The 57,671-nt window shown below is 41.3% G+C and carries 44 protein-coding genes (1 of these 44 only partly in view); 24 read left to right on the top strand and 20 right to left on the bottom strand.

What is annotated here, in order from left to right; genetic code table 11:
• Both JIG41_RS05960 and JIG41_RS05955 read right to left on the bottom strand, forming a co-directional pair.
• Positions 1–2,963, bottom strand: the 5' portion of a protein-coding gene (locus JIG41_RS05960) for a S8 family serine peptidase (RefSeq protein ID WP_075593227.1). 817 nt of this gene lie to the left of the window's left edge; only the first 2,963 of its 3,780 coding nucleotides appear in the window; its start codon is at positions 2,961–2,963; its stop codon lies beyond the left edge, outside the window.
• A 244-nt stretch (positions 2,964–3,207) separates the two neighbouring features.
• Entirely contained in the window at positions 3,208–3,861 is a 654-nt protein-coding gene (locus JIG41_RS05955; RefSeq protein ID WP_036972129.1) for a DUF6058 family natural product biosynthesis protein, read from the bottom strand.
• A gap of 159 nt (positions 3,862–4,020) precedes the next feature.
• Here JIG41_RS05955 and dapA point away from each other — a divergent pair, with 159 nt between their 5' ends.
• From dapA to JIG41_RS05915, 8 genes are all read left to right on the top strand, one after another.
• On the top strand, positions 4,021–4,935 hold the full coding sequence (dapA, locus tag JIG41_RS05950; protein ID WP_074988758.1) for a 4-hydroxy-tetrahydrodipicolinate synthase: 915 nt from the start codon (positions 4,021–4,023) through the stop codon (positions 4,933–4,935).
• Positions 4,936–5,181: 246 nt separating this feature from the next.
• A complete protein-coding gene (locus tag JIG41_RS05945) occupies positions 5,182–6,186 on the top strand; it encodes a CsgG/HfaB family protein (protein ID WP_199524418.1) in 1,005 nt (334 codons plus the stop codon).
• On the top strand, positions 6,183–6,515 hold the full coding sequence (locus JIG41_RS05940; protein WP_199524417.1) for a hypothetical protein: 333 nt from the start codon (positions 6,183–6,185) through the stop codon (positions 6,513–6,515). Before JIG41_RS05945 ends, JIG41_RS05940 begins: the two co-directional genes overlap by 4 nt.
• The gene (locus tag JIG41_RS05935; protein ID WP_199524416.1) at positions 6,512–6,865 is read left to right on the top strand and encodes a DUF4810 domain-containing protein; all 354 of its coding nucleotides are present in this window, start codon (positions 6,512–6,514) and stop codon (positions 6,863–6,865) included. Before JIG41_RS05940 ends, JIG41_RS05935 begins: the two co-directional genes overlap by 4 nt.
• Positions 6,865–7,530 (top strand): GNA1162 family protein, encoded by a 666-nt coding sequence (locus tag JIG41_RS05930; RefSeq protein WP_199524415.1) that lies wholly within the window; start codon positions 6,865–6,867, stop codon positions 7,528–7,530. Before JIG41_RS05935 ends, JIG41_RS05930 begins: the two co-directional genes overlap by 1 nt.
• Before the next feature lie 78 nt (positions 7,531–7,608).
• Positions 7,609–8,910 carry a DEAD/DEAH box helicase gene (locus tag JIG41_RS05925; protein WP_036972099.1) on the top strand — a complete coding sequence of 434 codons (1,302 nt, stop codon included), beginning with the start codon at positions 7,609–7,611 and terminating at the stop codon, positions 8,908–8,910.
• A 202-nt stretch (positions 8,911–9,112) separates the two neighbouring features.
• On the top strand, positions 9,113–11,359 hold the full coding sequence (locus JIG41_RS05920; RefSeq protein ID WP_409372718.1) for a DUF5916 domain-containing protein: 2,247 nt from the start codon (positions 9,113–9,115) through the stop codon (positions 11,357–11,359).
• Positions 11,347–11,709 (top strand): Sbal_3080 family lipoprotein, encoded by a 363-nt coding sequence (locus tag JIG41_RS05915; protein ID WP_249406616.1) that lies wholly within the window; start codon positions 11,347–11,349, stop codon positions 11,707–11,709. The genes JIG41_RS05920 and JIG41_RS05915 overlap by 13 nt, the downstream gene beginning before the upstream one ends.
• Positions 11,710–11,723: 14 nt before the next feature.
• Here JIG41_RS05915 and JIG41_RS05910 read toward each other — a convergent pair whose 3' ends face one another.
• The 5 genes from JIG41_RS05910 to JIG41_RS05890 all read right to left on the bottom strand — a co-directional run bounded on the left by JIG41_RS05910 (position 11,724) and on the right by JIG41_RS05890 (position 15,794).
• Positions 11,724–12,242 carry a protein tyrosine phosphatase family protein gene (locus JIG41_RS05910; RefSeq protein WP_199524414.1) on the bottom strand — a complete coding sequence of 173 codons (519 nt, stop codon included), beginning with the start codon at positions 12,240–12,242 and terminating at the stop codon, positions 11,724–11,726.
• 231 nt (positions 12,243–12,473) lie between these two features.
• Complete coding sequence (locus tag JIG41_RS05905) at positions 12,474–13,439, bottom strand: Solitary outer membrane autotransporter beta-barrel domain (protein WP_283246042.1); 966 nt, start codon at positions 13,437–13,439, stop codon at positions 12,474–12,476.
• A gap of 113 nt (positions 13,440–13,552) precedes the next feature.
• Entirely contained in the window at positions 13,553–15,148 is a 1,596-nt protein-coding gene (locus JIG41_RS05900) for an AbgT family transporter (RefSeq protein ID WP_036972087.1), read from the bottom strand.
• An 81-nt stretch (positions 15,149–15,229) separates the two neighbouring features.
• Positions 15,230–15,526, bottom strand: coding sequence for a hypothetical protein (locus JIG41_RS05895; RefSeq protein ID WP_051501861.1), 297 nt, complete (start codon positions 15,524–15,526; stop codon positions 15,230–15,232).
• Between the two features lie 7 nt (positions 15,527–15,533).
• A complete protein-coding gene (locus tag JIG41_RS05890; protein WP_036972083.1) occupies positions 15,534–15,794 on the bottom strand; it encodes a DUF3081 domain-containing protein in 261 nt (86 codons plus the stop codon).
• Between the two features lie 193 nt (positions 15,795–15,987).
• Between JIG41_RS05890 and JIG41_RS05885 the strand changes: the two genes are divergently transcribed.
• The 3 genes from JIG41_RS05885 (at position 15,988) to JIG41_RS05875 (ending at position 21,464) form a co-directional block, all read left to right on the top strand.
• A complete protein-coding gene (locus JIG41_RS05885; RefSeq protein ID WP_074988811.1) occupies positions 15,988–16,848 on the top strand; it encodes a redoxin domain-containing protein in 861 nt (286 codons plus the stop codon).
• A gap of 78 nt (positions 16,849–16,926) precedes the next feature.
• Positions 16,927–18,207: a flavohemoglobin expression-modulating QEGLA motif protein gene (locus JIG41_RS05880; RefSeq protein ID WP_036972081.1), complete on the top strand. Its 1,281-nt coding sequence runs from the start codon at positions 16,927–16,929 to the stop codon at positions 18,205–18,207.
• Positions 18,208–18,482: 275 nt separating this feature from the next.
• Positions 18,483–21,464 (top strand): TonB-dependent receptor, encoded by a 2,982-nt coding sequence (locus JIG41_RS05875; protein ID WP_036972078.1) that lies wholly within the window; start codon positions 18,483–18,485, stop codon positions 21,462–21,464.
• A gap of 139 nt (positions 21,465–21,603) precedes the next feature.
• On the opposite strand, the gene JIG41_RS05870 is transcribed toward JIG41_RS05875, so the two are convergent.
• The 5 genes from JIG41_RS05870 to JIG41_RS05850 all read right to left on the bottom strand — a co-directional run bounded on the left by JIG41_RS05870 (position 21,604) and on the right by JIG41_RS05850 (position 27,838).
• A complete protein-coding gene (locus tag JIG41_RS05870; RefSeq protein ID WP_199524412.1) occupies positions 21,604–22,827 on the bottom strand; it encodes a type III PLP-dependent enzyme in 1,224 nt (407 codons plus the stop codon).
• A gap of 379 nt (positions 22,828–23,206) precedes the next feature.
• Positions 23,207–24,010 carry a DUF1338 domain-containing protein gene (locus JIG41_RS05865; RefSeq protein WP_036972074.1) on the bottom strand — a complete coding sequence of 268 codons (804 nt, stop codon included), beginning with the start codon at positions 24,008–24,010 and terminating at the stop codon, positions 23,207–23,209.
• 40 nt (positions 24,011–24,050) lie between these two features.
• Complete coding sequence (gene astD / locus JIG41_RS05860; RefSeq protein WP_182396772.1) at positions 24,051–25,523, bottom strand: succinylglutamate-semialdehyde dehydrogenase; 1,473 nt, start codon at positions 25,521–25,523, stop codon at positions 24,051–24,053.
• A 27-nt stretch (positions 25,524–25,550) separates the two neighbouring features.
• Positions 25,551–26,585: an arginine N-succinyltransferase gene (gene astA, locus JIG41_RS05855; RefSeq protein WP_036972072.1), complete on the bottom strand. Its 1,035-nt coding sequence runs from the start codon at positions 26,583–26,585 to the stop codon at positions 25,551–25,553.
• Between the two features lie 47 nt (positions 26,586–26,632).
• The gene (locus tag JIG41_RS05850; protein WP_199524411.1) at positions 26,633–27,838 is read right to left on the bottom strand and encodes an aspartate aminotransferase family protein; all 1,206 of its coding nucleotides are present in this window, start codon (positions 27,836–27,838) and stop codon (positions 26,633–26,635) included.
• Positions 27,839–28,042: 204 nt separating this feature from the next.
• On the opposite strand from JIG41_RS05850, the gene JIG41_RS05845 reads away from it, so the two are divergent.
• Positions 28,043–28,471 (top strand): Lrp/AsnC family transcriptional regulator, encoded by a 429-nt coding sequence (locus JIG41_RS05845; RefSeq protein WP_036972068.1) that lies wholly within the window; start codon positions 28,043–28,045, stop codon positions 28,469–28,471.
• 27 nt (positions 28,472–28,498) lie between these two features.
• Here JIG41_RS05845 and JIG41_RS05840 read toward each other — a convergent pair whose 3' ends face one another.
• Together JIG41_RS05840 and JIG41_RS05835 are read right to left on the bottom strand one after the other, a co-directional pair.
• Entirely contained in the window at positions 28,499–29,413 is a 915-nt protein-coding gene (locus tag JIG41_RS05840; protein ID WP_036972067.1) for a hypothetical protein, read from the bottom strand.
• 49 nt (positions 29,414–29,462) lie between these two features.
• Positions 29,463–31,376, bottom strand: coding sequence for a bifunctional diguanylate cyclase/phosphodiesterase (locus tag JIG41_RS05835; RefSeq protein WP_199524410.1), 1,914 nt, complete (start codon positions 31,374–31,376; stop codon positions 29,463–29,465).
• A 533-nt stretch (positions 31,377–31,909) separates the two neighbouring features.
• Here JIG41_RS05835 and JIG41_RS05830 point away from each other — a divergent pair.
• From JIG41_RS05830 to JIG41_RS05775, 12 genes are all read left to right on the top strand, one after another.
• Positions 31,910–32,209: an isoamylase early set domain-containing protein gene (locus JIG41_RS05830; protein WP_036972063.1), complete on the top strand. Its 300-nt coding sequence runs from the start codon at positions 31,910–31,912 to the stop codon at positions 32,207–32,209.
• An 8-nt stretch (positions 32,210–32,217) separates the two neighbouring features.
• Entirely contained in the window at positions 32,218–34,194 is a 1,977-nt protein-coding gene (gene malQ, locus JIG41_RS05825; protein WP_199524409.1) for a 4-alpha-glucanotransferase, read from the top strand.
• Positions 34,195–36,432, top strand: a complete 2,238-nt coding sequence (glgB, locus tag JIG41_RS05820) for a 1,4-alpha-glucan branching protein GlgB (RefSeq protein WP_118844852.1) — start codon at positions 34,195–34,197, stop codon at positions 36,430–36,432.
• The gene (glgX, locus tag JIG41_RS05815; RefSeq protein ID WP_065979027.1) at positions 36,422–38,479 is read left to right on the top strand and encodes a glycogen debranching protein GlgX; all 2,058 of its coding nucleotides are present in this window, start codon (positions 36,422–36,424) and stop codon (positions 38,477–38,479) included. Before glgB ends, glgX begins: the two co-directional genes overlap by 11 nt.
• On the top strand, positions 38,472–40,994 hold the full coding sequence (locus JIG41_RS05810) for a glycogen/starch/alpha-glucan phosphorylase (protein WP_199524408.1): 2,523 nt from the start codon (positions 38,472–38,474) through the stop codon (positions 40,992–40,994). Before glgX ends, JIG41_RS05810 begins: the two co-directional genes overlap by 8 nt.
• An 18-nt stretch (positions 40,995–41,012) precedes the next feature.
• A complete protein-coding gene (glgC, locus tag JIG41_RS05805) occupies positions 41,013–42,314 on the top strand; it encodes a glucose-1-phosphate adenylyltransferase (protein WP_199524407.1) in 1,302 nt (433 codons plus the stop codon).
• A 73-nt stretch (positions 42,315–42,387) separates the two neighbouring features.
• A complete protein-coding gene (locus JIG41_RS05800; protein ID WP_065979029.1) occupies positions 42,388–43,926 on the top strand; it encodes a glycogen synthase in 1,539 nt (512 codons plus the stop codon).
• 91 nt (positions 43,927–44,017) lie between these two features.
• Complete coding sequence (locus JIG41_RS05795) at positions 44,018–45,232, top strand: EAL and HDOD domain-containing protein (protein WP_036972050.1); 1,215 nt, start codon at positions 44,018–44,020, stop codon at positions 45,230–45,232.
• Between the two features lie 7 nt (positions 45,233–45,239).
• Positions 45,240–46,322: a DUF418 domain-containing protein gene (locus JIG41_RS05790; protein ID WP_199524406.1), complete on the top strand. Its 1,083-nt coding sequence runs from the start codon at positions 45,240–45,242 to the stop codon at positions 46,320–46,322.
• A 39-nt stretch (positions 46,323–46,361) separates the two neighbouring features.
• Positions 46,362–47,450, top strand: coding sequence for an ABC transporter substrate-binding protein (locus tag JIG41_RS05785; protein ID WP_036972048.1), 1,089 nt, complete (start codon positions 46,362–46,364; stop codon positions 47,448–47,450).
• 90 nt (positions 47,451–47,540) lie between these two features.
• The gene (rluF, locus tag JIG41_RS05780) at positions 47,541–48,473 is read left to right on the top strand and encodes a 23S rRNA pseudouridine(2604) synthase RluF (protein ID WP_036972045.1); all 933 of its coding nucleotides are present in this window, start codon (positions 47,541–47,543) and stop codon (positions 48,471–48,473) included.
• Positions 48,474–48,809: 336 nt separating this feature from the next.
• A complete protein-coding gene (locus JIG41_RS05775; RefSeq protein WP_199524405.1) occupies positions 48,810–49,037 on the top strand; it encodes a hypothetical protein in 228 nt (75 codons plus the stop codon).
• A 79-nt stretch (positions 49,038–49,116) separates the two neighbouring features.
• On the opposite strand, the gene JIG41_RS05770 is transcribed toward JIG41_RS05775, so the two are convergent.
• From JIG41_RS05770 to nosR, 6 genes are all read right to left on the bottom strand, one after another.
• Complete coding sequence (locus JIG41_RS05770; RefSeq protein WP_199524404.1) at positions 49,117–49,632, bottom strand: nitrous oxide reductase accessory protein NosL; 516 nt, start codon at positions 49,630–49,632, stop codon at positions 49,117–49,119.
• The gene (locus tag JIG41_RS05765; protein WP_199524403.1) at positions 49,632–50,450 is read right to left on the bottom strand and encodes an ABC transporter permease; all 819 of its coding nucleotides are present in this window, start codon (positions 50,448–50,450) and stop codon (positions 49,632–49,634) included. The genes JIG41_RS05770 and JIG41_RS05765 overlap by 1 nt, the downstream gene beginning before the upstream one ends.
• Positions 50,447–51,367, bottom strand: a complete 921-nt coding sequence (locus JIG41_RS05760) for an ABC transporter ATP-binding protein (protein ID WP_036972038.1) — start codon at positions 51,365–51,367, stop codon at positions 50,447–50,449. The genes JIG41_RS05765 and JIG41_RS05760 overlap by 4 nt, the downstream gene beginning before the upstream one ends.
• Complete coding sequence (locus tag JIG41_RS05755; RefSeq protein ID WP_199524427.1) at positions 51,360–52,673, bottom strand: nitrous oxide reductase family maturation protein NosD; 1,314 nt, start codon at positions 52,671–52,673, stop codon at positions 51,360–51,362. Before JIG41_RS05755 ends, JIG41_RS05760 begins: the two co-directional genes overlap by 8 nt.
• Before the next feature lie 72 nt (positions 52,674–52,745).
• The gene (gene nosZ / locus JIG41_RS05750; RefSeq protein WP_182396519.1) at positions 52,746–54,638 is read right to left on the bottom strand and encodes a TAT-dependent nitrous-oxide reductase; all 1,893 of its coding nucleotides are present in this window, start codon (positions 54,636–54,638) and stop codon (positions 52,746–52,748) included.
• Between the two features lie 43 nt (positions 54,639–54,681).
• Complete coding sequence (gene nosR, locus JIG41_RS05745; protein ID WP_409372716.1) at positions 54,682–56,817, bottom strand: transcriptional regulator NosR; 2,136 nt, start codon at positions 56,815–56,817, stop codon at positions 54,682–54,684.
• Positions 56,818–57,671 lie beyond the last annotated feature (854 nt).

Raw genomic sequence — 57,671 nt, 5'->3', positions numbered from 1 at the left:
TTTGTCCAGCCATTTTTGGCTGTCGCGGTGTAATACTCGTCACGTACTTGTGGAAGCATGATCAATTGTGTGCTGCCCGTTGAGTAAAACTCTCCCGTACTGTTGGTCATTGCCATGACATCGGTCCATGCAGGACGCTCATCATTTTGTGAGTGATACGTCGCCGTAATCTTATGCATTTTGTGTTCGGCAATATTAATTTGACCAGACTGAATATGGCCATCAGTAATGTGGTTGATTGAATAAGCATAAGGTGAACGCTCAGCAGCAACACCTGACCAAGTAATAATATTATTACCCGCTTCAATCTCGGCCATTAGCGCTTCGCCTTCTTCAGAGCTAATACCAATAACAGGCACTTTTGGTGTGCCAGTCACGGTGCCTTTGTATCGGCCTTCACGCCCCGGACGATAAAAAATAACACCCGTAGCGCCATGCTTCATTGCATTCCCGACCATGTAATTGGTTAGGTAGTTAGGGTTTGCGATTAAAGCAATTTTGCCATCAAGATCAAATTGGCTCCAGTCGGTACTATAACCGGCATCACCAACAGGTAATACTTCTGCTGAACCTTCACCATGGAACGATAATGCAAGGCCTTGTTTGATGTAATCAAACTCGACACCATTTTGCATTTTTACAGTGGTTTCTGGTGCAACTGCACGGGTTGTAATAAATGAGCGAAAACGACTGTCATGACCTTGTGACCAAGCATACATATCATTTACATAGTCAGGCGCCATCTCGATAGCTGCTAACTTGGCTGATTTTTCATCATCAAGTGCGTATGTAAAACCGAATGAGTAACCTTGTGGATCAAGGGGTTGTTCTGCTTTAAAGGTCACTTGTTGTGCATTACGCGCATCAAAGTTAATTTCAGTCGCGCCATCTACTTTTTTGTTAAGCACTGCCATTTGTGCCGCTGACTCAACAAGTCCCGAGTTAGAGTCAGGGTTATCAAACGTCATGATATTTGCGATTAAAGTATAATAACCCGCAGGTACATTGATATCGGCTTTACCGTTATTTAATCTAACGATACTGCCCCAATCATCTTCTTCATTAATTAAATAAAGTTTTGATGGTGACGTTGCATTGTGCCCCCAGCGGTCTGTTAGGTTAACGGTTAAATTAACCTGAGGCTGGTCAATCCAGAATGATACAGGCACAGTAACTTGTTGGTCTAAATTACTGACCGTTGTACCAGTGATACGGCCTGTAATGGCACCGTAAGCACCGTTATTAAGTGCAACACTTGGGTCAATCCACATAGGTACTTGTGCTTCGCCATTCGCTGGAACAGTCACTGATTTTGCATCTAAGCCAGCAAGTGTTGCTGGGAGTTGCGTTTTACCGTCTTCGCCAAGTAGGTCTAATTTTAGTTTCAGCGTAATGTCGGTATCAGACGTGTTTGTTAAGGTTACGTGTGTATGCGTAAGCTCATCATTGATAGCGTTTTGGAAAAAGCCAAGCTCTCTATTTGCGGGTGCTACAATAGCTTGTGAAATTGCGCGGTCAACGTTCATTGCGCCTGCACCTTGCTCAAGCACGTGCGAATCACCGCTAAATACGGATGATGTAAGCACGTCTTTTAACTCTTTTGGTGTTAAGTCACCGCGCGCCTGCATAACCAGAGCTGCACCGCCGGCAACATGTGGTGCAGCCATAGAGGTACCCGAATAAACACGATAGGCTGTTTCGCCTAATCCACCTGATGCTGCAGCAACAACAGATACGCCTTGCGAAGCGATATCAGGCTTTGCTGAATGACCATCAGGTGACGGGCCGCGTGATGAAAACGACGCTGTATTGCCTTCACGGTCTATTGCACCAACAGTCAGTGCGCTTGGGGCACAACCGGGTGAACCGATCGTTTCGCGCGTAAAGCTGTTACCAGCAGAAATAACAAATAATGCTTTGTCGCTAAGTGCCTCAACCATGTCTACAAGTGGGCCACTACACGTTGTAGCTGTACCACCTAAAGACATATTAACGATGTCGGCATTTTCAGAAAGCACAGCCCACTGCATACCACTTAATATACCGTATGTTGAACCAGAACCAACATTACTAAGTACTTTGCCTATGATGAGATCCGAAGCGGGTGCAACACCCACCCATTTACCATCTGATTCATGACCATTCCCCGCAACCGTTGAAGCAGTGTGAGTTCCGTGACCATTAATATCATCAACGCCATTGCTTGAATAAGTAAAATCGCGAGATGCAATTACGCGACCCTGTAGGTCTGGGTGTTCAATGTCGTAACCCGTATCAAGCACTGCGACTTTAATGCCAGCACCATTATAATTAATAGCTGATTGACCGTAAGCGCCCGTTAATGGCACCGTTGGGGTCAGCGTATTGGCGCTGCTTACTTTGTGAGCATGGACAACGGCATCTAGCCAAATACCTTCAACATTTGCTTCAGCAATAAGAGACTGCCATGTTTTAGCGGCGTTTTCTTTTGTGATAGCAAAGGCTGCACTGTCGATTAGTTCAATTTCACCTGTTAATGACATGCCAGACAATGCTTTAGGCACGGCGCTGCCGGCTAACGTCCCGTCTCGGTATTCAACAATAACGGGTAAAGCATTAGTAGACGCATCGTCGTAACCCGATTCATACAATTTGTTGATGTTGAAAAGTTCTAAATCAATTGCCTGTGAATCAACAAATGCTTGCGCATGGGCAGGGACTACATACGTATTATTTCCCCGTTTAAAAATACTGGTGAAGGCATCAGAGCCATCAGCATTTAGCAGACGAATACCGCCTAATTGGCCATCTTTATTAACAATGGCAGACACTTTATCGCCTGTTATTAACGTAAATGTTAGGGCATCAGCGGATGTTTTATTTGTAAAAGCAGTGTTTTGTGCCGCTACTGGTTGCGCTAAGCTCAAACCGAGCATAGCCAAGTAGGTCGCTTTTAATCGACCCAGCCTTGGAAAAGGTTTCATCTATTTATCCTTTATTATGATGTGATTAGTTTGAATAGAGGAGTTATTACAAGGGTGTCAAAACTGCAAAAATGACAAAAGAAATAACTCAACTACATCAATCTAACGACTAAAAAGATGAAAACCTACAAAACAAATGTACCAAAGTGTATTAACCAAAATGTAACAACGTATACATTGTTGCAACCTTGTTCAGGTGTTCAGTTACCCTTCATTTTCAGAAGAGGAAAGGGAGTGTTTGTCTCTATTTTACCGATAAATCGTATTTAGCAACCACGCTATCAATGTAACGATAGCGAAGCGTATTTTTACCTTCGTTGCCTGTACCATGACTCAATGCGCGGTTCATTAGCTTTAATGCTTTATGAAGAGCTTGGCGTTCATCAGCAGATAAGCCCGTTTTAGTGCGTAGTTCGGTGATATCATCAATAAGTAATTTGGCGACATCAAGCTGAACAGCTTCCTCTACTAAGCCATTTTGGGTCAAGACACCATATTTACTGCACAAGAATTGTTGCCACACTTGTTGTAAATGCTCGTCAATTTCAGCGCCAAATAATTCTTCATCTATTGCAAAGCCTTGCTCAGTGAGCTTACTTAATTGTGCCGAATAATGTTGGGCAAAATAATTAAAAGCTTGGCATGATGAGTTAATATCATGTTTGATGATTAGCTGACCCCAACTTGCGGCACCGCGAGGGTAGTAGTCTTGGTATTCTTCGCATTGGTAAATGCCAGAATAAGAGCTGCACTCTAATTGGCTTTGCAAGCAATAACTCGGCTTTGGAAATAGACTACTTTGCTGCCATGCTCCCAGTGTATCTTCATCAATCGAGAGGGTTTGACACAGCTCTTCTGTGGTATAAAAGTAGGTTGCCAAGAATTTAGAAAGTTGCATTATCAGTCACTCACAATAAATACTGTTTATTTGTACAGTATTTAATTTTGTCTTAACTTTGTCCATTTCACAAGTTTTTTATTTATTACGTTACATTACTCGGAAATTGCCTGTGTTTATGATACAACTAGCGCAAATTTTCCAAACATTAAAATAGTTATGCGTAGCCTAGAAACAATTAAACAAGCAAGCTTGATCACTGCAATTAAAACGCCTTACCTAAGCAACGGTGAAATTGATCTTGCCTGCTATGATGACCTTGTTGAACAACAAATCGCAGCGGGTGTTGACGGTATTATTGTAGGTGGTACAACCGGCGAAGGCCAACTAATGAATTGGGAAGAGCACTTGATGCTTATTGCACACAGTGTCAGTAAATTCTCATCTCGTTTACTTATTGTGGGTAACACAGGTAGCAATAACACGCGCGAAGCTATCAAAGCGACAGAATATGGTTTTGCAACGGGAATGGACGCAGCATTGCAAATTAACCCGTATTATGGACGTACTTCATTGGCTGGAGTAAAAGAGCACTTTAAGCGTTTACTTGATATTGGCCCAGCATTTATCTACAACGTAGCAGGGCGCACAGGGCAAGATTTAACCCCTGATATTATTGAACCGTTAGCACAGCACGAAAACTTTATTGGTGTTAAAGAGTGTGGTGGCAATGAGCGTATTGCACATTACGAAAAACAAGGTATTGCATGCTGGTCAGGTAATGATGATGAAAGCCATGATGCGCGTCATATTTATAACGCACACGGTGTTATTTCAGTGACATCTAACTTGATCCCAGGTTTGTTTCGTCAATTAATGGACGAAAAAAATGATGCATTAAACACCAAGCTACAGCCATTAATGAACTGGTTGTTTTGTGAGCCAAACCCAATCGCAATAAACACAGCATTAATGATGACGGGAGCCGTCAATCCGGTATTCCGCTTACCCTACGTACCGTTAGCACCTGCACAACAAGAAGTGGGTTTAGGCTATATTAATGAACTAAATGTTGCTGACATTGTGGGAGATAAAGCTCAACTTTTAGCCGAAAAGGATGTTATTTTACGCTAAAAATGAATTGGCGCTTGATAATTACATTGAGTGTTTTTTATTATATTCCTGTTCTATATAATCGATGTACTTGCATCGATTATATTTATCAACACTGCATTACTTTTATGCCCTTATCCTGAGCATACATTTAGGTTTTTCTCCATAGTATCAATAAATATGCTTAACTTTTGAAAAATTTGCTAGGGTTAATTTTTAGTTAACGTTATACTTTTTTGGAAGTTAATTTTTCAAAAAAGGAATATAATGGAAAAGAAATGTTTTTTAGCATTAATTTTGATTGGAACGTTTGTAATATCTGGTTGTACAAGTGCCACGCGGCAAGTGACTAACGAAAGTATAAATAAGAATGCTCCAGTAGTTAGTGCGACTCAAATTGAAGAGTTTAAAGGGCTTAAAAGAACGGTCGCTATTGCACGCTTTAGTGATGAGACTAAAAGAGGTAATTCATTTTTATTAGACAGTAATAATAATCGAATAGGTAAACAAGCATCAGATATATTAGCTGCAAGGTTAACGGATAGTGGAAAGTTTATTATGATTGAACATGATGCCATCGCCTCACTCCAACCTAACTTAACTAATCAAAACCAAATTACGTTTGTCCATAAAAAAGCAGATGGTGCAAATAAAGTCGGCTTAGAAGCTCGTTCGATTGGGGCTGAACAGTTAATTATTGGCTCAGTTTCAGAATTTGGACGAACTACAGAAAGCGAAGTAGGAGTGTTCAGTCGAAATAAAATTCAAAAAGCAACTGCCACAGTCAATATTAGATTAGTCGATATTAAAACAGGGCAAATTTTATTTTCTGAAGAGGCTACAGGTGAAGCACGTTCAGAATCTAACAGAGTGCTTGGCGTAGGTGAAACGGCCGCATTCGATACAAGTTTAGACGATAAAGCGTTATCTGCTGCTATTTCTAAATTAACTTCTAATGTTATGGAGAACTTACTCGATAAACCTTGGCAAGCTTATATAGTGTCTGAGCAAGGGAGTAACATAATTATTACTGGAGGTAAGAATCAAGGTTTTAAATTAGGAGATAAGCTCATTGTAAAAAAACGTGGAGAGATCATTACAAATCCTCAAACCGGTTTGCCACTTGAGTTACCACGACAAGAACAGGCAAAAATTGAAATAGTTGGCTTTTTGGGGAGCGGTAGTAACAGTCTGTCGCTGTGTAAAGTTATTTCGGGTGACGTGCAATTATCAGATAAAGAGAACTTGGTCGTAGAGGAGGTTCAACTATGAGTAATACGGCTCGTATAATTTTGGTATTGTCAGTACTTTTTTTAAGCGCTTGCTCAAGTAGCTACAGATCAGTCACTCAGGTTGAGGACCGTGGTATTTTGCAATTAAACGGAAATTTTTGGGGTACATCTTTAGAGCTTGACTCTGAAGCTGCAGTTATTATAAATCGAGATACATTTTCATCATATTACAAAGATGGCAAAGAGTTAATCGAATTTCCTGTAGCACCAGGATCTCATAAGGTTCATTTGAAGCGCGATGGTAAAACAATAGTTCTAAGAACTATCTATGTTGGGAATGGAAATATATTTGAGGTGGTAGTTCCATGAGTAAGTTAGTTTTTATAACTTTGTTAGTTTTAATTTTATGTGGATGCCAAACAAACAAAAGCATCTATTTTTGGGGCGACTATGCAGATACTGCCTATCAATATAAACATGAGCCAACAGAAGAAAGCTTCCAAGAACATTTGGCTACATTAGAAAATATTGTTGCTTCTGCTGAGGCAAAAAACAAAAAAATACCTCCAGGTATATATATTGAACTTGCAATGATGTACTCGTCGATTAATAAAAATGAGCAAGCAAAAGAAATGTTAAACAAGGAACAATCTTTATTTCCTGAATCATCTCAATTTATTCAGCTCGTTAATCAGAAGCTACTTGGTGGAGCTTTATAATGAAAAAAATACTATCATTAACATTTATTTTAGTCTTTTTAGCAGGTTGTAAGACAAGTCCTGTTTTGACTAAAGGTGAAGCATATCCAAATATGTACAAAAATAAGCCTCTGTCTATATTAATCGTCCCAGCAGTTAATCAATCTACCGCAGCTGATGCAGCTCAATTGTACGCTACAACGATTGCTGAACCGGTTGCAGAGGCGGGTTATTATGTAATGCCAGTGCCTGTAACTGATGCTATATTTCAATCAGAAGGGATCGTTGATGGTGCACAGTTAGAAACACTTTCAATGGAAAAAATACGGGATATGTTTGGTGCTGATGCTATTTTGTTTGTTAAAATAAATCGTTGGGAAACAAACTATTATGTTACCGGAGGCGATGTCACAGTGGGAGCATCATTTAGATTGATTTCGGCTCATACAGGTGATGAAATCTGGAAGTACAGTGATGCTGTTGTTATTAATACATCGGGTAATTCGGGTAATTTGATTGCAGATATGATTAGCACCGCAATTAATACAGCGTTAACTGATTATGTTCCTATTGCAAGACAAGTGAATTTTAAGGTGATGAACACACTTCCTGCAGGTAAATACAATGAACTAGCTGATAAGGATCAGTTACAAAAGGTAGTCGTATTAGATAAAACTAATTTTTAAATCGTTAAAAGCTAACCTGTAATTTATTTTTGCTGTATAATTTGCGACCCTTGATATGATGGCCGCAGGTTATACAGCATGAACTTTAAATCGTTTAGTTTTTCTTCTGAGCTCTTACAGGCATTAGAAGAACTTAATTTCCATACGCTTACTCCCGTTCAACGCAGTGCAATTCCTGCGGTACGAAAAGGGAAAGATGTACTTGCTAGCGCACAAACAGGCACCGGTAAAACCGCTGCGTTTGCGCTGCCACTTATTCAAAAATTATCTGAATCAACCTTAAGTGATAACAATGCGCCGAGCGCACTTGTGCTTGCTCCGACGCGTGAACTTGCTGAGCAAATCGCCAATAACGTTAAAGCGTTTGCTAAATACACGGCACTAAAAACAGTGTGTTTATTTGGCGGTGTTAATTTAGCCGGACAAGCAAACGATCTTAAAGCGGGTGTTGATATCGTTGTGGCGACACCTGGTCGTTTATTAGATCATCTTCGTTTGGGTAATATCAGCTTAGCAAATGTAAAGCATTTGGTTCTTGATGAAGCAGACCGTATGCTCGATATGGGTTTTATAACTGATATGCAAACGGTTATAAACGGCTGTGATGAAACACGTCAAATTTTACTCTTTTCAGCAACGTACCCCGCGGCGATAAAACAGTTTGCAAGCAAAGTTCTTAAGCAACCTGAAATTATTCGTGTCGATCAAACAAACAGTACAGCAGAAACCGTACAGCACGTTGTTTATCCTGTTGAAGAGCGCCGTAAACAAGAGCTTCTTTCAGAACTGATCGGTAAGAAAAATTGGCAGCAAGTGTTAGTGTTCGTCAACATGAAAGAAACAGCCGATGAGCTCGTTAAAGAATTGAACCTTGATGGTATTCCTGCGGCTGTATGCCATGGTGATAAAACCCAAGGTAACCGACGTCGTGCACTACGTGAATTTAAAGAAGGTAAAGTACGTGTGCTTGTTGCAACTGAAGTTGCAGCTCGTGGTATTGATATTGAAGGCCTTCCACGAGTGATCAATATTGATTTACCTTGGCTTGCTGAAGACTATGTACACCGTATTGGTCGTACAGGACGTGCTGGTAAACCGGGACAGGCAATCTCATTTGTAAGTCGCGAAGAAGAGAATACGTTATTCGATATTGAAAAGTTAATTGGTCAACGTATTAACCGTATAGTGCTGCCGGGTTATGAAGTAAGTAATCGTGAAGTCCTGATCGACAAAATTGGTAAAAAGCCATCTCATTTACGTCGTAGCCGAAGCAATAAGCCATCAGGGCAGGCAACCGGCGAAGCCAGAGCCAAGAACCGCTCGCGTATTGCTAAAGTGAGAAAATCACTTAAAGGCAATAAACTTAGCTTAAAAAAATAGCGTTTATTGGTCGTAATTAGCCCCATCGCCTTTCGGCCATGGGGCTTTTTTGAACCTAAAACTAGTCCAAAAGGAGTGTTTTTGTTAATTTTTATGGTTAAAAGAGTGGTTTGTTATTAACAAGTGTACCTTGTTGAATTACAATTGCTTTTTTAATCAATGAAGTCGTGTAATTTGTGCGCACGTGTCTAAATGGATGTTTATGCTGTACTTAAAAAAAATAATAACCCGTGTTGTAAAATCCTGCCTAATTTTCAGTTGCGTCAGTATTTCTTCGCTAGCAACGGCTAGCGACAAAGTGGAGTTTGCTTTAGCGCATATTAAAGAATCAATCAGTGTTGATGGCGTTATGGATGAAGCTCATTGGCAACAAGCAACAAAAGTACCGCTAAAATATCAGAATGAGCCTAATGAAAAGGGCACGCCACCGGTACACACCGATGCCTACCTGTATGAAGATGGCCAATACTTGTACGTTGGCTTTATTGCTAAAGACCCTGACCCATCACAAATTCGTGCAGCACTTCGTGACAGAGATACACTGTGGCAAGACGATAATGTTGCCCTGATGATCGATACCTTTAACGACGAACGAACGGGTTATGAGTTTTACGTAAACCCACTAGGTGCGCAAGGCGATATGCGCATGACCGATATCGACGATTGGGTGGAAGACCCATCATGGGATGCAATCTGGGATAGTGCAGGTCAAATTACCGATGAGGGTTATGTGGTTGAGATGCGCATTCCCTTTACGGCACTGCGTTTTCCAAAAGGTAAAGAACAACTGACTTGGAGCTTGGCTGTTTGGCGTAATTATCCGCGTGATGTGTTTTATCAAATGTCTAACGTAGGCTTTGACCGTGATGTAAAATGCAGTTTTTGCCAGTTTGATAAACTAACAGGGTTTGCTGACATGACACAAAGTATGAATATTCAGCTTACCCCGACTTTAACTGCGCTTCGTAATGATACAAAAAATATGCTGCCAGGTGATTGGCAAAATGGAGATGTTGATACAGAAGCAGGCCTTGATTTACGCTGGGGCGTCACACAAGATGCAGTGATTAATGCAACGATTAACCCTGACTTTTCGCAAGTTGAAGCGGACTCTCTTGAACTTGATGTTAACACCACTTACTCGATTTATTATGCTGAAAAACGCCCATTCTTTTTAGATGGAGCATCCTATTTTAAAACCAGTCAGTTCGAGTTGTTATATACACGCACAATAGCTGAGCCTGACGTAGGCGTTAAGTTAACAGGCAAGACCGGTAACCACAGCTATGGGTTTATATATGCAGATGATGACAACACCAGTGTGTTATTACCAACCAACCAAGGCTCATATTTTGCAAATCTAGGCGATAAAACTCATGCCGCTGTGGGGCGCTATCAATTTGATATTGGTCAAAAAGGCACTATTGGGGTTATGAGTACACACCGGGAAAATGATGATTATCATAACTCGGTATTATCACTCGATGGCAGTTATTGGTTTAACCAAACAGACAGCTTGCAATACCAAGTTGCAACAACCGATACAAAAAACTCTGATTTTTTAGTTGATGTTTATGGCTTAGAAGAAACGCAATCAGATCAGGCCTATAAAGTAGAGTTTAGTCGTACCAAACGTGATTATGAACTGTATGCAAGTTATGAAAACATTGGTGAGGATTATCGCTCTGACTTAGGTTATCAAGCAAAAGTTGACTATAAACAAGCTCAACTCGGAGGCGGTCAAACCTGGTATCGTGATGCCGATGATATTATCACTGAGTACAGCTATAATGCTGAGTGGGATAAAACCTGGGCACAAAATGGTGACCTACTCGAAGAAGAATACGATGGCTTCTTTACCTTTAAAGGTAAAATGCAGTCACAGACTGAAATCGGCTTTATTCACCGCAATGAATTTTACGCAGGGCAGTTCTTTAATCAAAACATCGCTTATATTTATGGCGGTTTTAGGCCCATCCGCGATATCCGCTTTTTACTGTATGCTCTGTATGGCAGCAAAATAGACTACAGCAATGCGAAACTTGGCACGATGGTGCGTGTCGAGCCTGAAATGACTTGGGATATTAATGACCACTGGCAAGTTCAGTTAGAGCATAGTTATAGCTACCTTGATAATGAGCAAAATGAACGCGTTTATACTGCAAACCTCACTGATTTACGTGTGTATTATAAATTTAATATGCGCTCAATGCTCAAGCTGGTATTGCAATTTAAAGACATAGATCGTGATAAAGATGCCTATTTTTCTAACGTGAGTGAAATTAACCGTGATTTCGCCAGCCAATTAGTGTATTCATACAAAATAAATTCACAAACCCTGTTCTATTTAGGTTATTCGGATAAAGGCTATCAGGATGACTCTTTAAAAGAGCTAGAACGTGATCAACGAACATTTTTCACAAAACTAAGCTATGCATGGCAGCTTTAGAATCAGGGTTTGCCAAACATAACGTGAAAACTCGTGTTATCCCAGCAAACTATGTTTTAAAACATCAAGCGTACCAAACGGATATTACATCGGCTAACACGGATGGCTGTGATGCAGTTGCTTTTTATGTCGCTAATTGGCATTGGGATCTCGCCCTGTACATGGCGTATGCTAATATTTGGGTGATGGATCCTGAGCAAAAAGAAACGATTGCTCAAGCAAGCTACCGCACTGGTGGTGGGCTAGATAAGTTTATTGATGCTAATGATAAAATTATCGAACTGGTCGATGCGATGTTTCAGCAAGTTGAAAGCAAAAACAAAAATAAATCAGAAAAAACAGCGATCTAATTAAGTTGGTCAGCCTATGGCTGACCAATCTCTTCTTTAACTTTATTTCTTACCACACTTTCAAGGCTTTTCAGGCCCCATTGTTTACCGGTTTCAATTGCTTCATCTATCGGTTTTTTAAGTGTCACAGCATGATAAAGCGCAACCAATGCACCCACACGATTACTACTAGCACAGTGCAATAAGGTGGTTTCTTGTTGATGTGTTTGCAATAAGGCTTGAAGTTTTGTGGCATTCTCAAGCGTAATATCTGCTTTCGAACGAACTGGAATATGGTAGTAATTCATACCGAGTCCACTTACTAACTCTTTCTCTGACCAGCTAGTTTCATTATCGCCGCGCAAGTTAATAACTGTTTGCAGCCCCACGTCTTTTAACTTAGCAAAGTCTGTTTGGCTGGGTTGACCCGAGGTATAAACAGACTCTGATTGTGCTTTTAAGTTTAAAATATCAAGTTGTGTTACGTCTGTTTGAACGGCTATCGTTGAAAACGACAGTAAAGCGAATAACGCTAAGTGTATGAGCTTATTCATAATGTCTCTTTAAATTAGGTTAATGTTCGGTATAAACAGTTCGCACGCATGCCCAGTCTATGATGACTTATTCAGTAAAGGCGTGGTTACTTAGGATGATAAAATGTGTTTTCATCCCTTTTTACACTGCTTTTATGTATTTACTCTAATCTGTCGGATTAAAAATGTACATCTTAGTTTGAAATTTGATTGTTGTGCTTTAAAAGAGAAATAACTATCAAAATTGAGTAACTAAATTTCATTGAAGTAAAGCACAATGGCGGCTCCCTCTAGACTACTCCCACTATGAATATTGATACCAATACCAAAATTATCGAACCATGAGGTCCAGTGACGGCTGTCCCACAAAAAGCCAAGGCCATATTCATAAAAGTGATCAGTGCCAAACGCAGCTGGGCTATCTCCACCTAAGTCAATGCGTTGCCCTTTAATGTAGAAAGCTTGTTCAAAGGGGCCCACTTTGAACATATTAAATTTAGCTTTTATGCCATTAAGTATCCGTGTTGTTTCAGGCTTTGCACTTTCAATTTCGTTAGGTTGTGATAAAGCCCAGCCGTAATAATAATTAATATTTAACTTATATTCATAATAGCCCCAATGTCGAGGCAATCTATAAACCATAGACAGGCTGGGATTTAACACCAGCGCATTACTGTTTAAATTGGTATAGAGATTGTTGGTTAGCGGTTTTAATACGTCACGGCTTTGCTGAGAGTTATAATCGTAGTCATTGTCGTAATGTAGGTAGTGGCTATTTAAGCCAATAATATAGGACCATTTTGAGCCGAGTGCTTTTTCAGCATTAATGCCAAACGTGGCGCTATAGACAGTTTCAGAAATAGAGTCGGATTGGGCTTCGTCAAAGAGTGAAATGAAATCAGCTTGATTCAAATAACTGACCCGGCCGTTTATATGCCACTTATGTTCATAGTAGGGCTGTTTTGCCTCCCATGAGAAAGGAACACTGTATAAGCGCAACTTTTTGCGAAGGGCAATGCTCTCGCCATCTTTATTGGTAAAGTGAGGGTTAAATATTTCTTGAGGATCAAAATCACCAAACCCCAAGGTAATACTGTCGCCATCAGTAAGTACTAAAGACGTTGATAAGGCAGTTTCAAGCTGTTTGGTTGGGTTTGCTTGCAAACTGAAAGTCATTACACAGCATAGTAAAGTACAGACTTTTATCGGTAACGTCATAAAAAATAAAGGATAGGAACAGGAGTAATAATCATAGAAGTATATACACAGCCTCACAACAATCGAAACAAAAAAGCCAAGTATTCTACTTGGCTTTTAAACGTTAATCGTGATTAAGGTTGGTAATAAATAGGTGATTCAGGTCCAACCGGAAGGCCTAATACAAATACCCAAAGATAAAATAGGGCAACCCAACCGACAAAGAAAATCATGCTATAAGGCAACATAGTGGCGACAAGTGTGCCAATACCCATGTCTTTTTTGTATTTAGTGGCAACCGCCAAAATTAAACCAAAGTAGCTCATCATTGGTGTAATTAAGTTTGTCACAGAGTCACCTATACGGTATGCCGCTTGAATGGTTTCGGGTGCGTAGCCAATTAGCATTAACATAGGTACGAAAATAGGTGCTGTTACTGCCCACTGTGCAGAGGATGAGCCTAAACTCAAGTTAACTAGCGCACACATTAAAATAAAGAGTACGAAAACCTCTGGGCCTGTTAGGTTTAAAGCTTGCAGAAGTGCAGCACCATTGATAGCTAAAATAGTACCTAGATTAGTCCATTTGAAAAAGGCAACAAATTGAGCTGCAAAGAACACCAAGACGATATACATGCCCATAGAGCTCATACTTTTACTCATCGCATCGATGACGTCTTTATCGTTTTTCATCGTGCCGACAACTCGGCCATAGACAAATCCAGGAATACCAAACGTGACAAAAATAAAAACCACGATGCCTTTTAAGAAAGGTGAGTGTGCAACTAAGCCTGTTTCAGGGTTACGCAAAATGCCATCGTCAGGAACAATGGTCCATGCAAGTAACAGCGACACAACCAATAATGAGACACCCGCCCACTTTAACCCTGATTTTTCTTTTGCCGTTAAGCCTGCGATATCGTTTTTAGGTAAGTCATTACTTGCTTCTTCTGGGTTGTATTTACCTAAGCGTGGTTCAACAATCTTTTCGGTAACGAAAGTGCCTAAAATAGCAATTAGGAATACCGAAATCATCATGAAATACCAGTTAGCTTCGGCGCCTACTTGATAATTGGGATCAATCATTTGTGCAGCGGGTGTCGTAATACCCGCTAACAGTGGATCAATCGTACCTAGCAATAGATTCGCACTGTAACCACCTGATACCCCTGCAAATGCTGCAGCAAGACCTGCTAATGGATGACGCCCCAAGCTGTGGAAAATCATTGCGGCTAAAGGAATTAATACAACATAACCAAGCTCAGATGCAGTATTTGATAATATTGCCGCAAAGACCACCATAAACGTGACTAAACGTTTTGATGCACCCATGACCATGCCGCGCATTGCTGCAGAGAGTAGTCCCGAATGTTCAGCAACACTGACACCTAACAGAGCAACTAATACAGTGCCCAGCGGGGCGAAACTGGTGAAGTTGGTTACAAGACCTGTCACAATACGTTGCAAGCCTTCAGCGCTAAGTAAGCTGACTACTTCAATCACACCATCAGGATCGCGGCCAGCGGCACCTTCGGGGCGCGGGTCTATGGCACTTAATCCAAACCAATCTGCAACACCGCTAAAAACAATAATTGCCACACAAAACATTGCAAAGAGTGTGATTGGGTGGGGGAGCATATTCCCTAAAAATTCGACAGTCGCTAGGAACCTGTTAAACAATCCATTGTTATCACCATCGTTTGTGGTTGGTGAATCTACTGCTTTTGACATATCCAGTTCTCATAATTACAAAATGGCGTTAACCTAGCATTTTTTGACCTCTGGGTCATGTTTTTAGCGATAAGATATGTTTTAAGTGCGGTTGATTACCCCTTTGTACAGCAAAGGATAACGGCGTAAACGTTTACCGATATAATCATCGGCAAGAATTTGCGCACACACTTCGTCTACACCGTTACTGGCTTCAAAGACCCAATCGAAACGTTCTATTGCTAGCAAGAAACCTCGTTTGAGAAAGCTTTGTTCGCGATAAAAGTCCAAGTTTTTACGAATGATGTCTAACTTACGAGGATCATCCTTCAGTGCGCTAATTACCTCATTTATGTAAGCAACTTGCTGCTTTGATTCAGCTTTTACACGTCGCGACATTGTTAAGTTAGTGCTCCTCGTTAGCAATAAATTGAATTTTCTTTATAAAGTCGTCTTTATTCTTCTCATGTTGGTAATCAAGGTGATAAGTATTATGAAAACCAAAGCGAAGCAAAACACCACTGCCTTTTAAGTAAACGGTGTAGCCATCAATATCAGAGAAAGCGCAAATGCCTTCATAGAGCTTGCCGTCTTCATGGTCTTCACCGTGTTGGATAATTTTTTCGTAAACAGAAAGAATTAATTTACCGTCTAATTCATTTTTCATGATGACTCCTTTTATTCTCAGTACGTTAAATACCTATAAAAAGTTTAGTGCTATTTTGTGTAATGTGAATATTCATACGCCAGTGTTTTGCGTTAGGTCATTAAAAAACAAAAAAAGTGCCGTGCGTGTCGAAAATTTACAATACCTTAGCGACACCCCACCACTAAACTGTTTTCTATTTGCAGGTGACCGTATGAGCCGTTTAGCTATTACAATTTTATTCACGTTACTTATGAGTATAGGAAGTCCGTTGTCAGCGCAACCTCCACTCACTTTACAAACCCACACAGGCGAAGAGGTTAGTCTTAATAGCCTATTTGGACAAAAACCTGTTTACTTAAAATTCTGGGCCACCTGGTGTAAACCTTGTATGCAGCAAATGCCACATTTTCAACGAAGTTATGAACAGTACGGTGATAAAATTCAGTTTATCGCTATCAATATAGACCTTAATGATAACGCGGATGCCGTTGCGAAAGTTGAAAACCAGTTTTCACTCACAATGCCTATGTACACAGACCATACAGCGAAGGTTGCAAAGCATTATGAGTTTTTAGGTACGCCTTTTCATGTCTTAATTGATAATAATCAAAATGTGATTTTTCAAGGGCATGATGCCGATCAGCCGCTCGATAATACGTTACGGTTACTCTCACACAATGGCCGAGTTGATAAAGTAAGGCTGCTTAATGAAAAGCAAAAGAGTGGCACGCAATTAGTGATCCCCAAAGACGCTAAAAAAGCGGTGTTGTTTACAACAACGTGGTGCGATTGGTATTTAGCTGATACCCGTCCACAAATGGCCAAGCAATGTGTACTTGCTCAAAAGTACATTAATGAACTTGCAGCACAGGGAATTGATGTGGAAGTAAAAGTGAGCCAGCTTTGGACAGACCACAATGCGGTCGCTGAGTATGTTAAAAAATTTACCGCCAATATGCCGGTTTCAATTGACTATGGTAATGATTTATTTATTGAATATGGGATAAATTCGGTGCCAAGTTTATTAATCTTTGAGAATGGAAAGCGTGTTGCAAAACGCGAAAAATTTTAGTCAAAACGCTGCGAATTTGCTTTGTAATTCACTGAATTTAGCCTATGCTCAAAGCTCATTTACTTGTGAGCTTAAAGCATGATTGATAAGGCATTATTAACAAAAACTCGCGAATTATCTGACCGATTAATCGCCCTACAAACTCCGATCAGAATTCTTGATGCGATTAATTGGGATAAACAGATCAAAGAAGAGTTTTTTAAACATAAATGTCAAAAAAACCCGACAGTTGACCAAGCCTATTACCAACAGCGTGACCTTGGTTTTGTGCCAAGTGATTTACGCCGAGCATTTTCAGATCTTAACCGCGATATCATCAGTCAACTCGGTCAGTTAAATCCTATTGCACAGTACATGAGTAAAATGTGCACAGAGTATAAAACCGTACTTAGTATGATTGAATATCGTGGAACCCCCGAGTTTCATGACCTGTCGGTGGAGTTATTTGGTCACCCAAAAGATTTATTCCATGCGGGTGAACCTTCGCTTGCTGAATTGGCTACGATGTTAGAACAACCTCTTAAAAGCATGCTTGATGCAGACATTTTACCCGATGACCCAAAAAATATTGAGGCAGTGGATGCGGTAAAGATTCTGGCTGAGCAAGTGAAGCAGAGTATGCCGGGTATAAATGTAGAAGTTATTTTAAGTGATGGTATTGTCAGTGATGCAGCAGCAGGGGCTGACAATATTAAGCTGAATCAAGATGTGAAATTCTCACAACGAGAACTTGATATTCTTGAAGTGCATGAAGGCTGGATCCACGTCGGCACCACGCAAAATGGTTTAGCTCAACCTTATTTAACCTGTTTAAGTAAGGGCACCCCAAGCTCAACAGTTACCCAAGAAGGCTTAGCTGTTTTGACAGAAATAATTACGCTTAAGTCAACACCAAGGCGGTTAGCTAAATTAGTTAATCGTATTCAAGGTATTACCAAAGTAATTGATGGTGCAGAGTTTGTTGATATTTATCGAGATTATATTGCGCAAGGGCTAAGTAAAGACGACAGCTATACGTTAACGCAACGTGTCTTTAGAGGAAGCACTGCAACGGGTCTGCCATTTACGAAAGACATTGCTTACATTAAAGGTTTTGTGTTGGTGTATAACTTGATCCGTGTTGCAATTCAGTTAGGTCGCATTGATCAATTACATTTATTGTTAGTCGGCAAAATCTCAATTGATGATTTTAGGCTTATCTCACAATTACATGACTTAGGAGTGATTGAAGATCCTAAATTTATTCCTCCACATTTCAAAGATTTAAGAGGTTTAGCTACGTGGCTCAGTTTCGGGCGTTTTATTGGCAACTTGTCATTTGAACAACTTGAGAATGACTATAAACCTTTGTTTATTTGAGAATAAAAAACTCAAAAGTAATGCAATAATTATATAAAGCAAATTCCATCTAAATTTAGCATATATCGTAAATTTTTGTTTACGATATATGCTTTTGTTTCTTTTATGTAAACAGCCTGGTTTTTCTTACAGCCCCCGTATAACCTCCTTTCCGCTAATTTACATGATGCTAACGTTATGTTTTTATTTTTGTTACTCATCTTACTGTTGTTGTAAACGATATAGTGATAGAAAAGATATGTTACATTTTGGTAACAATAACGAGAGGTGTCCAAATGGGATTTAATAATTATAAAAAAAGCATAATAGCGTTGACTATTATGGGTGCATTGAGCGCACACAATGTAATGGCTGCAGATAGTGCATCATCGGGCTTTTTAACAGGTGTTGTGGAATCTAGCCAGGGTCAGCAATTGTCAGGGGCTGTAATAGAAATAAAAAATGAAGAAACAGGCCTAACACGTACACTTGTTACATCAGAAAATGGCTCATACCGTTTTCCTCTATTACCAACGGGTTCTTATACCGTGTCTGTAAAAAAAGACGGTTATGTACTGGCTCAAGAGTCTGGTTTAAGAATCAATATGGGTGTTAAAACAAGTTTACCTGTGACGCTATACGCATCAGGAGAAAAACCTGAAGTGATTGAAGTGATGGGTAATCGAATTAGTTCAATTGATGTTTCATCAAGTGAGTCTGTTACTTTTGTTGACCAAGAATTATTGGCACGCGTACCAGTCGCACGTGATGTAACTTCAGTTGCATTATTAGCGCCAGGAACGACACAAGGTGATGCAGGTTTCGGTAATTTAGCATCATTTGGTGGCGCGTCAGTGGGTGAAAATAGTTACTATGTGAATGGCATGAACGTAACTAACTTCAGAAACGGTTTAGGTGGTGCAGATGTACCATTTGAATTTTACGATACATTTGAAGTTAAAACCGGTGGCTACTCTGCAGAATTTGGTCGCTCTACTGGTGGGGTAGTCAACGCGACAACCAAACGTGGTACAAATGAATTTGTATGGGGTGCGAGCACCTATTTCGAGCCAAGCTCAATGGCAGAAGACATTCCACAAACATACCGTACAGAGGAAGGGGTCGATCTTTACGGCACTGAATATTTTAATGGCGACCAAAGTCAGCGTAAAGTTGGTGAAAATGACTATAACTTATGGGCTGGCGGTTCAATTGTTGAAGATAAGTTATTCTTTTTTGGTTTAGTTAATTACAACGAACGTGTCTCTGACTATGCATCAACTTCTAATAAGTATGAACGTGAGTCAGGCGACTTATTTGTAGCACTTAAACTTGATTACTATATTACAGATGATCACATCTTAGAGTTCACGGGTTGGGATAGTTCAAGTGATCTTGATAGTATTAAATACAATTGGGATCCAGAGGCAAGTCAAATTACTAGCCGTCGAGGTGACTATACTTTAAAACGCGGTGGTAAGACTTATTCATTAAAATACACAGGTATTTTATCTGACACTTTAACGGTCAGTGCGATGGGTGGAATTAACGAAGCGAACTACAGTAATGTAAACGCTGGTTCGAGTCCGTTTGGTGAATACCCTATGGTTTACGAGCGCTTTAGCGGTACTGATTTAGGCGAGTGGGCCTTAAGCTCGCCTAGTTTACAAGAAGATAAACGTACTGCATATCGTCTTGATTTTGACTGGTATGCGACAGATTCTCATACACTACGTTTTGGTCTAGATTATGAAGAGCTTGATTCTACTGAGAATACTCAACGTTCAGGTGGTGTTGCTTATCGTTATCAAGGCTGTGATGATTTAGATGCTGTGAAAGCCGGTGATCCGTCTAGCTGTGGTGTGGTTCGCCAAGAGTTTTATATAAACAACGGTGATTTCACAACGAAAAGCTCTGCATACTATATTACTGATACGTGGACAGTGACCGATAACTTAACCCTATCACTTGGTTTACGTAATGAAACCTTCGAAAACTATAATAAAGAAAATCAAAAATTTGTTGATGTGTCAGATCAATGGGCGCCGCGCTTAGGTGCAAGTTGGGACCCATTCGGTGAAGGCGAGTTTAAAGTATTTGCAAACTACGGTCGTTACTTCTTACCAGTTGCAACAAATACCAACATTCGTCTAGCTGGTGATGAACTGTACACTCGTCAGTTTTTCGAAGTGTTAGGAATTGCAGATGATATTTCGAAGGCGCCTATTCTTGGAGAAGCATTGTCGGCAAAAGATATCCTTGCTGATGGTACGTTAAAAGGCACGGATGAAACAGTTAACGCTGACATTGAGCCAATGTATCAAGATGAGTTTATCTTAGGTTTCCAAACGGTATTAACTGAAGATTGGAGTATGGGTGTAAAAGCAACATACCGTGACTTGAAAAGCTCATTAGAAGATATCGCTATCGATAAAGGCTTTAACGATTATGTTGAGCGAGAGTTTGGTAGTTCATGTACCATGTGTGATGGTTTCCATTATTATGTACTAACAAATCCAGGTGAAGACGTAACAATTACCACTGACCCTGATGGCGATGGTCCACTTGCATACGGAGCCTACACGATTCCAAATTCAGATTTAGGCTATCCTAAAGCTGAGCGTCAGTATGGTGCTGTTGATGTGAACTTCAATAAAGCATGGGCTGATGGCTGGATGTTAGACTTTACCTACACATGGTCACATAGCTGGGGTAATAATGAAGGTTATGTTCGTTCAGATAATGAACAGACCGATGCTGGTTTAACAACTAACTTTGACCAACCAGGCTTAACGGATGGTGCGTCTGGTAACTTACCAAATGACAGACGCCATCAGGTTAAGATGCAGTTTGCTTATGAAATTACAGAAAACCTAACAATGGGTTCTAATTTCTTCTGGCGTACTGGTCGTCCTTATGGAGCATTTGGTCTACACCCAACTGATGCCTTTGCATCTTTATATGGTGCAGAAGCATTCTATAAAGACGGTGAGCTAGTGCCTCGTGGCAGTGCAGGACGCACACCAAACACTTGGAACCTAGATTTAAGTCTGCAATATAACATGAAAATTTCTGAGCATGACTTAACATTTAGAGCGGATGTATTCAATGTATTCAACAATGATGAAATAACGGAATACAATGAAACTGCAGAATTTATTTCAGCATATGATCCGGATTTTGGTGGTTATCGAGGTGCAGCTAACCCAGATTACTTGTTAGCAACTAACTATCAAAAGCCGCGTTATGTTCGTTTAAGCGCAAGCTTTAAGTTTTAAGACAGCACTCTAAGTCGTTTAATAATTAAAGCCTTTTCATTTGAAAAGGCTTTTTTAATAAAAAAACGCAGCTGGAATGAGCAGCTGCGTTTTGTAGAGTTAAGGCATGTTTGCCTTGCATGCTTTGTCGAGGAACTTGTTAACCTGTTAGTGCATCAACGTGTACAACATCGTTTAACACAATGACTTCTGCACGTTTAAAAAAGTTAAAGTCGGTTGCGGTTGCTAATGTATATGCACCCATCATGCGACTGATGATTAAATCACCGTTGTTTAGTTTTGGTAGCATAATTGACTCGCTTACTACGTCAATACTGTCACATGTTGGGCCTGCCAGTACCGATTCTACGCGCTCGCCTGACTGTTTTAATGAGTCAATCGGGTAACTCGCTTCGTCAAAAAGTAAACCACTGAATGAGCCATAGATACCATCATCTAAGTAATACCATGGTTTGCCTTCGCGTACAGCTTGACCCATGACTGATGCAACACTGGTGACGGCACCGGCAACAATAAAGCGGCCGGGTTCAGCAATTACACGAACGGTGTCTGGTAATTGCGCTAACGCGTCGTTTATTGGCGCACAAAACTCATCAATAGGCAGTACATCTTTGTTATAAGGCACAGGGAAACCGCCACCAATATCAAGCGTGCTTAATGCAGGTAATCCCAGCGCTGTCACTTCATTAATTACGTGGTTACATGCTGAAATTGCTGTAACGTACTTGCTTGGGTTTGCTGTCTGCGAACCAACATGGAACGATAAACCTTTAATACGAATACCCAGTTGCTGTGCGTAGGTAATAATGTCAATCGCCATTGCAGGGCTGCAACCAAACTTTTTCGATAAATCAGCAAATGAGTCTGCATTACGAAAGCTTAAGCGAACAAGAAGTTCAACGTCGTCTTTGTATGCAATGAACTTTTCGAGTTCGTTGATGTTATCAACCACAAACACATTGCAACCGTATTCAAGCGCATCACGAATGTCTGCATCGCGTTTTATTGGGTGAGTGTGAATAGTACGCTCACTGGGCACGCCTTGGTTTGCAACTAAATCAATTTCCCCACTGGTTGCTAAGTCAAAGCTTGCACCTTCTTCAAGTAAAGTTCGTACAACAGCAGCATGCGGGAGTGGTTTCAGTGCAAAGTATAAAGTCACACCCGGCAAAGCACGGCTTAAAGCTCGGTACTGTTGGCGAACAGACTCGCAGTCTAAAACCATTAGCGGGGCACCGTGTTGTGCAACTAATTGCTCAATAAGTTGATTCGACGATTGTGCAAAATGTAATGTTTGGTTTGCAGCAACCGTAGCTGCAGGTACTTTGATTGTTAAGTCTTGTGTAAGTGTTGAAATAGCCATTTTACTCTCCGGCAATTAAGCAACCGCTCGGTAAAAATGGAAGTCCGAGTCAGTTGAGTGTCATTAAAAGCGCACATATTTATACAGGGTGTGCAATCAAATTCACTCTTGGATAGTTGCTCTATCGCCTTGCTACAAACAGGGTTTGTAATGTACTCGGATTGGCTATCATCAAGAAGCAGCGAGATAATAGATCTGGTTTTTTATTTGTGCAATAAAATTTTTTAGGAAAATAAAAATAATTTTTTATTGTTATTTTTCAAGGGTGTAAATCGATTAATAATATTTATTCTATGGATTAATATTGTTTGTTAAACGAAAAAAATCCCCTTTAAAAAGGGGATTTATCAATTCTATAATTGCAGAACCTTGCCGCTAATTAGCGTGCATTGGTACTTTCAAATATTTTATCAGCAGAGGCCGCCACAAAGCCCGTGTAAAGTTCGCCATCGGGTTTTGGATAACGTAGCGCGAACTCGTAAAAACAGCTTGGTACTGCCATTTTACCATCACTAAATTCTACTTCACTGTCATCAGCTAAAGTTGATGATTGCTCAAGAAGTACCTCTGGTGAGCCTTTAATTTCACCGCCAGAGGTATTGAGTGCAAAGCCTGCGTCTTTCAATGCTTGGTTTACGCTCTCAATGTTATCAAACTTGGCAAGTTCGTTAATGCTAACTGTGAAGTGATTGGCACGGTAGCCCCATGCTGACATCCACGCTGCATATTCACTCTCAGCTAATAGTTTTTTGTAAGTGTCTGAGCTTACTTGCCAATGAGTCCCTGAGTATAAAAAGTTATCAGCATTGACGGCATCGGCATCAATTTTTTCTACCATGTCGTTAACAATGGCTTGTAACTCTGCTGAACATTGCTCTACAAGTAATTCAGAAATAAACACTTTAGGTTGTTTCGGATCTGAATGTTCATAGTGCTTTGCATACAGTTTTTTTGCTTCGAAGTGGTATTCACCACACTCTTTATAGCCCACGGCTAAGAAGTGGGCTGCGAGCTTTTCTAGGCCAATCTTTTCATGGTTAAAAGTTCGTAATGCAATGTGGTCGTTTATTACATCATCTTTTTGTGTCGAACCCAGTAACTCATGAACTTTCACTGCCGAAGGCGTAACTGATAAATAGTTATCCCATAGTTTTTCAAATAGGGCATTTACATCTGTGTGCATTTTAAATTCCTTCATTTAAGGCGGTAAGACCGCCAATCAATTATTCAATAATTAAGCCCGGCGCAAGGGTTTGAGGTAAGTTAACTTTGTCGGCCTCTACAGAAGCAACAGGGTATGCACAGTAGTCTGCTGCATAGTATGCGCTTGCTCTGTGGTTTCCGCTTGCCCCAATACCACCAAACGGTGCGGCGCTAGAAGCCCCTGTTATTGGACGATTCCAGTTAACAATACCAGCACGAATACGTTTTAAGAAGTGATCATAGTCTGCACTTGCATCACTTAATAAACCGGCAGATAAACCAAATGCGGTGTTATTTGCTTCTTCAATCGCGCTATCAAAGTCTGTATAGCGATATACCTTGATGAGTGGTCCAAAGTGCTCTTCATCAGGCATCTCTTTTACATTCGTCACATCAATAATTCCTGGGCTTACAAAGCCTGTGCCCGGTTGTAGATGTGTTAGTTCAACAAGGGAAGTTGCCCCCATTTCAATAAGTTGTTGCTGCGCAGCAACCATGCCAAGCGCTGCTTTTTCGCTGATCATTGCGCCCATAAATGGCTGCTCTTCACTAAAGCTATCTGCGACGACAATGTGCTTAGTTGCTGCCACTAATTTGTCTAAGATAGCATCACCATTTTGTGTATTCTCAATGAATAATCGGCGTGCACAGGTACAGCGTTGACCTGAGGTAATAAAACCTGATTGAATGATATCGTGAACCGCAGCGTTGATATCAGCGACATCTTTTACAATAAGCGGGTTATTACCGCCCATCTCCAGCGCTAAAATTTTACCTGGGTTGCCTGCAAATTGTTTATGTAATAGGTGACCTGTGTTTGAGCTGCCGGTAAAGAATAAACCATCAATATCTTTATGGCTGGCAAGGGCAATCCCAGTATCCACTTCACCTTGTACAAGGTTGATGACACCTGCTGGTAAACCGGCTTTTAGCCACAGTTTTAATGTAAACTCTGCAACATGAGGGGTCAGTTCAGAAGGTTTAAACACCACGGTATTCCCCGCTAAAATAGCAGGAACAATATGGCCATTTGGTAAGTGACCAGGGAAATTGTAAGGGCCAAACACTGCGACAACACCGTGTGGTTTGTGTCGAATAAACGCTTTGGCGCCTGGCATTGGGTTCTCGGTTGTGCCAGTACGTTCGTGGTATGCTTTAATTGAAATAGCAATTTTACCTGTCATCGCGCCTACTTCAGTGCGCGTTTCCCATAATGGCTTACCTGTTTCACGGGCAATAATTGTTGCAAACTCTTCGCTATGTTCTTTTAATTGGTCTGCGAAGCGCTCTAATACTGCAATGCGTTCATCAACGGTTTTGTCTGCCCAGTCTAGTTGTGCTTCTCGTGCTGCTTTTATGGCAGCATCCACTTGCTCTGCTGTGGCTGTTTTGCCTTGCCAAACAATATCACCATTGCTTGGGTTAACAGAGTTGAACTCGTGGCCTAGACCATGCTGCCACTGGTTATTTATTAATTGCGTATCTTGAGTTATTTGACTCACCGTAATCTCCTTAAGCGGCTACAGGCGGAAAAATCGCGCTGCATCCCCTTGTTTTAATTTAAGTGCATTGGCCACTTCTTGGCTGACAATAAGCGTGTGTTTTGCGTGGTTATAATGAGCATGCTTTGTGAATGTGGCTCTAAAGTCATTCACACCTTGATTGCAGATTGCCAATGTGTCTGAGCTTTTTTCGTTTATATGCGCCAGTTCAGCAATGGTAATAGGGCATACCTGTGATTCACGAACGCTGCGAATATTGCCAAGTTTTGCTTCTACCGTGGGGCCTGCATCGAATAGGTCAACATAGCCGCGATGCTCAAACCCTTCTTTTTCGAGTAGTTTGAGTGCTGGTTTGGTTTTTTCGTGCACTTTACCAATCACAGCTTGCGCTTTTTTGCTTAAAAGGTTGGCATAAATTGGGTATTTTGGCATGAGTTCGCTAATGAATACTTTATCGCCCAAGCCCACTAAGTGATCTGCTTGTGGGAACTCAATACTAAAAAAGTGTTCTTGTAACCATTGCCAAAAGGGTGAATGTCCTTTTTCATCACTGACACCGCGCATTTCTGCGATAACGGTGTCTGCAAAACGCTCACTGTGCTGCGCCATAAATAAAAAGCGCGAGCGTGATAAAAATCGTCCGGTTAACCCTTTACGGTTTTGCTCACGTAAAAATAAGGTACAAATTTCGGAACAGCCTGTGTAATCATTACACATGCTCAAAATATCAACCGTGTTATACACGTTAAGCGTGCGAGAATGATGGACTGTTTTACCTAAGTGATAATGATAAAGTGGGACCGACATACCTACCGCAGCCTCAATGGCTGTGGTACCAATGACTTGACCGGTTTTACTGTCTTCTAAAACAAATAAATAGGTTTCATCATGTGGTTTATTGATGTCTTTGGCAAAACTGCGTTCAGCGCGGTCAATTTTTTCTAGCAATAAATTGTCATCAACCGGGAGTGAGGTAAAACCATGGCCCGATTCAATGGCAATTTGCTTTAAAGCTGCAAAATCATTTGCAGTAATTGGACGTAATACTTGCATTCATTGCTCTCCGATGGCGTGCTGAATAAACAGCACGCCAACTTGGATTAACCGTTTACAACGTCTGCAACCGCTTTTTCAAAGCGTGCTAAACCTTCTTTGATATCTTCAAGTGGGATCACTAAAGAAGGCGTAAAGCGCACAACATTTGTGCCAGCAACTAGGCTCATTAAACCGTGCTGAGTGCTTGCAACGAGGAAGTCACGAGAACGACCTTCATATTTACTGTCAAGCACTGCACCTAATAATAGACCCTTACCACGTACTTCACTAAATACGTCGTATTTTTCGTTTATGGCTTTTAAGCCATCACGTAAAAGTTGTTCGCGTTCTTTAACTCCAGCAAGTACGTCTGGTGTGTTAACTGTATCGAATGCCGCTTCAGCTACAGCGCACGCTAATGGATTACCGCCATAAGTAGAGCCATGTGTCCCTACTTTTAGGTGCTCGGCAATATCAGCTTTGGTGATCATGGCACCGATAGGGAAGCCACCACCCAGTGCTTTTGCTGTTGTTAGGATATCAGGTGTTACGTCTAAATCTTGGTAAGCGTATAGAGCGCCTGTGCGGCCAACACCCGTTTGTACTTCATCAAAAATGAGAAGTGCGTTGTGTTTGTCACATAATGCGCGGACCCCTTTAATAAAGTCGCTAGTTGGCGAAATAATACCGCCTTCACCTTGCAAAGGTTCCATCATAACCGCACATGTGTTGTCGCTGATAAGCGCTTCAAATGCGGCAAGGTCATTGTAATCACAATGATCGATGGCAGCTGGTTTTGGACCAAAGCCATCAGAGTACGCCGCTTGACCACCTACCGTTACAGTAAAAAATGTACGGCCATGAAAGCCTTTATTAAAGGCAATAATTTGATTCTTTTGTTCACCATGTACATCTAATGCCCAACGACGCGCGAGTTTTAAAGCTGCTTCGTTTGCTTCTGCCCCTGAGTTTGCAAAATAAACCTTATCAGCAAAGGTCGCATCAGTGAGCTTCTTAGCCAAACGCAATGCCGGTTCGTTCGTCATTACATTTGATAAATGCCAAATTTTCTCGCCTTGCTCTTTTAATGCATTAACAAGGGCAGGGTGACAATGACCTAAGCAGTTCACTGCAATACCACCTGCAAAGTCGATAAACTCTTTACCGTTTTGATCCCACACGCGTGAACCCTCGCCACGAACTGGGATAACCTCTGAAGGGTTATAGTTTGGCACCATTACGTCGTTGAATAATTCTCTTGTTACTTGCATGTGTTGCACCTAAATCTGGCTTAATATGAAAAAATTAAAATTGCAAAAACTAGGTTAGTTAAGCCGTTCCTGCCTAGTTACGCACGATGAGATTATTTTTCTTATCAATTATTTATATTATCTGGTTTGCGAACTTAAATTTGCAGTGCTATTTTGTGTAAATTGACTAAAATAAAAAGCAAATTGACGAAAGAATTAAACAAAATGATAACTCCTCAAGATGAAAAGTTGCTTGCGATATTAAAAACTAACGCTCGCGCAAGTGTGTCGGATTTAGCAAGGGCCTTAAATTTATCACGCTCTACGGTACAAAGTAGGATGTTAAGGCTGGAAGAGTCGGGTGTGATCAAAGGGTACAGTGTTGATTACGGTGATGCCTATTTAAGTCAAATGGTCTCAGCGCATGTATCAATTAAGGTGAAACAAAAGTTAACCACAAAAACGAATATAGAACTGAAGCAAATTGACGCAATTTCTCAGCTTTATGCGATTAGTGGTGAATTTGATTTGATTGCAGTCGTACAAGCTCAAAACCTCGAAAAATTGAGTCATTTGCTTGATGATATAGGTAATCTAGATGGAGTAGAAAGAACAACTTCGTCGGTAATATTAGAAACAAAGTTTAAGCGCTAATTGAGCCATTTAGCGCTTAATGTTGGGTTAGTTGCTTGCTTTACGAATAACTTTCTTTTCAACTTCATCCAGTTTTATGACGTAGGCATTGCCGCCAATGCCTTTAAATTCTTCATCGGTAAACACGATGGTGTTGTCATCATAAAAGGTGACAGCCTCTTTTTGAGTAACGATACCAAGGTCGATACGTGATACATCACCCGAAAAGAATTTGTCTTCTTTAAAGTTTTCAAATAGCCAGATACTTGTTGAATCGAGAAGAACCAACTTAGTTCTATCGGGGCTTAAAGCCGCGGAGGTGATCCAACATAACTTTTCTAATGTGGTACAGGTCTGAAATGAATCAATCAGCTCAGCGTCAAAATTAGCAGCGTGATCACCTACTTTATAGACATTCGTTATACCATCAAATGGTTCTGTTCTATTTTTAGTAAATAAGTATAAATGACGACCGAAGGCGACAAAGGCCTCTAGGTCAAAATTTCGTTTGTCAGGCTCAATAGGGGTGCCATCCATTTCTGGATAGGTGAATTTGATGATTTCGGCTTCAGTTGTGTCCCCTTTGATATCAATGGGGTTTTCGATTTTATAAATTGTTAGCCATTTTCTGTCGTTTTTATTATTGCCGAAATCGCCTAAGAAGAAATGCCCGAAGGTGTTTTGGGTCATGTCCTCCCAGTCAATGTTTTTGGCATTAGTGACAAGGATTTCTTTGGCAATTGAACCATCTTGGTTAAGGCGGTATAACTTGGGCTTATCGCCACTGTCGTTTATTGCCCAAAGCCGTTTGTATTTATCAAATTCAATACCAGAGATTTCTTTGACTTTAGGATCAACAGTTAATCGCTTTTTACTGTAAAGGGTGTAAATAGAAGACCCGACCAGCGCTGCAACAACAGTCACGGCAAGGATAAAAAAGGTGAATACGCTTTTCTTTAACATTAACAAGGAAATGGCTTTGGAAGATGTAAAGTAGTATACCCTACAATCTTTATCTTTGTATATTCCATACCCCAGTTCCTGTCGCGGCCATAAAGTTAATATTGTCTTGCAAGACTTTGTGTCCAACATTCACTGATGATTCTGGGTGGCTGACTAAATAACCTTGTACACTGCGTATCCCCATTGATTTTACGAGTTCAAACTGGGCAAATTCTTCGACACCCTCAGCCACAATTTTTAGTCCTAATTTATGGCCAAGCTCACTGATTGAATGCAGTATTTCATTGTATTTAGGATTGCTATTCGCTTGGGCAATAAACAGACGATCGAGTTTAATGACGTCGATTGGTAAATCAGCCAGCGTGCTTAACGAGCTAAAACCCGTGCCAAAGTCATCAATTGCAATAGTGACGCCACTGGCTCGTAATTTCTCAAGTTGCTGAATAATGTGTTTACTGGCTGTAATAAGTGTTGATTCGGTTATTTCTAACATTAAGGCACTTGCAGGCAAGCCTGTTTTAGCCAATATGTTCATTACCCAATCATACACAGCGCGGTGTTTAAGTTGAATGCCTGATATATTCACCGATATTTTAACTTTTTTCATCCCTGCGTTATACCACGCTGACATTTGTCTGCATGATTCGAGTAAAATCCAATCGCCTAGTTCGAGGATCAGGTTAGATTCTTCGGCAATAGGAATAAACTCAGCAGGTGCGATTGCGCCTTCTACCGGATGATCCCAGCGGGTGAGAGCTTCGAAGTAATCGATAGTGCAGTTTTCTACGTGCACAATTGGCTGGAACGATAAATGAAAGTTCTCGCAGGCAATCGCCAAACGCATTTCTTCAAGTAAATAGTGATAACGGCGCATTTTATTGCCCATTTCGGGGGAGTACACCTTAAAGATACCGCGACCATCTGTTTTAGCGCGATACATTGCAACATCGGCCATTTGTAATAATGCATGGGGCGTTGCTGCACTATCAGGATAAACGGCAATACCAATACTGGCACTAATTTTAATCAGTTTATTGCCGAGCACAAAATCGCGTTCGATTTCTTGCAATACATTTTGCGCAATTTCTAGGGCTTTATCTTTGTGGTCGAGCTGACTTATAAAGATTGAAAACTCATCACCGCCTAGACGCGCTAAGTTTTGTTCAAGCCCATTTGTAGCAGACACATTATTAAGTTTATGGTGGCGTACCACACTGGTTAAACGGGCTGCAACTTGAATAAGCACTTCGTCACCAAAGCTGTGGCCGAATGAATCGTTAACTTGTTTAAACCCGTCTAAATCGATGAATAATAACGCGCAATTTAACTTATCGATTTCAGCCAGACTTAATTGCCTTGTTAAATGTTCAATATAGGCATGGCGGTCAATTAACAGCGTTAATTTGTCTTGGCAGATACTGACCTGCGATTCGTGGGTGTAGGTCGTAATGTGTGAGCTTAATGTATGAATGTGTGTTTTTAGCTGGCTTACTATTGGTTGGCTTGTATCGTTATTACGCGCTAAATGTAAGGATTTGAGAAGGTTTGATAGTTGATTATTGAGCTCAGTTAAGGTGTGTGTATCGTTTTCTGTTTGTCTTTTTATATTGATAAGCCAACTAATCGCTAAACCGAGCAATAAAAATATACTGATATTGATGGGCAAGAGGAGCGTTGACCAAAACAGGGATGATGCACTGATAGTAATAAATGAAGTGGGTGTTGATTTGACTACAACATACTGCAGCTCATCTTTGTTAATGAGTTGCTGACCTCTAAACACCATATTATACCACGGTGCAGATTCTAGCTGAGTGTTTACTTTTGGCTGAGATTGTAACTGCGTATTATTATTGAAATGCACTAAATCATTAACTTGTTTCGTTAATAAAATATTTAAACCATACACAAATGCAATTAAGGTAATAATACAAATAGATAATGTACGAAACGCGTTGGTCATTAGTCGCTACCATCCCGGGTAAAATAGTTTTTAACCCACTTCTGAGTTTTTCCAGTATATTGTTTGTCACTAAAATAGACAAAGTCTTTTTAATGTAATTAATTTGTTAATAGTTTTGCAAGTGAAAAATTTTGCATCTACGTTAGTGTTTTTACTCTATTTTTGACTTAAATTTTATTCACTTTACCCCTGTCTACTTGTTAACTACTTTTATGAGTATGCGCTGATCAAAACAATAAAAGAGCCTGAAAATTAAGTGTATTTTATTTTCAACTTGGTTCGGTTATTGCTCTTATTGAATAAGCAATATGATTTTGAGTACTTTTATTTATTTTGCGCACTGAAATGGTGCGAAAAATAAAAAATTGCACTGTCATAATGCGTAAATATAGATTTGATTTACTAAAGCAAAATGCATGCTTTAGATTGGACGTTGTTTTAAATCATGTAACGCACAGCCTCCGTCTGTTGAGTAGTTGAACACGGCACTGTGGCAAGGATTAATTTACCGATTGGTTGAATTGGAGCCCACTATGTTAAGTAAACGTTTTTTTAAGACTAAAGACGAAACAGAAGTCACCTTTGAATTTCAGCACCCTGATGCTGAAGATGTGCAATTAGTTGCTGAATTTACAGATTGGCAACCTGTGCCAATGAAGTTCAGTAAAAAAGAACAAGTATTCAAGTGTAAGCAACGTCTGCCGTTGGATAAAGAATTTCATTTCCGCTATCTGATCAATGGCCAAGTTTGGGATAACGATCATCAAGCTGATGGGTATATTCCAAACGGTTTTGGTACCGAAAACAGTATTGTTAACACTCAACGCGCTTAGGTGTATTAATGCAGTCACTTGCGCAGTTATTTTATCTGCATGGTATCGGTTACGAATATACAAAGTACACTGGCGAGCACGTCGTTTTTGATGAAAGTACGCGCCGCAGTGCACTCAGTTGTTGTGGTATCGATTGCACTGATACAGACACCATTAACCAGCTCAACTTTGCCCTGGATGCAGGAACGTGGTTAACGTTATTACCTAACGTTAGCCTTATTGAGTCAGATGAGCCCTTTTTACGAGTGCGAGTTGATGAGCGTCTTTTATCACGCGGCTGTGAGTTACGCCTGCCATCGCTCGATATTGTTGTTAGTCGAGAGAACTTGCACGAATTGAGCGTGACAGGTGATTACCGTTTTAATGATATTCGTTACCTTGAAGTAGCGCTTCCCTTACCCGACATGCCCATAGGCTATCATGATGCTGTGATTACAGTGGCTGATCAAGAAGCACATTCTGAGCTGTGGATCATGCCAAAACAGTGCTTTACAGTGGATGATAAAAAGCGCTTGGGTGTGTCGATACAGCTATATAGCCTATTTAACGCGCACGGTTTAGGTATTGGCGATTTTGCAGATTTAGCGTCGCTAATGCGCGAAGCTGCGGCCAATGGTATGGATTATATTTTATTAAATCCATTGCATTTATTGTTCGAACACAGCCCTGAGCGTGCCAGTCCGTATAGCCCTAATAGTCGTGCGTTATTAAATCCGCTTTATATTGCATTGTCATTATGCGAAGACGCTAAAGATAATTTGGCACTTGAAAAGCTGCTTAATGAAAAACCGCAAGGCACCGATACATACATTGATTACACAAGTGTCAGTGATTTTAAATACCAATTATTTAGCTGTTTGTATCATCACTTTCGTGAGACAGCATCGGTTGAGCGTAAAGCGCAATTCGAAGCATTTTGCCTAACTCACAAACACAGTTTAGCAACGCTGGTGGTGGGTGATAATGAATACGCAAGCTACTTGCAATGGCAAGCGCATTTACAGCTTAACCTATGCCAGCAAATAGCGAATGAATGTGGTATGGATATTGGTCTCATCAACGATTTAGCGGTGGGGTGTGCGGGTGACGGCAGTGAATACCGTAGCCAAGATGAGCTATTTTCTCATGGTGCAAATGTTGGCGCACCGCCAGACCCATGGGCTGAACAAGGACAAAACTGGGGCTTACCTGCACTCAACCCGCAAAAATTAAGTAAAGATAATTTTGCGTTTTATCGATCGCTTATTCGCGCCAATATGGAAGATGTGGGTGGGTTGCGAATAGACCATGTTATGGCTATTCGCAGGCTCTGGTGGTGTTTTGATAATCAAGGCCAACAGGATGGTTGCTATGTTTATTACCCTTTTGAGCATTTGTTAGCTATTTTAAAAATAGAGTCACACCTTAATCAATGCGTCGTTATAGGCGAAGATTTAGGGGTTGTGCCCACCGAAGTGCGTGATGCATTGAAAAGCAGTGCTATATATTCTAATGGCTTATTTTACTTTGAAAAAGATCACAATGGTGAGTTTTTAGCCAGTGAACATTTTGCTTCACATAGCTTACTGATGATTGCAAATCATGATGTCCCCCCCTTTAATGGCTGGTGGACAGGGCACGATATAACTGTTAAACAACAGTATAGCTTAGTTGATGAAGCGCAAAGCAACGCCTTGCTCGAAGCCAGAAAGATTGAAAAGCAACGTATGCTTAATTTCATCATGCGCGAAACTTCTCAGCAGCTGACCTTAGATACAGAGGCCTCTGTAGTATACCAAGCATTAGCATGTTGCCTTGCGGCAGCACCCGCTCGATTGTTTACCATTCAGATAGATGATTTAGATCAGCAAATTTTACCGGTGAATATTCCCGGAACGGATAAAGAATACCCCAACTGGCGGCGCTTATTGTCGCGCCCGACGCAGCAAATTATGCATTCGCAGCAGTCATTTTTAGCCAGTTTAATTTCTATAAGGAATCAATAAATGCGAAGTCGTGTTCGTCAAGAGCAAAGTGCACAACCACTGATTTATCAGTCGCAAATCGAGGCGTTGTCAGCAGGTTGTTTTAAAGATCCTTTTAGTTTCTTAGGACCGCATAAAATTAATGATAGCCGTTATGAAGTGCGCTGTTTTTTACCGGGTGCCACTATGGTATCTGTTGTTATGGGGTCGCAGCAGATTGCAGCTCAAAGGCAAGGGGAAAGTGATTTATTTGTAGCAACGATTGATTGCACATCAGTCCCTGAGTACCAGTTAGATGTGAGTTACGCCGACAAAGCGAGCCACAGACACTACGATGAATATAGTTTTGCGAGCACGCTCGATGAACAAGCAATGTATTTGTTTAATGAGGGCAGTTTAGAGCATGCTTATCGCCATTTTGGCGCGCATTTTACTACACAGCAAGGTGTAGAGGGCGTGCGCTTTACCGTATGGGCGCCAAATGCTAGCAGCGTATCGGTTATTGGTGAATTTAACTTTTGGCAACGCCAGCGTCACTTTATGCGTTTTCACCCAGCAAGTGGCGTATGGGAGTTATTTATTGCAGGGCTTAAAGAAGATCAGTGCTATAAATTTGCAATAACTACTCTAATGGGTGAAGTGCTCGATAAAGCCGACCCGTTTGCATTTAAAATGCAGCAAGCACCGGGTACAGCATCGGTTTTACACGCTAGCAAAGCAACCGTAAAACTTGATGAGCACGCCCTTAAAAATCGTGCAAAGCGTAACAGTATTGAATCGCCTATTAGTATTTACGAAGTACATGCGGGCTCTTGGCAGCGCAGAGATGATAGTAGCCGGTATCTAACGTGGCGTGAATTAGCTGATAATTTGATTCCCTATACCAAAGCACTCGGGTTTACTCACTTACAGTTAATGCCAATTAGTGAATACCCGTTTGATGGTTCGTGGGGCTATCAGCCTGTTGGTTTATTTGCTGTGACAAGTCGTTACGGTAGTTTTGACGACTTTGTTTACTTTGTACAACAATGCCATGAGGCTAACTTAGGGATTATTCTTGATTGGGTCCCAGGGCACTTTCCAAGTGATCCCCATGGCTTACATCGCTTTGACGGCTCGCACTTATATGAACACGCCGATATACGGCAAGGATTCCACCCAGACTGGAATACATACATTTATAACTACGACCGTGCTGAAGTGCGCAGCTTTTTAATAGCCAATGCCATGTATTGGTTACACGAGTTTGGCATTGATGGCTTACGGGTTGATGCCGTGGCATCCATGCTTTACCTCGATTATAGCCGTGAAGAAGGGCAGTGGGTTGCGAACCAATATGGTGGGCGCGAAAACCTCGGAGCAATAGAATGTCTAAAGCAAGTTAATTTGCGCTGCTATGCTAATAACCCCGGCATAATGATGGTTGCTGAGGAATCGACAGCATGGCCAGGCGTAACCAGACACGTTGAGCATGATGGCTTAGGATTTGGCTATAAGTGGAACATGGGGTGGATGAACGACAGTTTGCACTACATGCAACGCGATCCTTTGTATCGTGCTCATCATCATCATGAAATGACATTTTCGATGGTGTATGCCTACAGCGAAAATTATGTCTTGCCATTAAGCCATGATGAAGTAGTGCACGGCAAAGGTTCCTTAATTGAAAAAATGCCGGGTGATGACTGGCAGAAATTTGCAAATTTACGCGCTTACTACGCCTTTATGTGGGCTCACCCAGGTAAAAAGTTGTTATTCATGGGAGCTGAGTTTGCCCAGCGTCGAGAATGGAATCATGATCAATCTCTTGACTGGCATTTACTGGAGCACACGAGTCATCGTGGTGTTCAAGAAACAATAAAAGCGCTCAATAAAGTGTATTGCAATACACCCGCACTTTACGAGCAAGATACTAGCCCCGCGGGGTTTGCGTGGCTCGATAGCAACAACTCAGCACAAAGCATTTTTAGCTTTATTCGTTATGCAAAACAAGCTGATGATTTTGTTGTGGTTGTGAGCAACTTAACCCCACAGGTTTACCATGATTACGTTATCGGGGTGCCAAAAGCAGGGCGTTATCAAGTGATCTTGAATACAGACAAACCCGAATTTTTTGGCTCAGGGGTTGAGGTAACAAGCGATCCTGAACAGATTATTTTAACTCAAAATATGCTCAATCATGGGTTTACACAGAGCGTGGTCGTGTCATTACCAGGCCTTGCAACTGTGTACCTTAAGAAGGTGAGCGATGAGTCATAGTGTTGCACTTGAAACAGGGGTAACGATGCCGTTAGGCGCCTCGGTGCAGGGGGATGGGGTTAACTTTGCCGTCTATGCACCCCAGGCACACAGCCTATCTTTATGCTTATTTGACAGCAGCGGTCATTCAGAAATTCTCACACTGCCCATGCGAATGAATGAAGGGGGAGTGTGGACATTACGTGTTAGTCCTTTAAAAGCCGGTGCGTTGTATGGCTTTCGAGCTGATGGTGACTATGCACCTCAAAAAGGGTTATTTTTTAATCCTCATAAGTTATTGCTCGACCCTTATGCACGCGACATTTATGGCGAGTTTACGTGGAGCGAGCGCCACTACGGGCAGATGCCGGTTGGCACATTAAGCACTGTGAACAACGCGATAGATATGCCTAAATCACGCGTTAGAGAGCTTGCGCTTTACAAGGGCACTAAGCCACAGCACAGTTGGGGAAAAACCGTCATTTATGAGTGTCATGTAAAAGGCGCGACCTGTCGCCACCCTGATATACCGAAAGCGTTGCAAGGCAAATTTTTAGGCTTAAGCCACCCTCGTTTTATTGAACACTTGCGGACTTTAGGTATCACGTGTTTAGAACTTTTACCTATTCATGCGTTTATTAGTGAGCAATTTTTAACGGCTAAAGGGCTGCAAAATTATTGGGGCTACAACACGCTTAATTTTTTTATCCCACATAAAGACTACTTGGTCGACGATGATATTAGCGAGTTTCAAGAGATGGTCGCTGAGCTGCACAAAGCTGATATCGAAGTCATTCTAGATGTCGTCTATAACCACACCGCAGAAGCTGGCACTGATGGGCCGCTATTATCTCTACGTGGGTTAGATAATCTGGGTTATTACCGAACGGTTGCCGATAAGCCACAGCATTATATAAATGATACGGGCTGCGGAAATACGCTTAATATCGATTCACCACGTGCTTTGCAATTGGTGCTTGATAGCCTGCGTTATTGGGTAGAAGTAATGGGGGTTGATGGTTTTCGTTTTGATCTGGCCACCATACTTGGGCGCAATCCAAATGGCTTTAATCATGCGCATGCTTTTATGCAAGCTGTTAATCAAGACCCTGTTTTAAATAAAGTTAAATTAATAGCAGAGCCTTGGGATATAGGCCCAGGTGGTTATCAGCTCGGGGCATTTCCAGCGCCTTGGCGCGAATGGAACGACAAATACCGCGACACCGTAAGACGTTTTTGGAAGCAAGAACAAGGTGTAATAGGGGAACTTGCTAAGCGTTTACATGGCTCGTTTGATTTGTTTGAACATAACCTGCGTGGACCCCTTAATAGTATTAACTTTATCACCAGCCATGATGGATTTACCTTGGCTGATTTAGTGAGTTATGAACAAAAACACAATGAAGCGAATGGCGAGCAAAATCGCGATGGACACAGTGCGAATCATTCCTTTAATTGTGGTGTAGAGGGGTATACCAGCGACCAAGCTATAAGCAAATTACGCTTGCAACAGCAAAAAAATATGCTGCTGACTTTGTTACTTTCCAAAGGGGTGCCTATGCTTTCTTTAGGAAGCGAAATGGCGCACTCGCAAGGCGGTAATAATAACGCTTATTGTCAGAATAATCGTACTAGTTGGCTTGCATGGAAAGAATCGCAATTTAACCATCCATTGACCCGATTTATTGATGATGTGCTTAGATTACGCAAGCAATTTAGCGTTTTTCAGCACCCTTTCTTTGTGCATGACGGTGACCCTCGTTATGCCGTTGCGTGGTTTACAGAATCAGGCACCGATATGCAACAAGATGACTGGCATCAGAGCGACCGTCAATTTTTAATGTATAGCCTGACTGATAAGCACACGAAACAAGCTTTACTGATTATTTTAAATGCTGGCTCCTTGCCTATCACTTGCCAATTACCGCGCTTATCAAGCGGTCAATGGTCTTTGGCACTTACCAGTATTCATTCGGTTTCGACAGCGAATGTTGACACCGAACAACAGATTGCTGCGATGAGCAGCTGGGTTTTTACCGCCGATTCAGAGGACTTAAGTCATGACTAAAAAAGGTGAACAAGCATGTGTTGTAAAAGGATGGCAAGATGCGCCTATTATTGATAAAAGCACCTTAGAGGATGACCTATCACGCCATTTTTATTACACCTTAGGGCGTGACAAAGTGGGTAAGTCACAACTGTATTTATACCATGCACTGGCGTTAACTATTCGCGACAGGCTCGTGGCGCGATGCCGTGACACAAAACAGCAAATACATGAACAAAAACGCCGCAAAACTGCTTACTTATCGCTGGAGTTTTTGATGGGGCGTGCACTGGGTAATGCGATTTTAAATCTTGACCTTGATGAGCAGGTAGCAAAGGCATTGCAACAGTATTGTACTGAGCTTGAAAGTGTTGCCGAAGCTGAACATGATGCAGGGCTTGGGAATGGTGGTTTAGGTCGCTTAGCTGCGTGTTTTTTAGATAGTTGTGCCAGCCTTGCGCTACCTGTTATTGGTTATGGCATTCGTTATGAATATGGCATGTTTAATCAAGCGATAGAAAATGGTCACCAAATTGAACAGCCCGATAATTGGTTACGCGAAGGCCACCCATGGGAGTTAAGCGCACCAGAGCAGTCTAAGCGAATCAAATTTTTTGGTCATGTAGAAAGTTACACCGACAAGCAAGGGCGTGTGCATCGTCAATGGCTCGATACCCAAGATGTCTTGGCGGTGCCATATGATGTGCCGATCCCGGGCTACAAAAACGATATTGTAAACACGTTACGGTTATGGAAGTCAGAGGCAACCGATGAGTTTGACTTGAGTGAGTTTAATGCGGGCAGCTACTCAGAAGCGGTGGCGCGTAAAAATCTCGCTGAACAAATCACCATGGTGCTTTACCCCAACGACAGTAGCGAAAATGGCAAAGAGTTGCGTTTACGTCAGCAGTATTTTTTATCGTCTGCCAGTATTCAAGATGTGGTTGATATTTGGGTAAACAAGTCAGGTGAAAACTTTGATGAGTTTGCTGACTACCATGTTTTTCAACTCAATGACACTCACCCCAGTATTGCGGTTGCAGAATTAATGCGCGTGTTAATCGATGACTATGAACTTGATTGGGATAAAGCGTGGCACATTACGACAAAAACCATGGCGTATACCAACCATACCTTGTTACCAGAAGCCTTAGAAAAATGGTCTGTGTCATTATTTTCGCGCTTATTACCGCGCATTTTAGAAATAATTTACGAAATTAATGCCCGTTTCCTCGCCGACGTCGCACAAGCATGGCCGGGAGATGTGGCTAAACAGCGCACCCTTTCTCTGATTGAAGAGGGCCCAGAGCCACAAATTCGCATGGCGTACCTTGCGATTGTCGGCAGTTATTCTGTCAATGGTGTTGCGGCGCTTCATACTGAACTATTAAAAGCCGGTTTATTTAATGACTTTTATCAATTATGGCCGGAAAAATTCAACAACAAAACCAATGGTGTTACGCCGCGTCGGTGGCTTGCCCACTGTAATCCAGAACTGACTAAGTTACTGAACAGCAAAATTGGCGATGAATGGGTGGCTGACTTTAGCAAAATTGGCCAATTGCGCCGATATTACGACGATACCGAATTTCATACACAGTGGCAGGATGTTAAATATGCCAACAAACAACGTCTTGTTGAGCTTGTAAAAAGCCGATGTGGTGTTGAGTTTGACGCCACGATGATGTTCGACGTGCAAGTTAAACGCATTCATGAGTACAAGCGCCAATTACTTAATGTTTTGCATATTATTCATTTATACGACCGGATTCGTCAGGGCGATACAGAAAACTGTGTGCCACGTTGTGTACTCCTCGGGGGGAAAGCTGCGCCAGGTTATTACATGGCGAAGAAAATTATTAAGTTAATTAATAATGTGGCTGAAGTCATTAATAAAGACCCCCTTGCAAAGCCATACTTACGGGTTGCATTTTTACCTAATTACAACGTCACCGCGATGGAAACGATTTGTCCTGCAACCGATTTATCTGAGCAAATATCAACAGCCGGTAAAGAAGCATCGGGCACTGGTAACATGAAGTTTATGATGAATGGCGCGTTGACGATAGGGACATTAGATGGTGCAAATATTGAAATCCGTGATGCTGTAGGTGCTGATAATTTCTTCTTGTTTGGCGCCCGAGCAGAGCAAGTTGACGATATAAAAGCGCACTATAATCCGGAGCAAGTTATTTATCAGACCGAAAGCTTATACAAAGTAATGCAACTCTTAGAAAGCGGTCATTTTAATTTATTTGAACCAAACTTATTCGACGACATTATTGCTGCGATAAAGAGTCCGCACGATCCATGGCTTGTAGCCCATGATTTTGCCAGCTTTGTTCAAGCGCAAGAGCAAGTTGAACAAGCCTATTTAGACAGCGCACACTGGACCAGAATGAGTATCTTGAATACTGCTGCCAGTGGCATGTTTTCAAGCGACAGAACCATTGGTCAATACAGCGATGATATTTGGCATTTGGAACCACTTTTAGACACGAGCGCACAGCAACACACACAGAAAAAAAGCAGCTAACTTAAGACGGAGAGAGTTATGCCAAGTTATGCAAATCGATATATAAGTAGTTTAACAAGAGAAACGTATGCCCTTATTTTAGCAGGGGGGCGAGGTTCACGTTTACACGAATTAACAGATTGGCGAGCTAAACCGGCGGTGTATTTTGGTGGTAAACACCGGATCATCGACTTTCCGCTGTCGAACTGCATTAACTCGGGCATTCGTCGTGTTGGCATTGCTACACAATATAAATCGCATTCACTGATCCGCCACGTTAATCGTGCATGGGGTCACTTTAAGAAAGAGCTGGGTGAGTCGGTTGAAATCTTGCCAGCGTCACAGCGTTATGGTGATGAATGGTATTGTGGTACAGCTGATGCTGTGTTTCAAAATATGGATATTATTCGTCATGAGCTGCCAAAATACGTCATGATATTATCGGGCGACCATGTATATCGGATGGATTACGGTGGTTTACTCGCAAAGCATGTTGAAAATGGTGCAGACATGACCGTATGTTGTATCGAGGTACCGTGTGAAGAGGCCGCGAATACTTTTGGTGTCATGACTGTGGATGAAAGTAAGCGCGTTCGCCGGTTTGATGAAAAACCTGCGTCGCCAACCTCAGTCCCCGGCAAACCTGGCACGTGCCTCGCTTCAATGGGGAACTATATTTTTAATACTGAGTTTTTATTTGAACAACTGAAAAAAGACGCCGAAACAGAGGGCTCTGGCCGTGACTTTGGTCATGATATCATTCCTGCCATTATTGAAGAGCATAACGTTTTTGCGTATCCGTTTAGAGACCCAGGCTATGATGGACAACCTTATTGGCGTGATGTAGGAACACTTGATTCGTTCTGGGAAGCGAACATGGAGCTGGTTATGCCAGAACCGCAGCTAGATTTATACGACCCTAGCTGGCCTATTTGGACTTACCAAGAGCAACTTCCACCGGCTAAATTTATTTTTGATAATGATGACAGACGAGGTATGGCGGTCGATTCAACAGTGTCTGGCGGGTGTATTATCTCGGGGTCTTTGGTGAGAAAATCGCTATTGTTCTCTAATGTACATGTCCATTCTTATTGTCAAATAGAAGAGTCAGTTATATTACCAGGGGCTAAAATTCAACGTAATTGTCGCATAAAACGCGCGATTATTGATCGTAGCTGCGAGATACCCGCAGGCCTTGAAATAGGCTATGATCATAAAGTTGATAAAGAAAATGGTTTTAGAGTCTCGAAAAAAGGGATTGTCTTAGTGACGCGTGATATGTTGAATGAACTGGCAAAAAAGTTAAAACAACAAGAGCAAGAAAACAAACGCCTTGCTTAAATATGGGTGGGGTGGAAGGTTCTAATATCCCCCCCAGCATAAAAAATAGAAGTAAAAAGGAGTACGGCAAAGCATGCATGTATTGATGGTTGCTGCAGAGAATGATGCATTACCGAATGCAAAAGTAGGTGGTGTTGCCGATGTCGTAAGAGATTGTCCTAAAGCCCTTGTTGAAAAGGGGCTGACAGTTGATGTGGTGATCCCCGATTATGGTTTTCACGATTTAGAGCGTCATAGCCTAGGTGTGGTCAATGTGGCGTTTGCCGGACACATGCAACAACTCGAAGTGTGGCAACTTGCTCACTCTCAGAAAGGGGTTAGACAGCTGGTTATTTCTCATTGGGAATTTAGCCGTCACCATGGCGCTGTTTATTGTAATGACGAGGCAGGTCGCCCATTTGCAACCGATGCCAGTAAATTTGCCTTATTTAATGCCGCTGTGTGCGAAGCCTTATTACAAGGACTCATTTGTAAGCCTGATGTTATTCATTTACATGATTGGCATAGTGCGTGTGTTGCGTTGTTACTTAAAACAGATAGTCGCTATAACGATTTCTCCACCTTATTTTTAGCTTACACCGTACATAACCTTGCTCTGCAAGGGATCCGTCCTTTTAAAGGGGATACTTCGAGTTTAGAAGCGTGGTTTCCAAGCTTGGGTTATGATGGCCAAAAGTTATGCGATCCACGTTACCCTGACTGTTTCAACCCAATGCGCACAGCGATTAACTTGGTTGATAAAATACATTTAGTATCACCCACATATTGCCAAGAGGTGCTAAAACCAAGCGATCCTGTTAATGGCTTTTTTGGCGGAGAAGGGCTCGAGCTTGATTTACAAGCTGCATATCAGCAAGGCCGCGTTGTAGGCATTCTCAACGGGTGTGAGTATCCAGGTGATGAACTATCCGATGTCAGTTTTGCTCATTTATATCAGCACGCTGAGTCGGCACTTTTTCAGTGGATGGCAAAAACGTCTGAGCTTGACTCAGCGCATTATATAGCACATCAGCGTGTGCTTAAGTTTAAAACACAGCCTTTCTCTGGCCCTTTAGTGACGAGTGTTGGGCGATTAACAGATCAAAAAGTGCTTCTGCTTTGTCAGCCGTATGATAAAGCATTAGTGCTAGATGAATTATGCCAGCGTTTAAAGCAACATGATGGGTATATGATTATTCTTGGCTCAGGTGATACTGAACTTGAAAAAGTGATGACCACAGTCATGGCCCGACAGGATAACTTATTATTTTTGAAAGGGTACGCTCATTTTGTTGGCGAGTATTTGTATCATTTAGGCGATCTGTTTTTAATGCCCAGTTCATTTGAACCCTGTGGTATTAGTCAAATGCTCGCCATGCGCGCAGGCCAACCGTGTCTAGTGCATGGTGTCGGTGGACTTCGTGATACTGTGCAGCACCTTGAAACGGGATTTAGTTTTAATGGTGAGAGTTTAACCTCTCAAAGTTACGAACTTATTACTGGTTTTACTGAAGCGCTTGCGCTAAAAAATGCAGATCCTAAAAAGTGGCAAGGAATTTGTGAACAGGCTAAAAATGCGCGTTTCTCGTGGCAATCAGTCGCAGATGGTTATTTATCGTACTTATATCAATAAAAACACCCTGATTCATGGCAATTAAGTGACTTTTATGTCAATTTCCGCTATTAATTACTTAGTGTTATATAAATGATAAAAAGTAGGTAAAGTGGCTGTATTTGTTGCTAGGCAAGCGGTCTTTAATCGTCGTCAACAAGTTGTCGCCTATGAGCTACTATTTCGCGATAGTGAAAAAAACAGTTTTCCAAACGTGTCAGAAAGCACCGCAACGGCACGTCTCATTATGGAAAATCAGCTCAATTTAGGTACCCGCCATATCACGTCGGGCAAAAAAGCATTAATTAATATAGGTCCAGAGTCTTTAAAACTGGATCTATGTGCTTTTTTGCCAACGAAAGATGTCGTTATCGAGCTGCTAGAAACGATGGAGCCTACCGATGAAAACTATGCGTTTTGTCGTGAGTTATTTCATAACAATTATAAACTTGCCTTAGATGACTTCGTGTACCAGCCCGAGTGGGACCGCTTTTTAAAGCTTGTTCGACTTATCAAGTTTGATGTAAAACAAACCCCATTTGAAGAAATTCTACCCGTAGTTAAAAAATTAAAAAAACACAAAAAAATAAAGTTATTAGCAGAAAAGCTCGAAACGGCAGATGATTTTGAAAAAGCCTACGAAATGGGGTTTGACTTTTTTCAAGGCTATTTCTTTGCCAAACCAACCATGATCCAACAGCGTGATATTGATTATAACTACGCATTGGTTTTATCAATTTATGCTGAAGTCATGCGTCCAGACCCCGATATTAGCGAAATAGCGGGGTTATTCTCGCTAGATACTGCTTTAGCTTATAAGCTCTTACGCTTAATAAACAGTGGTGTATTCCCTATAAAAAGTAAAATAGGTTCGTTAAAACAAGCGCTTGTTTATCTTGGTCATGAACGACTGAAAAAGTTTGTTAGCTTAATTATTACTGCACATAGCGCACAAACTAAACCTGCCGAGCTCACGCGGCTTTGTGTTGTAAGAGCTCGATTTTGTGAGCTAATAGCACAGCGTGTGGCTAAGCAGCAAACCGGAGAAGCGTTTTTAACAGGGTTGTTTTCATTACTCGATGCTATTCTTGACCAACCAATGGAAAAGTTGCTTGAACGTTTACCATTTCCAGATGAAATACACAGTGCATTAATGCAAGAAAAGAACATTCTTTATTATATTCTCGAAACAGTTAAAGCCTACGAAACTGGAAGCTGGTGGGCATTAGAACAAGCAGTCGCTTTTTTAACAATAGAAAGCGCAGACCTTCCCAAAATATATGAAAATGCTGTAAATTGGAGCGATAGCTGCAGACAAAATTTATAAGTGATATATGCGCAATATTAATATGGATGTGTTAAGAGGGATTGCGGTACTGGGTTTAATGTTCATGAATGCCTATTACTTTGGTGTTTTTGAGTATGGCTATGTAACAAGTGCAACACCTTCTGTGGCGGATAAGTTTATAAATATTATTAACTTAGTCTTTATTGATGGCCGGTTTCGAACCCTCTTTTGTTTATTGTTTGGCGCAGCACTTACAATTCAATTACAGCGCTGGCAAAGCATAGATGCATTGCATAAGCGTTTAAAAGTATTAGCGTTTATAGGGTTGGCCCATGGGTTTTTACTTTGGGCTGGTGATATTTTATTCATTTATGCATGTGCAGGGTGGTTGGCACTCAAGTTCAGCCATGAGCCGAATGATAAAATAGTAAGAATGGGCATGCTATTTCTGCTACTCGGTGCACTCTCCTCTTTTTTATTGGCATTTATTGAACCTGAACTGCTTCCTGTTACGCGTGACTCTGCGGCTTTTTTAGAGGCATACAATGGAGCATTTTCATCCTATTTAGCGGGCTTTATGAGTAATGTGTTGATGTTTATCATCATGATTATAGCTGTTCCGCTTATTACGCTGTGGATGGCTGGCGGGCTCATGCTGATTGGGATGTATTTGTATAAACAAAAGATCTTCGAAAATGGCCTTACTAGAGAACAGTTAAACTTTATTGTGCCTGCAGCGCTGGGCTTTACCGTTTTACGATTAGCGGTTGAACCAAATACACATGTACTTATGGTCGCATTGGCTGAGCCTTTCTCTTGGTTTGCAGCACTTGCGATGGCAACGTTGTATATTCATATACTCGTAAAATACGTTAAGAATAACCCCGAAAAGTGTTTAGTATTACAACAAGCAGGGCGTATGTCTTTAACCCTTTACTTAATGCAAACCGTGATATTTTTAGTGTGTTTTAAAGTCATGTTCCCTGAGTGGGTGTTGAGTTTTGATCGCATTAATTATTGGCTTCTTATTGCGGGTGTGGTTGTCTTTCAGCTGGTATTTTGCAAAGTATATACTCAACTGTTTCGATACGGTCCGTGTGAGACCGTGTGGCGAAAACTGTCACGATAATTACCCGTATACTATACTTTTAAAAAATAACGTGCTGGAATGAACATGCGGGTTATATTGAGTGTTTTAATACTGCTTTGCTCTTTACCACTTTTTGCTGTAGAGCAATTTTCGGTGCTATTTGTAAATCCCTCGGTAAAAGCGGAGCCTTTTTGGCAAAAAGTCACAGCAGTAATGCAAGCTGCGGCAACACACAGTAACGTCAGGCTTGATATTATTTACGGTGGTGGCAATCGGCATATTCAGCTAGAAGAGCTCAGACACTATCTTAAATACAACGCCACTCCCGACTATGTCGTACTGATTAATTACCCTGGGGGAGCAGAGCAATCAATGAACTTACTTGAAAGTCACAAGATAAAGTTCATCACATTAGAAGAAACCATCCTCGGCGCAGAGCGTCAGCAAATTGGTAAACCCTCAGAGCATTTTAAATATTGGCTCGCAGAGGTTTATCACGATAATTTTGAAGCGGGTATACAATTAGGAAAAGCATTGTTTGATAATGCTAAACAAGCAAAACAAGAACCCAAATTTGTGGCCATTAACGGTCACTATGGGACTGAATCAGATACTCGCAGTAATGGTTTAAGTCACTATTTACGAACCCAACATGTCGAGCTTGAGCAAGTTGTTTATGCAAATTGGAATAAAACCGAAGCCACTGAAAAAGTGCGCCGTCTATTGCATCGTTACCCACAAACGAATGTTATTTGGTGTGCATCGGATTTAATGGCACTGGGCGCACTTGATGCAGTTAAAGAAAAGTCAGGAAAACGCTATTTTATCGGCGGCATAGACTGGCTTGATGACAACTTAAGGTTAATTGAACAAGGGCGCTTAACAGCCAGTGTAGGTGGGCACTTTATGATGGGGGCGTGGGCGTTAATTAGTTTGGTCGATCATCACAATGGTCATCCATATTTGCAAACTCATCATGAAATTAAATTTAAATTAGGCGTGATCACGAACCAAAATGTGACAAGTTACCATTGGCTTAGTGATATCACGGACTGGTCAGTTATTCCATTCGATGCTTTTTTGCTGCGCAATACTCGCAATGCAGAGTATCGGTTTGATTTTGACACATTGCAGACGTTGCTCACCGAAAAACCTGCACTGCATTAAAGCGAGCCGTTAAACGAAGATTAATCTGCCTAGCGTGCTATAGGGTTCTGGTATAAACTAGCGGCTTTAAAATTAAGACAGAAGTGTGCCATGACAGAGTTAAAACGATTAAATAAATTTATCAGTGAAACAGGGTTTTGTTCGCGCAGAGAGGCTGATAAATATATTGAGGAAGGTCGTGTTACTGTTAATGGTAATTTGCCAGAAATGGGTGTTAAAGTCAGTGATGCTGATGAAGTACTTGTTGATGGTAAACCACTCAAAGCCAAACCGAAACGTGTTTATATTGCATATAATAAACCCGTTGGTATTACCTGTACCACTGAGCGAAAAATTCAAAGTAACATCGTAAAAGCGGTTAATTATCCTGAGCGTATTTTCCCAATTGGTCGATTAGACCGCCCATCTGAAGGCTTAATCTTTTTGACCAATGAAGGCGATATCGTTAATAAGATTTTACGAGCGGGCAATAACCACGAAAAAGAATATGTAGTCACTGTCGATAAGCCACTTAATCGTCAGTTTGTAAACAAAATGGCAAATGGTATTCCAATTTTAGATACCGTGACGAAAAAGTGCAAAGTGAAACAAACTGGCCCACAGCAGTTTACTATTGTGTTAACGCAAGGGCTAAATCGTCAAATTCGCCGTATGTGTGAATACCTCGGCTACGAAGTGGTCACGCTTAAACGTACACGTATTATGAATGTGACGTTAAAAGGCTTAAAAGTGGGGCAATGGCGCCATTTAACTGAGCAAGAGATGGCTGAAATTAATAACTCAATTGCAGACTCGGGTAAAACAGAGGAACGTTCAATTGACGATAATAAACAGCCAACTAAGCCAAGAACGCCTCAACCACGTTCAGAAGGCGAGAAAAAACGCGACTTTTCTAGCTATGTTAAAAAAGGCCGCACAGACTCAAAACCAGGCTCGAATAAAGCGAATCAAGGTAAACCTAGGTCAAACCAAATAAAGCGAAGTAGCACAAAACGTACTGGCACATTGAGTTTGAAAAAGTAAACGCTATAACGGCGTTTTGCTCAATTTTATCTTCAACTATTATGTGTTGTTGGTGCTCGCTTCACCAACAACACTGTACTTATCGCTTAACCCCCAATTTTGTACCAGGTATTGCTTATTATATAGTTTTAAGTCGATTTAGATTACGTTCTCGATAACATAGCTGGTGGCAATACCTTAAAACCAGTAGTTGATGACTTTGCTTACCAAGCTATTTTAGATAACTGGGATAGCACTGACTTAACTGAAGTTACCGCTTTTCTAAATCAGTTATGTGATGATCAAGTTACTCAGGTTGCATCGCCACCAAGTAAGATGTTTTTTGAGTTCGACAATATGAACTGGCAATTTACACCTTATGCTGCACTTATGCTGTTAACGCTAAGAGCACATCATGGCCTTGAGAATCCTGGGTTTGGTAATCTTACTTCTTTGCTATTAACGCAGCCTGTAGCGCCTCAAAAAGATGACGTGCTTGAACAGCTCGTAGCTAAATTACATGAGCAAGGCTTTGATGAATTACTTCAACACCGTGAATCTTTGGGGACTGTTGTCAGAAGCTAGTAAACTAGAAAAAGTATCGTTTACATAAAAGCAATCTACCTGATTTACATGGGTAGATTGCGTATCGCTTTTATCATTTTTAATGATGAGCAGGCATTAGAATAGCGTGTGTGATATCTTCGAAACGAATGACATGCCCGCCAAATTCATTTTGAAAGTTTATCGCATCTTGTTCAGTTGCAAAACTGGCCAATGTATTCCCCATAGCGCCTTGTTGAGATGAGCCCGCAACATACCAAGCTTTTCGCGCATTTATAAAGTAATTATCGGCGGGTTTATGCCAGGGTGTTTTACTCATGTCATGTACAAAAATATCGCTTACATTACGTGTGTTTTCAGGTTCTAGGTAGTAACTGAACATATCTCGTGTTGAACAAAACTTATGTATTTTTTTGCCCGAGCCCGAGTTTGTATCAGTTTGCAGTAGTTCAGCCTTCGGGCCTGGAAATTCTGAAATCAACATACCGCATAAATGACATTCATCGGTTGCTTCAATTGCAACTGCTTGGCTGGGTGTTTGTTTAATTTCACTCTCCCCACAGGCACAAAGCATGAATAGAAGTGGCAGTATCGGCAGTAAGGTTTTAACGTTCATTACATTCTCTTTTTAGTAAATAGTGTGATGGCTAAAATTAATGGCAAGATAACCCAGGCAACGAGCACGCAAAGCAACTGAGTAAGCGACAGGCTTGAGCGTATTGCAATAGCAAGAGCCCCGTTTACATCGGCGCTGTCTAAGCCTGCTAGATTCACTAATCTAAAAATATCAGCGGGATTCAACATCATCATAAACGTGAGTGATTGTTGGCTTATACCGTCTTCAGTGCCTACGAGAAGAGCGAGTAAACCGAGATCAAATATGAGTGCGAAAATAAACCAGACGATTAAAGCAGCACCGGCAGCTTTCGACTTTTCACTCACCGAGATACTAATTATGAAGGCAATGGCAATGAAGCTAAGACCTAACATAACGGCACTGGCTATGAATAATGAAAATACGGTAATAATTCCTGTTTGTTGAGTATGGGCATATAAAATGACACCAGATGCACCAAAGCCAATTAAAATTGCCAGTGCAATGATACTTCCTTGCCCTATAAATTTTCCCATTAGTAATTGGGTTTTGTTGATAGGGTAGGTAAGTAATAAGAGTAAGGTGCCACTTTCTAGCTCACCTACAAAGCTGTCGTAACTGAGTAACAAGGCGATTAAGGGAATAAGAAAAACAGCTAAACTTGCTAAGCTTGCTACAGTGGTCGAGGTTGAGGTTAACCCTGTTTCACCTGCGACCGCTGAGCCAAAATAGGTCAGCCCTACTGATAATAAGGCAAAAATAATTGTAATTGAGAGCAACCAACGGTTGCGAAGACCATCGCTAAACTCTTTTGCAGCAACAGTGAAGACTGATTTCATATGCTTCCCTTTTGTGGCGCTTGAGATAAAATTTGTTGATAAACTTGATTTAAATCGGGTTGTTCAATGTGTATATCATCTAAATGACGGTATTTAACGAGCTCGCGGAGAACATTCATTTTATTCTCGTCTTTTACCAATAAATCGGTATCGTGACAGAGTTCAACATGGGTCATTAATTGTGAGTCATTAACGAGTTCAGAAGGGGAAACACCGCGAGTTTTAATGCGTATATCTAAGTTTGCATGTGCGCGTAGACTGGCTAAATTACCGCAAGCAAGTTGTTGCCCTTTACTCAGAATAATCGCACGGTCAATATGGCGCTCAACCCCTGGTAACACATGAGAGCACAGGATAATACTGGTGCCGTGTGCTTTAAGGTTGTCAACTTGTTGGTAAAATTCAGTTGTTGCAACCGGGTCAAGCCCAACCGTTGGTTCATCTAGTAATAGTAATTTAGGTTTACCTAAAAATGCCTGGGCAAGTCCTAAACGTTGACGCATTCCTTTGGAATATGTTTTAACCGCGCGGTTCATTGCCTCTGTTAATCCCACTTGCGCTATTAAATCTTTTGCGTGTTGTTTGTTAAAACCTTTCAGTTTTGCAAAGTAATTGAGTACTTCTATTCCTGTTAAATGCTCATAAAAACTGACATTTTCAGGCAAGTAACCGACTTGGGATCGAATATGCCATGCGGCTTTGGAGTCTGGTTTAGCACCGAGTACATCGACACTGCCATTTGTTGGCGATGTGATACCCAGAATGAGTTTCATCATGGTTGTTTTGCCAGCACCATTATGACCAAAAAGGCCGAGCACTTCACCGGGCGCGAGCTCGCAGCTAAGGTTATTGACTGCTGTGAGACTGCCATAGCTTTTTGTTACTTGGTTCATTGAAACCACGGGCGTGTTAGTCATGTTGTTTGTCCTTGATATCACTCTGCGATTTAATAACATGAGGTGAGTGTGGGGTGCGCATTAATGGGTAGCTGTCTTTAACCCCTGCAGGCTTTAATACAGGAAATTGGCGTTGTACCCAGCGCAGTGTTAATACCGATGGGCTATCCATTAGCATTTTCATTTCTGGGTATTGCCAAACCAATTTATCAATTCCATCGTTGGGTTCAAAGGCAACATCACCCACGCCATCATTATTCATATCCCAGCCTAAATAATTGCTCCAATAGTTACCGCGGCTATCGTGACTCCATTCTTGTTTTTTATTGGAAACGTATTTGACTTGCGTGGGGTTATTTATAAAGCTGTTGCCATATACTTGCGTATGCTCAGAGCCTGCAGTGAGGTGAATACCAATTTCTGTGGTATCAACCACGTTATCGACAATGTTGTTATACGCTGAGTTGTATACAAAAAAACCTTTTCCGTCTCGCCCTAATACTTTATTTTCGGGCTTGGTCCACACATTAGAAATGTGATTGTTTAGGATGTCTGACGAGGTAATAAAATTCATTAGTAACCCATAATCTTCACTGTTAGTCGTTCGATTACCTTGGATCACTAAATTGCGCGAGCTCATTAAGGCATAACCAGCCCGCGTATTGTATGCGTTATTATTGAGTACTTTATTGTCGTGGGAATACATGTAATGAACGCCATAGCGTAGATCATGAAGCGTGTTATTTTCTAATACGTTATCTTGGCTTGATATTATGTACAGGCCATCGCGCGTGTAAGAGACATCATTTCCTTTAACCAGTACATGTTGCACATTGGAGAGCTGAATACCATTGCCGCGATCTGCTGAACGCAGGGCTTTATTGCCAACAATCACGTTATTTAAAACCTGCACATGCTGGCCTTTTTGTAACCAAATACCAAAACCATCGCCTTTAAGGTGGTTATTGGCAATCATTAGTTGCTCTGCTTTTTGATCTGAATAAATACCGGAATGTTGTTCGGTTAAGTTATTTCCCCAATTCACTATCTCGAGATTTTTAATAGAAATATGTGAACTTTTTAACAGTAATGCGTGGCCTTCGCCTAAAGCATCAATGACAGCACCTGTTTCACCAATAAGGTGGATGGCTTTATTGACAACAAAATTTCCTTGGTAAATACCCTTCGTTAAAACAATTGTGTCGCCTGCTTTTGCGCTGTCTAACTGCGCTTGTAAATCATCAGCTGCAGAGAGTCGCGTACTCACTGCCAACGAATAACATGAAAAACAGAGCAGTATTGCTCCACATAAACGGTGTAACCAAATTAACTGCACTCAATAAACCTTCTATTTGTAAAGATAAAGGGTATGGGAAAGTCCCATACCCAAATACAAAGCTTACGCTTCAACTAACATGCGGCCTCGCATTTCCATATGCAGTGCATGACAGAACCAGTTACAGTAGTACCACTGCACACCCGGTTTATCAGCGATAAACGTTATGGATGCCGTTGCTTGCGGTGCAACTTCCATCTGCACACCATGATTAGTCATACAGAAACCGTGTGTCACGTCTTCAACTTGGTCTAAGTTAGTAATAACCACAGTGACTTCGTCACCTAGTTTTACTCTAAACTCAGTCATGCCAAAGCTAGGGGCAATTGAGGTCATGTAGACACGTACTTTTTTGCCGTCTCTCACCACTTTGTTATCAGCGTAAACATTAACACCGTCTGCTTTTGCCATTGCGATAGTCTCGGCAAAGAAAGGATCGTTTCGCTCCCACAGTTTATTTGGCTTCACCTTAGAGCGGTGAACAATGATACAGTCGTGAGGTTCAGCGAAAGTTGGGCCATCGTGAACCAACTTCATTTCATCACCTGAAATATCTATGAGCTGATCATTTTCTGCACGTAATGGCCCGACAGGTAAGAACCTATCTTTTGAGAACTTACACAGTGCAATAAGCCATTTACCATCTGCATCACGGGTTTCACCTTGTGAAGTATGGTTGTGCCCCGGCTGATAGTGAACATCTAGCTTCTGGCGTATGTAGTTCACTTTCTCACCATTGTATGCCTTGATAGCATCTTCAACGCTCCACTTCGCAATTTGGCTGTCGATAAACAGCGTGGTGTAAGCGTTACCACGGTTATCAAATGCGGTATGAAGTGGCCCTAAGCCTAGTTCAGGTTCTGCAACGATGGTGTCGCGAGGCTTAATTTTGTTATCAAATAGGTCATCTAGTTTCTTAATTGAAATCACAGAAACAGTCGGTGATAACTTACCATTAGCAACAAAATAGTCGCCATTGGGTGAGGTATTTAAACCATGTGGTGATTTAGGAACCGGAATGTACGCTGTGAGTGCTGACCCTTTACGGCCATCTAACACTGGGACATTATTGCCATTGTAGGTTTTAAATTTGCCTGCTTTAATGGCGGCTTCGCATCGCGGTAAGTTAAATACAACAACATGGTCACGTTCAGATGAGATCATATCACCGAGTGTGACCCCCATTTCTGAGTTATAACAGGTTGATGCAAAATACTTTCCGTCAAAGTCGGCGTCGGTGTTATCTAAATTACCATCCACCATTACTTGGAATGCGACTTCCATGGTTTCGGCATTAATCACATTAAACAATGAACGATAGGTGCTAATGTCATCCATTGATGCTTTGCCATCGTTGTTCATGGGAATTTCGAATTCGCCATTACAGATCACATATTTAGTGTGTGGAACCTTTTGCACACGCAAGCCATGGATTGCTTGAACATTAGGAACGGTTAGCATTTTATCGGTCTTCATAACATCGCAGCGAATACGTGCTACACGACTGTTGGCCTTGTCGTTAATGAACACATATTTACCGTCGTAACGGCCATCAGTCATACTCATATGTGGATGGTGTGAGTCACCACATTGCAGATGTGCGCTGTCGCCTTTGATGCGTTTAGATTCATTCGTCAGACCCCAGCCTGTTGCGCTGTCGGTATTAAAAACAGGAATACGCATGAGTTCCCGCATTGACGGAATACCTAAAATACGCACTTCCCCCGAGTGGCCTCCACTCCAAAAACCATAATATTCATCTAGTTCACCTGGGTGAACAGTGGCACTGTTACTGCCTGCTTCTGCGGCTTGTGCCTTAGCCATTGATGCGAACATAGTAGCTGACATAGGCGCTGCAACTACACCTGCACCTAATAAAGCACTTTTAGCAAAAAACTTACGTCTGCTTTCGTCTTTCAGCTGTTTTTGTTCTGGGAGCTTTTTCCTATCACTCATGGACTTCCTCCGGTTATTTCATTGTGCTTGGTGATGGGCGTAGTTAGCTAACGTCCACCGTGGGTATTTCTTTTTCCTGAAATTTATTCTTCTTCCTGGCAAGTTTCTTTAGTGGTGGACATTTCTGTTCATTAAAATAGGTGACTTGACAGTCAAGACAGTAGTGACACTCGCGCATATTGATTGAACCATCAGGGTGAATAGCTTGTATTTCGCATTCTTTAGCGCAGGTTTTACATGGCTGACCACACTCAGGCCGACGTTTTAACCAACTAAACAAGCGTAAATTAGAGCCCACAGAGAGCGCTGCGCCTAATGGGCATAAGTAGCGACAAAAGAATTTTCGGTTAAATAAATTAATTACCAGCAAAGACACGGCATACAGCACAAATGGCCATTGTCTATCAAACTTGAGTAAGAAGGTGGTTTTAAATGGTTCAACTTCAGCCATTTGCTCTGCAACAGCCATAGAGTCAAGAGACATGCCGAATAAAGCCAGTAAAATAAGGTACTTAATGGCCCATAAACGTTCATGCACTGCAAAAGGGGGCTCTATTTGCGGCAGCTTCATATAGCGTGCAAATACATTTAGTAGCTCTTGCAAAGCGCCAAATGGACATAACCAACCACAGTATACGGCGCGCCCGAACATCATAATGGTCACCGCTGCAGCACACCAAAGAATGAAAATAACGGGGTCGAGTAAAAATAAATCCCACGAAAAATCAGACATCAGTGCTTGTAAAAAAGTGAATACGTTCACTACAGAGAGTTGTCCGCCCCAGCTCCAGCCGATAAACACCACCACCACGATAAGGAATATGTGTCGGAAATTGTGTAAAAAGGTTGGGTGACGCACCAGAATATCCTGAAATATTAAGGTAGCGACTAATAGAAGCATGAGGAACAGCAGAATAATCACTTCCACTTGCTTGTCTTGCCATACTTGTTGCGTCAGTGATAATTCAGCTTCGGGTTCAGGCATAGCGGGGCGACTGACATATTTATCTAAAGTATGATAATCGCCTTTAAAACTCGTGAATGTGCTGTCGATAGCGCCCATTTGACGGCGTACTAATAGCTCTAATTGCCAATCGGCTCCGGGGTTAAACTCATCGTGAGCGCGTGCGATAAAAATAGACATTTCTTTGAATTTGGGTGCGCCTGTGGCGTAAATATCAGTGACGCGAAAGTGGTCTAAATCGTGGAATGAAATGGTGTCGCCATTTTGCAAAAGTTGAATACGGTCAAAAATACCGCCACGAACGTAGCCTGAGCCTTTAAAAGAATAGCCATTTCCTAGCACAATAAAGGCATGCTCACCGGGGGCTAATTGCGCCATAAGCCATTGGTACTCACTCTCACCAAGTAAGTTTATGCCTATGTGAGGAATATTAGCTTGCGCGTAATAAAGCTCAGCGAACATAGCGCTTTTTTGTTCAGGAGCAGCTGCATCAATGTGTTCTGCTTCTGTGCCTACAAACGCCTCATCAACGGCCTCTCGACTTAGGTACAAGCGGCGAATAGACCCGTCACCCGTTAACGCTTGCCAACTTGCTGGTTGATAAACATCGTGCTTTATAGTGGCCATTGGTAAGCGATTTAAAGCTTCAAGATCAATTATGTTTAAACGTGCGGCGATTTTTTTTGCTGACTTAGTTACCGCATCATTCATGACCATGACAGTGACTGTGGCACCAGAAAGTCCATCAATGTTGACGATATTATCTGAGCTGCTGCCTCCTACTTTAAGGCGATCGCTAACATGTAAGCCCGTGTATTGATCAGTAAACTCCCATAGTTTTGATTCTGGGATACCCGTTAAAATAATCGGCTCGTGATGCTCTAATACTTTCACCCCTAAATAATTACCTTGGGGGTCAATGGCAACGAGCATATTCACTGGCTCGCCCGAATAAGCTGGAATTTTGGCAATATCATTGGTTTCAAAAGCGTAGCCCAGTACGTTTTTGTCTTGATAAACGACCCATGCGAAAGGCGCACTTTCGTCGTTAGATATCCGCTGTTTTTCACCAATATGTGTCGCTTGAGGAAAAATTTCCTCAATGAATGGCATGGGATCTTTTGGTGGGCTTACAAACACCGCCTCGCAGGGTAATGTAAGTATAAATAACATCATCGCGCAGAGGTACAAAAGCCAGGTTGATTTTATATTCATAACAGCACCAACAATTCCTTATAAATGGCTTTATTTAGGAAAGTTATATTGTTTTATTTTTCTCATTAATAACCTTACTCTTCTTTACAATAATTTTAGTGACCTTGATCAATTTTTGACTAGATAACATTTAACTACATGTGTTTTTCGAGTGGAGTTAATGTGTTACAGAAAATTTAATAATTAATTTAAGTATAAATTTTAGAGAGATGATATACCTAGTAAGGAGTACCTAACTAAGGGTAGTGTAAGGGGTATTTTTTAGTACGTTAGGGTTAGTCTTGATTTTATAAATAAACTGGTAAAGAAGGATTAATCGGTTTTTAAATTTGTTTTTTTATTCATGTCTTTGTATTTTTAATTACATGTAAATAGCGGTTGAATGGTTTTTATTATTTATTTAAATGCAATACTTTGGTGTGTTTAACCCTATTTATGGCGTTTTTTATTGGTGGAAAAATCACTGTTTAAGTGTGTTTAAAATACATTCACACATACCATGTATATACATTTTTAGGTAATTAAAGACAGTCGTACCGCATGATTAAAAAGGGGGAGGATGAACACCAAAAAGCGGTTTATTTCACCGTCAGCCATGCTCTTTAACAGCCTGCGGTCAGATAACCTGCTTGAACAATAAGAAACGGCATGCCTTGGCGGCAGTGATTACAACATAGTGCCTGTTTCATCAATACCACATGCTATAGACTCAATTTTCTTCGTGAGAATATTTAACGTGATGGCTATGAGTAAGCGCTGATTGAAAATGCTGCTTTGTAACTGACGCGATTGACGTTAAATTAAAAGATAAGCAGTGCATGCCCAATATCGCTGATTTGAATAAAACACTCATT

It is taken from the genome of Pseudoalteromonas sp. bablab_jr011 (genome assembly GCF_016464045.1).
Taxonomy (GTDB): Bacteria; Pseudomonadota; Gammaproteobacteria; order Enterobacterales; family Alteromonadaceae; genus Pseudoalteromonas; species Pseudoalteromonas lipolytica.
The sequence above is the reverse complement of the archived record's forward strand: the minus strand, read 5'-3'. Positions and strand labels throughout refer to the sequence as shown.

Coding starts and splice junctions, on each gene's coding strand:
- JIG41_RS05955 (WP_036972129.1), bottom strand. CDS start 3,861: ATGCAACTTTCTAAATTCTTGGCAACCTACTTTTATACCACAGAAGAG.
- dapA (WP_074988758.1), top strand. CDS start 4,021: ATGCGTAGCCTAGAAACAATTAAACAAGCAAGCTTGATCACTGCAATT.
- JIG41_RS05945 (WP_199524418.1), top strand. CDS start 5,182: ATGGAAAAGAAATGTTTTTTAGCATTAATTTTGATTGGAACGTTTGTA.
- JIG41_RS05940 (WP_199524417.1), top strand. CDS start 6,183: ATGAGTAATACGGCTCGTATAATTTTGGTATTGTCAGTACTTTTTTTA.
- JIG41_RS05935 (WP_199524416.1), top strand. CDS start 6,512: ATGAGTAAGTTAGTTTTTATAACTTTGTTAGTTTTAATTTTATGTGGA.
- JIG41_RS05930 (WP_199524415.1), top strand. CDS start 6,865: ATGAAAAAAATACTATCATTAACATTTATTTTAGTCTTTTTAGCAGGT.
- JIG41_RS05925 (WP_036972099.1), top strand. CDS start 7,609: ATGAACTTTAAATCGTTTAGTTTTTCTTCTGAGCTCTTACAGGCATTA.
- JIG41_RS05920 (WP_409372718.1), top strand. CDS start 9,113: ATGCTGTACTTAAAAAAAATAATAACCCGTGTTGTAAAATCCTGCCTA.
- JIG41_RS05915 (WP_249406616.1), top strand. CDS start 11,347: ATGGCAGCTTTAGAATCAGGGTTTGCCAAACATAACGTGAAAACTCGT.
- JIG41_RS05910 (WP_199524414.1), bottom strand. CDS start 12,242: ATGAATAAGCTCATACACTTAGCGTTATTCGCTTTACTGTCGTTTTCA.
- JIG41_RS05905 (WP_283246042.1), bottom strand. CDS start 13,439: ATGACGTTACCGATAAAAGTCTGTACTTTACTATGCTGTGTAATGACT.
- JIG41_RS05900 (WP_036972087.1), bottom strand. CDS start 15,148: ATGTCAAAAGCAGTAGATTCACCAACCACAAACGATGGTGATAACAAT.
- JIG41_RS05895 (WP_051501861.1), bottom strand. CDS start 15,526: ATGTCGCGACGTGTAAAAGCTGAATCAAAGCAGCAAGTTGCTTACATA.
- JIG41_RS05890 (WP_036972083.1), bottom strand. CDS start 15,794: ATGAAAAATGAATTAGACGGTAAATTAATTCTTTCTGTTTACGAAAAA.
- JIG41_RS05885 (WP_074988811.1), top strand. CDS start 15,988: ATGAGCCGTTTAGCTATTACAATTTTATTCACGTTACTTATGAGTATA.
- JIG41_RS05880 (WP_036972081.1), top strand. CDS start 16,927: ATGATTGATAAGGCATTATTAACAAAAACTCGCGAATTATCTGACCGA.
- JIG41_RS05875 (WP_036972078.1), top strand. CDS start 18,483: ATGGGATTTAATAATTATAAAAAAAGCATAATAGCGTTGACTATTATG.
- JIG41_RS05870 (WP_199524412.1), bottom strand. CDS start 22,827: ATGGCTATTTCAACACTTACACAAGACTTAACAATCAAAGTACCTGCA.
- JIG41_RS05865 (WP_036972074.1), bottom strand. CDS start 24,010: ATGCACACAGATGTAAATGCCCTATTTGAAAAACTATGGGATAACTAT.
- astA (WP_036972072.1), bottom strand. CDS start 26,585: ATGCAAGTATTACGTCCAATTACTGCAAATGATTTTGCAGCTTTAAAG.
- JIG41_RS05850 (WP_199524411.1), bottom strand. CDS start 27,838: ATGCAAGTAACAAGAGAATTATTCAACGACGTAATGGTGCCAAACTAT.
- JIG41_RS05845 (WP_036972068.1), top strand. CDS start 28,043: ATGATAACTCCTCAAGATGAAAAGTTGCTTGCGATATTAAAAACTAAC.
- JIG41_RS05840 (WP_036972067.1), bottom strand. CDS start 29,413: ATGTTAAAGAAAAGCGTATTCACCTTTTTTATCCTTGCCGTGACTGTT.
- JIG41_RS05835 (WP_199524410.1), bottom strand. CDS start 31,376: ATGACCAACGCGTTTCGTACATTATCTATTTGTATTATTACCTTAATT.
- JIG41_RS05830 (WP_036972063.1), top strand. CDS start 31,910: ATGTTAAGTAAACGTTTTTTTAAGACTAAAGACGAAACAGAAGTCACC.
- malQ (WP_199524409.1), top strand. CDS start 32,218: ATGCAGTCACTTGCGCAGTTATTTTATCTGCATGGTATCGGTTACGAA.
- glgB (WP_118844852.1), top strand. CDS start 34,195: ATGCGAAGTCGTGTTCGTCAAGAGCAAAGTGCACAACCACTGATTTAT.
- glgX (WP_065979027.1), top strand. CDS start 36,422: ATGAGTCATAGTGTTGCACTTGAAACAGGGGTAACGATGCCGTTAGGC.
- JIG41_RS05810 (WP_199524408.1), top strand. CDS start 38,472: ATGACTAAAAAAGGTGAACAAGCATGTGTTGTAAAAGGATGGCAAGAT.
- glgC (WP_199524407.1), top strand. CDS start 41,013: ATGCCAAGTTATGCAAATCGATATATAAGTAGTTTAACAAGAGAAACG.
- JIG41_RS05800 (WP_065979029.1), top strand. CDS start 42,388: ATGCATGTATTGATGGTTGCTGCAGAGAATGATGCATTACCGAATGCA.
- JIG41_RS05790 (WP_199524406.1), top strand. CDS start 45,240: ATGCGCAATATTAATATGGATGTGTTAAGAGGGATTGCGGTACTGGGT.
- JIG41_RS05785 (WP_036972048.1), top strand. CDS start 46,362: ATGAACATGCGGGTTATATTGAGTGTTTTAATACTGCTTTGCTCTTTA.
- rluF (WP_036972045.1), top strand. CDS start 47,541: ATGACAGAGTTAAAACGATTAAATAAATTTATCAGTGAAACAGGGTTT.
- JIG41_RS05775 (WP_199524405.1), top strand. CDS start 48,810: ATGAACTGGCAATTTACACCTTATGCTGCACTTATGCTGTTAACGCTA.
- JIG41_RS05770 (WP_199524404.1), bottom strand. CDS start 49,632: ATGAACGTTAAAACCTTACTGCCGATACTGCCACTTCTATTCATGCTT.
- JIG41_RS05765 (WP_199524403.1), bottom strand. CDS start 50,450: ATGAAATCAGTCTTCACTGTTGCTGCAAAAGAGTTTAGCGATGGTCTT.
- JIG41_RS05760 (WP_036972038.1), bottom strand. CDS start 51,367: ATGACTAACACGCCCGTGGTTTCAATGAACCAAGTAACAAAAAGCTAT.
- nosZ (WP_182396519.1), bottom strand. CDS start 54,638: ATGAGTGATAGGAAAAAGCTCCCAGAACAAAAACAGCTGAAAGACGAA.
- nosR (WP_409372716.1), bottom strand. CDS start 56,817: ATGAATATAAAATCAACCTGGCTTTTGTACCTCTGCGCGATGATGTTA.